The organism is Comamonas sp. 17RB, from assembly GCF_030056555.1.
GTDB classification, from domain to species: Bacteria; Pseudomonadota; Gammaproteobacteria; order Burkholderiales; family Burkholderiaceae_C; genus Comamonas; species Comamonas terrigena.
Window position 1 is genome coordinate 171,119 of record NZ_JASHHY010000007.1, and the last position, 56,570, is coordinate 227,688.

Consider the following 56,570-nt stretch of genomic DNA (forward strand, 5'->3'; position numbering starts at 1 on the left):
TGCGCCGAACACGCTGCCTAGTGGAGACCCAGGTGGCGCACAGGCCCCTGTCTGGTGGGCTAGCGCTTGTGCATTCCCTGCAGACGGTTCTTCGATGCCTCCCACCGGGCGGTGCTGTCCTTCGAGTCCGTTGCGTCGATCTCCGCGTCCATGCAGGCGATCAGCTCCGCTTGCACACGCTCCCATTGCGCGGCATCCACCAGCTGAAAGGCGCTGTCCACGAAATTGGCCTGCAGCCGTCTGGCCAGAGACAGCTTGCGGACGATGTTGATCGTGAAGGGCGGACACAGCAGGCACTCCAGGAACAGCGACCAGGCATTTTTTGTGCTGACGCCAAGCGGCTTCTGGTGTCGGTACAGCAGCATGCCGGCCCCAACGGGGATCAGGTAGATCAGGGCCAGACAGGCCAGCAATGCGGGATCGCTGCGAAAGAAGCAGTAGGTGATGGGGGTGATGACGAACAGGGTCAGTGCCATGCCGTAGGCTGGCAGGCCAAACCATCCATACAGTGATTTTTCTTTCTGCCACTCCACCGAGGGGGACTGCGACATGCTTTCCGGCTGCCAGTGCAGTCTGAAAACAGGGCGGTGGGGGAGAAGCAAATTGGGGATGAAAAGCCTTTTGCGCAGCAAAACCAATCCCCTGTGATTGGTTTGGGCAGTCCAGTTTTTCCAGGAGGGTGTGATCACGCCCTCATTGGAAAATAGCAAGACACTGGAATCATAGATATAAAAAAGCACAGCCAGGATGAGCAGCTGTGCCTCCAGGGGAACCAGGTTCATTGCTTCTTCTTGAAGATGCTCGCAATGCCTGCCAAGGCCGCAATAACCGCAGCGACAATCACTTTCCAGAAAGCGGCGGCAGCGCCTGCAATCGCTGCCCAGAAACCTTTCTTGGTGGCCACGGCGGCGGCGCCACCCAGAATCAAACCTGTGAGTCCATATCCGGCCACCTTGTCACCTGGCAAAAACTCGGCATAGGTTTTGCCAGGGTTGTAGGAAAAGCCAGCCAATGCCTGCTTGAAGCTGGTGATGTTCTGGTCCAGCATATCGTCGTCCGCGACCAGAATGGCATTCATGAATCCTTCCCGACCCAGAATGCGGCTGGTGTAATTGACAATCTTGTGTCCGGAATCTGAATGCAGCTGTACGCCCCATTCCAGCTGTTTGGTCTTGTCGTCGTAATGCGGTGAGACGGCCCAGCCATCGGTATAGATGGCTTCCATCTGGAGGCCTTTTCGCTGCTTGTTGCTGACATCGTCCGCTTCTTTAAAGGCCTTCATCAGGGCATCAGCGTCAATCTTGTCATCGTCCGTGATGTATCCCGTGTCTGAAAATTTGAGAATGGCAAACCATTCCAGGCTGTCGGGGGCGATGGTGTAGTGATTGTCTTGCGGGGGATTGCCATTGAGCTCCAGGAATTTACGGGTGTTGGCTGCATCCAGGAAGGCATGATTTTTCGGAATCTCAATCGACGCATTGCTGCCGATGCTTGCCTTGGACGGGCCATGCTGCCATGGCAAATTGACAACTTCCTGGTATTTATTCTCGGCTTCGGAAGCTTGCGAGGCGGGGCCTTGGGCAAAAGCCAGAATCGGGAAAATCCAGAGAAGCAGCAAAAAACGTTTCATGATACGGAAAGCCTTGTTGTGTTTGAAGCGAATGTATGGCTTGAAAAATAAAAAGCCTTTGTAGTTTCCTGCAAAGGCACAGGCTTGTGCAAGTTTCATTGCACCAGCCTGTCGGCTCCCCCAAGCACGCTCCGGGAGAGCGGCTTGCTGGAGAAAGTGCTTTGGTATTTATTGCAGCATGAAGGTTTTATATTCCAGCCGTCCGATTTCGCGGGACAGCAGGTGCAAACCGGTGCACAGCGTGATCAGCATGGCGCCCGCAAAGCCGTAGCCGTAGAAGGCTGCCCCCAGTTCCAGCGACAGCGCCGTGAGCAGAATGTTCAGCACCAGCAGTTCCACGCAGAGCCAGACCACGATGCGGCGTTCATCCAGGTAGAAAAACACGTTGAGCACGGCCATCAGCCCCACCTGCAGCGCAGCACCCACCACCTGCACATGCAGCAGGGGCAGGTAGAGCTCGGAAATGCCCAGCAGGCGCAGCACGGCAGGGCCAGCGACAAAGGTGACCAGTACGGCGAGGGTCTGGATCTTGGCAATTTCGCTCAGGCCGCTCTGGATGGCATAGGCCATTTCGTCGCGCATGGTGTCGATTTCTTCCAGGGAGCCGCCCTGGCGCACGGCGGTGAAGAATTTGTCGTAGTACTCCACAAAGTCGGTCTCGATACGGACCAGGAACACGGCCATGCCGGGGATGATGGAGAGGTAGGACAGGAACACCGGAATGTCGTAGATCAGTGACGCGCGCAGCCCGCCAATGATCACCTGGGAGGTGTCGGGATAGGCCCAGAACATCAGCTTGTCGGCCCAGATGCCCAGGTTGTAGAGAAAGCCGGTCAGCACCAGGGTGCCGTACAGCGATTTCGGCTGCAGAAAATCAAAGGCGATCAGGCGGCGGTGGGGGTTGAACTCCCTGAGCACCAGCACCCACATGCCGCAAAACAGCAGCAGATGCCCGATCACAAAGCTGCCCAGCAGACCTTCCAGGCCGTAATAGCGCAGCACCAGGGAGATCAGCACAATCAGCGTGTAGCTCACGGCGAACAGCACGGTGATGGCCTTGTAGCGCTTCATGCCGGACAGCAGCACCGTCAGAATCCAGATGCCGCACAGCAAGGCGAATCCCGACAGCATCAGCATGCGGTAGAGCATGCTTTGCCCGGACAGCAGCGTGAAGCAGGCCGCTATCCCAATGAGGCTTGCGCTGCCCAGCACCAGCAGCAGCAGGCCATGGAGATTGGGCAGCACCATTTCCGCGCGCTTCTCGAACAGGCGGTCGGAGATGAAGCGGGTGAAGGCCAGCTGGGCCAGCCCGGTCCAGATCAGACTGAATGCCACCAGGTAGGTGACGGAGGTCTGGAACTGGGTCACCAGAAACGGCGGAGCGACCAGGCCCACGCTGAGCAGACCCATCAGCAGGATGCCGACGATGGAGAACACCCAGGGGCCGGAGCCGATCACGCTGGCATAGGCGTAGGTCTGCACCAGACTGAGCAGGGTGTTTTTGCGCAGCAGGCGGCGCAGTTCAAAACCGATACCGGCCATCAGCGTGCCTCCTTGCGGGATGCCAGGGCATCCTCATAGATCTTGCGGTAGCTGTCGAACATGCGGGTGTCGGTGTAGAACCGTTCCACGCGGGCGACAGCGCTTTGGCTGGCTGCTTGCCAGGCGGCGGTGTCGGTGAGCAGTTCCAGCATGGCATCGGCCAGGCTCCGCGGGGAGGCGATGCCGACGACACGCCCGCTGGGGCCCAGGGCCTTGTCTTCGGCATCCAGCCCTTCCACCAGTTGGCGGCAGGAGCCCACATCGGTGGTGACCACCGGAATGCCGGCGGCATAGGCTTCCAGCACCACCAGTGGCAATGCTTCGCTGATGGAGGAAAGCACCAGGATGCCGGCCTGGGACAGGATGTCTGCGGTCTTCTGGAAGCCCAGGAACTTCACCTGCTGCTGCAGGCCCAGGCTTTCGGCCAGATCGCGGCATTCCTGGGCATAGAGTTCGTCTTCGTCCGCAGGCCCGACGATCCAGGCCTGGGCCTCCGGGTACTGGTTGACGACGCGGCGCATGGCACGGATCAGGGTCTTGATGTCCTTGATGGGCACGACCCGTCCCAGCAGGCAGATCACGGGCGGGACGGGCGCGCCTTCCGGCCGCCGGCCGGCGGCAAACTGGGCAATGCGAATGCCGTTGGGAATGTTGAGCGTGCGTTCCTCGGGGGCGCCATCGTGGATCTGGCGCTGTCGGTTGGTCTCGTACAGGGCGACGATGGGGTTGGCCGCTGCGTAGCAATAGCGTCCCATCCATTCAAACAGGCTGATCCACATCTTGCGGAAATGGGAGACTTCGCTGGCGTTGCGCTGGAAGATGTTGCGGTTGTCGCGGATCCAGTCGCTCTTGAGCAGGTCGATCTGCCGTTCCTTGGTGTAGATGCCGTGCTCGGACAGCACGAAAGGAATGCCGCGGGTGTCATGGACCAGGGCGCCCAGAAAGCCGGCATAGCCTGTGGAGGCACTGTGCACCATGCGAACCGGCAGCATGGACCGGGCCACCCGCGCCATGATCCACAGGGGCTGGAACATGATGCGCACGGTCCAGAAATAGTCCACGAACGAGGGGTCGGTGCAATAGTCTTCGTAGCTCTTGCGGATCAGCTCCCATGCGCCTTCGCTGTAGAGAAAATCATCCAGCGGGATCTGTCCGCCAGGCATGATTTCCTTGGTGACCGTGCGGATGGCGTCGACGACCTCTTCCGTGGAGGCCATGCCGGTGGCGTGGCGGCCGAGTGCATCGATCAGCACCTGGGCCTTGGCAAAGGCCTGGGAGTGGCCCGGGCGAGCGGATGGAATGAAATCTGCCTGGAGGTGCTCGTAGAGATAGTGCTCTTCGATGTGCACCACGTTCGAAGGCAGCTGGTAGCGCAGGCCCGCATAGTCATCGGCGCGGCTGCCGATGAAGATCAGCGCAAAACGGTATTGCGGATAGGCCTGTATCATCTGGTGAATCCAGCCGGACACGCCGCCGCTGATATAGGGGTAGGTGCCCTCGAGCAGGAGCGCAATGTCGGCCTCTGTGGCTTTGGGCAACGTCATCGGTTCAGCTCCAGTAATCAATCACGGGCCGCAGCTTGGGCAGGGCGTTGTGCTGCGCGATGCCCTGTATCATGGAGCGCACCTGCACGAAATCACGCTGTGCGTAGCGGATCTGCGCCTGGTAGGGAATGACCTGGGTCGCCGGCATGCCCAGCTCCAGAGCCCTGGCATAGCACTGCTCGGCTTCCTGCTGGCGATCCATGGCGTGCAGCAGACGGCCGCGGCGCAGCACCAGCGGCGGTTCGTCGGGCTGCTGGCGCAGCACCATGTCGCAGTAGCGCAGCGACTCCTGTACGGCGAAGTCGTGCATATCGTCCGAGGCCAGCTCCTGGTAAAGCAGTTCCCAGTACAGATCGGAAAGGCGGTGCGCCGCCACCAGTCCCCGGTGGGAAAGCGCGGCAGGCCCAGAGGCTTCTTCCTTGAGGACCTGCAGCTCTTCGTGGATGGCCCGGGAGAGCTTTTGCTCCATGCGGTCCAGCATGCCGTAGGCCAGCAGGCGCAGGTCGTCGCTGGGGTCGTCCAGTACATCGCGCAGCAAGGGGGAGGCAATCCGCCCCTTGACATGGCTGAGCGTGACCAAGGCCTTGAAGCGCAGCTTGGTGGGGGCCTCGCGGTTGGACAGCAGCGACCGGATGCCCGAGGTCTGTGCGGTGCCTGGCAGATGCTGGTGCTGGTCGAAATCGGGCAGCACCACGGACGAGAAGTCCTCCGTCGGATCACGCGAGGGGTAGACACGGACGGTCATCACCGCCAGGAAGGCCAGCACAAAGCCCAGGACAGGAATGACAAAGCAGAAGCACGCGATCAGGCCGACGACGGCCCAGCGGGGCTGGGTATGCTTGCCCAGCAGCAGCGGCAGCATGCTGAAAGCCAGCACGGCGGAGGCCAGGGCATGCAGTGCGAGGTAGCCCCAGAGTGCCGAATCCGAGCTTTGGGTCAGGAAGCCGGAGACCGTCCAGCTGGAGATCTCCAGCAGCAGTGCGACGAAAGCCAGTTTGAAGTTAGCCATGGCGCAGGCCTTCAATGCGTTGCAGCAGCTCCTGCGGGGTGTGCTGCTCCAGCAGGAGCACATGCGGAAAGATGCCTGCTTCCATCAAGGAAATGTGCTGCTTGCTGCTGAGCGCCCATTGTTCCAGTCGCTGCAGAAAACCTTCGGCAGTGGCCGTGGTGCCCAAGGGCATCAGGATGGCGACCACCTGTTTGCCCGCCTGCGGCTTCGTCAGCCAGACTTCGTCCAGCATGCGCTTCATGCGCACCACCTGCTGGGGCACGTTGCGTGCGATGGCTTCCTGGGAGAACTCCAGGGCCAGCACCACGCTGCTGATGCCGGAGGATTGCTGCATGTGGGACAGGCGCTGCAGTTCCATGGCAAAGCTGTCGGGGCAGTCCGGGAACTGCGTGAGCACGGGCTTGGTCAGTTCGTGGGCGGACAGACCATCGGTGTAGTAGCTCAGCAGCAGGTTGATCACCTGCAGGTTCTCGGTCTGCAGCGCGAAGAACGGCATCTCCCTGACCACTAGCAGGGCGTAGAGATCGCCCTGCAGATCCAGCAGCGGCGCGGCCACCAGGTAGCGGCTGGTCTGGCCTTCGGCGGTGGATTCCACCACATGGCAGAGCCTGCGCATTTCCAGCGCCTGGCGCACCAGGGCATCCTGCGTGTCCACGCTGTCCGGGCTTCCGATGTGCGCAATGGCATGGGGTTGCAGCTGCTCGTCGGTCACCGCATGCAGGCTGGCATCGGTGATCTGGCAGTACTGGGACAGCAGTTGCAGCAGCCTCTGGGTGGCATCGGCGGAGTCCGCGCTGGCATGCAGTTTCAGCAAGGCGTCGCGCATGGACATGGGGCGCCCGATCAGCTCCTGCTCCAGCCGGTCATGCGAGAGGCGCAGCAGGTAATACTGCCGCACCAGATGCTCCAGGCGCTGGTCCAGGTAGTGCTGTACCGATTCCGCGCGGCGGGTCTTGGCGCGCCATTGGCTGGCCACTTCACCCACCACCATGATGGTGATCAGCCCTCCCAGGAAGTACAGCTGGGGAAAGTCTTGCCACTGGCCTCGGTGAAAGTAGAACCAGGCGGCCAGCAGGATGGTGGAGGAGCCCAGCCCGGCCAGGGCACCATAGCGCAGGGCGATGATGATGGGGGCCAGCCAGGACCACGGGAACTCGGTGTTGACCCACAGCGGGTTGTCGGGGGAGAACCACAGGCCCAGCAGCAGAAACAGCAGGGGGAGGATCACCACTTCACCGATCAGCACGCTGGTGCGCGTGCTGGGCAAAGCCAACTTGCCCAGGGGCGAGTTGGGGACCAAAGACGCCTGCAAAGGCCCTGGCTCCATTGACTGTCGGCGCGGCTCCATACTGGTGCTCCCTGGTTGCATGCGGGTTGTGCGGTGAGGAGGGTTAACGTACGTTGCCCAGACCGGAATCCAGCAGGCCGCGGATGAGCTTCTGGCCTACCGCAGACAGCGCTTCGCGGCTCCAGCCACTTTTCCCGCCGGCGCCGGTCCACAAGGTGGCGCCGGTTTTGACATCGATGATGCGCAGGGTCACGCCCGCGGCAGGCTCGCCATCGACCCCGACCTTGTAGCGCCACTCGTCGACGGCACCGGTCAGCGCATAGGCCACGCCTTGATCCCGTGCCCAGCCCAGGCCGCTGTCGCCGCCGGCACCGCCGGGCACGCCAAACAGCGGGTCCTGCTGGGCGGGGCCGGCATAGCGTTTGACCTCTCCCACGCCCCGGGCATGCAGCAGGGCGGCCGCAATGGCTTCTGCACGCTGTCCTGCCATGGGCGTCTCGGTGTGGTTCTCAAATGGCAGCACGGCCCAGCTTGCCTGGCGTTGCAGCGCCGGCGTGGAGCCTCGGTCGGTGGTGGAGCAGCCGGCCAGGGCACTGGCCAGTGCAATACCTGCCAGGGTGGTGGCTGCAAGTGAGCGATGTGGGCGTGCGGTCATGGAAGTTCCCCTCGTGTGATGGCGTGGTGTCAGAAATGCCGGCGGTAGCTGACCTGCAGCTCACGCGTATGGCCGGTTGTCAAAGGACTGGACTTGGAAAAATTGAAGCCGACGCTGAGATGGTCCTGGCCCAGTACGCTGCCGGCCAGACCCACACTCAGGCCATAACCGGAGCCTTCGCGGCTGTGGCGTGTCAATGCCAGGCTGGCGAAGGGCCGGACGGCCCGGGTGTACTCTTCCATGAAGCGTTGATTGGTCGAGATCACCACGCCGTAGTACTGGAAGCTTTGCGGCAGCAGGTAGTTGGCTGGAATGGATGCAGGGGAGTCCGGCAGATAGCGCAGGATGTTCAGCTGGCGGCCTGACAGGCTCTGCAGATTGCGTTCGCTGAAATTGAAGTTGGACCAGAAGGCTCCGACATCCACACTGGGCGTTCCCCCGCGCAATGCATGCATGTACTGCAGTGTGGTGGTGTGGCCGCGGCCGATGTCGGCGCCCGTTTGCAGGTGGTAGCGGTCGCGGAAATGCTCCAGGCTGACGGTGTCCAGGCGTGTGGGCTGGTAGGTCAGCCCCACACCTAGGCGGTCTTTCATGCCGCCCAGTCGCATGGCCGTGGTTTCTTCGGTCGGCAGCTGGCGGCCCGCCTCCAGGCGCAGGCGCAGGCGGTTGTCGATGCGCTGCTCCCACTGCAGCTGCAGTGGGTTGTAGGTGTCCAGACTCTCTCTGCGGCCGGCACGGAAGCTGGCCGAGCTGTTGCCGTTCTTCCAGCGCAGGTAGGCATCGATGCCGCGTTCGTCGTCCACAGCAGCCAGCTGGGAGCGGTCCCGGATGCTGCGCTGTGTGCGGCTGGCATCCAGGTCCACGGACCAGCGTGGGTTGAGGGCCCAGTGCAGGCGCGCCGTGGTCTGCTCTTCGGACAGTTCGTTGAGGCGCCGGCTGGCGTGCTGGATGCCGGCGTGGTCGCTGAAGGACAGCAAGGTATCCACCAGTTGCTGGTTCAGCTGGTCGTCATCGGGCTGGAAGGTCTGGGCTTCGAAGGCATCGCTCTGGGCGCGGCGCGTATCGCCCACCAGCACGGCGGCATTGATACGGTCATAGCGTGGGAGTGCGTCTTCATGCCGCTCCAGCAATTGGCCTGCCAGGGCACGGTCGTCGTTGGCCAGCGCCGTGGTGATCTCGGCCCACAAAGGCAGGTTGGCCGAGCGCTGCCGGCTGTAGCGCTCCCACAGGTGGGCACGCACCGCCTGGTACTCGCCAGCTTCCTGGTACCAACTGATGAGGGTTTCCGTCGCCGCCTCGGACAACTGGGTTTTTCCTTGGCGGTCCAGGCGCAGGATTTCGCGCATGGCTGCCGTTCCGGTATCCCCGGGGCGCTGGGTCATGATGAGCCGATTGCGCGCCATGCGCCGCACGGCATCGTCCCCCGTGGCCTGCAGCCATTGCACCAGCTCGGCACGCTGGGACGTGCCAGGACGTGGGCGGGATGCCCATTCTTTTTCCAGAAGCTGGCGGCGCAGGCGCCAGGCCTGGTCCGCCTGCTGGTTCTGCTCCAGGGCATCGGCATAGCCCATCAGCCACAGGAAGTCATTGGCACGTTCCTGGACATGGGGCTGGAGGTACTGCGTAATGGCCACCTGCGGCAGCGACAGGGCCTGGTAGGCCGACGCCAGGGCATCGTGCATCGACGGATCGTGCTTCCATTGCGCTTCATGCGTGGCTAGCAGCTGTTTCAGCGTATCCGTGTCGTTGCTGTCGATCGCCAGCCACAGCAGCGACTGGCGCAGGTCGACCGAATCGGGGAAGGCTTTCAGACCGGCCTGGTAGATGGCGCGCGCTTGCTCAGGCCGTTGCATGCCCTGGTAGTAGTGGCCCAACAGGCTGAAATACAGCGGGTCGCTGCGCAGCTGCTGCACCGTGGCCGGCTCCAGACCGGAGGACAGCGAGTTCACCAGGGGCGTGGCGGCCGCCCAATCCTGCTGCTGTCCGTACAGCATCAGGGCCTGCACGAAGTGGCGCGGCGCATGGTGCTTGTCCCAGGCCGTGCGCGACAGCGCCGCAGCTTCACGCATCTGGCCTTGCTGGCGCAGCAGGTCAATGAGGGCGTCGTAGTCTTCGGGGGTAGACGTCGGGTTGCGCAGCAGGCTCTGGTAGGCCGTTGTCGCCTCGCCGGTGGCGTTCTGGCGGCTGGCCAGTTCGGCGTACAGGCGCAGAAAGTCTGCCGCAGCCTCGGGGTCTGATGGCAACGGGCCCGATGCACCGCGCAACCACGCTAGCCCCTTGGCGCCTTGGCCCAGCCGCAAGGCCAGCACCGCGGCTTTCATGGCCCGCGCATGCGTGATGGTCTGGGGTTGCTGAAACAGGCTTTCCCACTGGCGCAGGGCTTTTTCATCTTCGCCGGTGTGCTCGTACATGCTGGCCAGCGCTTCGCTTTGCTCGGGCGTGCGCTGTGGCAGGCGCTGGAGCAGGGCGATGGCTTGCTCCGGCTGGCCAATGCGCTCGTAGTTGCTGACCATTTCCGCAATCAGGCGCTTGTCGCCCGGTGCGCGGCGCAGCTGGTATTGCAGCCCATCGGCCAGGGCCTGGTACTCCAGCAGACCTGGCGCCAGGCGCAGCACCTGCTGCCAGGCGGCATCCTCATTGGTTTGCTTGGCAATGATGTGCCACTGCGTCAGGGCTTCCTGCGGGCGGTTGCTCCACTCCGCGACCTGCGCCAGGCGGCGGCGCCATGTGATGTTGCTGGGTGCCTGCTGCACCGCGGCTTTGGCCACGCGCAAGGCATCTTCCAGGTTGCGGTTCTCCAGGAAGACGGTGTAGCCCAGCTCATAGGTTTTGTCGTCGAATGCCAGTTTGGGCGCCGGCCGGTCTGCTGTGGCCCGAAACGCCGGGTGGCGCGCCGGCCCTTCGTCATCCCAGAAAACCTGCTGCGGCAGCGGCCGTGCCGGCGTGCCGGATGCCCACTGTGCCGACCGTTCTGCCGGGTAGAGCTGTTCCAGCAGGGTGAGCTGCAGCAGCATCTTGGCGTAGCGCTGGGCCACCTCCGGGCGGCCTGCGGCACGTGCAATATCGATCAGCTGGCGCAGCACGGCGGGATCTGCGGTGTACGCCGCCAGCTCTTTCTCTGCCAGCGCCAATGCCTGTGCCGTGTGGTTGCCCGATTGCAGGACGGCCACAGCGCCTTGCAGATAGAGCTTTTTCTGCGCCTCGGTGTTGGTGCCGGCTTGGCTGGCCTCCAGATACCAGCGGGATGCCACGTCATACAGGCCGTTGCCGAGTGCGGCCTTGGCGGCAATTTCCAGCACCTGTGGTGCATCGCTGGCGGATGCACGCTGGAGCAGGATGTCAAAGCTGCGCCGGGCCAGATCGGCGTCCTGCATGGCCAGGGCAGCCTGCCCGGTGTAGAGCAGTTGGGCTTCGTCCAGCGCACCGAGCGGCAGCAGCTGTTGTTTGCGCACGGCGTCCAGGCGCTGCGCTTCGCGTTGCGGTGTCTTGGCCGCTGTCTGCTGGAACTGGAGGTAGCTGGCTTCCCAGTCTTTCCACGCATCCTGCTGCGCCTGCTGCAGCGCTGTGGGTGGCGTGGTTTGGACCGCCAATTGCTGCTGGCTTTTCTCTTTTTCGATGCGCTGCAGCAAGGCTTGCAATTGCGCATTGTCCGGTTCGCTGCGCAGCAGATTGCGCAGATAGGACTCCGTCAGTTCGACGTTCCCGTGGGTGGCCTGCAGCCGCTGCTCCAGGTCATCGCGGGGATAGAGCACCCACAAGGCGCTGCCCACCAACCCTGCCAGCAGCAGGATCAGCCAGATGGGCGCGACCTTGGGTCGCTCAACGGCGGGCGCATTGCGCTTGGATGAGTGCTGCTGCATGTGACAGTCGGAAGCGTTGAACGGAAGTGCCGGCCATGGGGGTGACGGACGACGGAGTGGCGACGCGGTCATTGATGCGCACCTGGCATGTACGCGGCAGCACCAGGCTGAAATCCAGCGGTGCGTGGCCCTCAAGGCGGAACTGCACCTGATCGGCTTGTGCATTCCACTCGGTGAGGCGCGCATTGGCTTCCGAGAGGGCGATGGGGGCGGACGGCGCATCCGCCGCGGTGCGCAGCAGGGCGGAACTGCCGGTCAGGTGCACATAGGTGTTGGCGTCGGCGGCCTTGCTGCCGGCAATGCCTTCGCTGTGCGCCAGATCCACGGCACCCCAGGACTGGGGAATGCGCACGGTGCGCAGATCGCCGCGGCCACGGATGCGCCAGCCCTCCCCATCACGCGCCAGTGCCACTGCATAGAAATCGTGCACCTTGCGGATGTACTCCGAAGCGAACACCGGGTGCAGGGGCTGCTTCATGGCCCAGCCGTACACCTGGTGCAGCGCGGTCAGACTGGCTGGCTTGCTGGCGGAATAGGTGTGGTAGTAGATGTCCACGGCCTTGAGCCGGCGCGGCGTTTCCGTCATGGAGAAGGTTTCGATGACCCGCTCGAAGCCGTAGAACGGGCCCCGCCAGAGGTTGGTGTAGAGGTTCTCGTTGGTGATGGGGGCGTAGACCTGCAGATTGCCTTTCTTGAAGATGCCGTGACTGCGGACAGCCGTCAGCGATGCGCGGCTGCGGGTGATAAAGGTGTCCCCGCCGTTCATGTTCAGCAGACCGTTCTTGGCCACGATCTCCAGCGCATCGGCGCCTGGGGAGGTATCGCCTGACCACAGCAGGATGTTGACGGGCTTGCCCCCGGCCAGGCGGTCGCGGATGTACTGCACCGAGCCTACGATTTCGCGCTGCAGGTCGATCTCGTAGCCGGGAATCCCCAGATTGATCGCGGCTTCATGGTTGTGCTCGAACAAGCCGTGGCGCACCGAGGGGTCCCAGAGATAGGGGTGCGAGTAGGTGTGGCTGGCAATTTCCACGTGGGGCAGCGCGAAGATGCGTTTGGCGATGCCCTCCAGCTGTGCGCTGAACTGGGGGTAGATACCCTGTGGCGACACTTCCGCTTCGATGACGGAAACGGTGTGCGGGATGCGGTACTTCTGCAGGATGTCGGTCAGCAGCCAGTCGGCCGCAAAGCGGTTGCCCGGCATTTCCGCCTTGGAGGGAAATGCGTCGCCATCGATGTGGGCGAAAAGCAGGCGGCGGCCGTTTTCGGTGGTGACATCGGGCACCGGCAGGGGTGTCAGGCGCAGCGCCTGCTGCAAAAAGGAAAAGGGATCCAGGGCCCAGCGTGAATCCTCCGTGCCGGGCACATCCTGTATGACATAGGGGGTGTGCATGAACCCACCCCATGCCGTGATGGCTCCGGCCGTGTAGCTTTGCCCCTTGCTGTCCTTGAGCGTCAGCAGCGCGCGCGCATTGGGGGCGGAGGGCGCAAGCAGCACGTCCTGGGGGGTGCGGTCGGCCGGGAAGTCGCGGATTTCAAAGCCGACCATGGCATCTTGCTGCGAGATCTGCAGCAAGCCGGTCGACGCCTCCTTGGTCTGCAGACCCAGCAGCCGGCTCCAGGTGGGCGTGAGGTCGAAGCCGAACTGTCCGAAGGCGGCCCAGGGGATTTGCTGCTGCACGACCTGGTACAGCCAGCGCTGCAGGGCGGGCTGGGACGCGCTGGCCACATCGCCGCCCAGCCAGGTCACGACCCCTGCATAACGGTCTCCATACAGATTGGGCGGCAGCGGCTGGCGGACATCGAAGTACTCCGAGATGTAGCCCAGATAGTTGGTGGGCATGTCCAGGAAGCGGTGCACATCGGAATAGTTCGGGGCCGGGTACTCGTCGCTGCTGTAGAGGACGGCAATGCGGCGCGGCACAAACTCCACACTGCCGATGCCGATGGTGTTCAGTTGCTGGTCCGTGACCCAGGGGGTGAAGCCCAGGGCCTTGATCTGGCGGGCGGTCTCCCGCGTCTTGGCGCGGTCCTGGGGGGGCACGTAGTCGATCACCAGCACGGGGATGCCCAGTTGATCCCGCGTGGTCTGCAGTTGCTTCAGCAGCCATTCGCGGTCCTGGGCACTGACCGGGGTGTACTGCTTGCTTTGGGCATTCCAGCCCTGGAACAGCGATTCCGCCGCCACCATCTGGACCTTGTCCTTGACACGGGGCAGCACGTCAAAGCCGCGGTTCAGGATCAGCTGGATGCCGGGAAAGCGGCGGTGGAGTTCTTCCAGCACGGCGACCACGCCGTCTTGCTGCTGCTGTTCATCGAAGCGGGCCGCCAGACGGTAGGAGTCCAGGGTGTCCAGAAAGAAACCCCGAAAGCCCCGTTCCCACAACGGGGCGATCACCTGTTCGGCAAAGAAGCGGGGCCATTCCGGCTGGCTCTGGTCCACCAGCACCGAATCCCAGTCGGCGTTGCGGCCCAGGCGCCACTGCGCGGGAATGCGCTGGAAGTAGCTGCGGGTGGGATGGACTTCGGTCAGGGCTGCGTAGGCGTAGAGCTGGCTGTCCGGGCTGCGGTAGGTGGACGGGCTGTAGCCGTGGTCGGCATCCACCACCACGATGTCGAATACCTTCAGGTCCTCCAACGGGGCCTGTGCACCGTAGTGCAGCGCCACGGACGGCGCTGCCTTGGGAGGGCCAGGAGGAGCGGGAAAAGCGGCTGCTGCCAGGCTCATGCTCAGTGCCATCACGCAGGATCGAACCAAGTTCAACACGTAAGCCACCTCCCCAGGTTTATAGGTTTTCGCTATTGATTTCTCACTCTGATTGCCTGTCGATCGCTGTGCGTCGGACAAGGCTGTTACATGCGCGCAATCGGCCTTGTCTTCCGTTATGGTTGATTGAAGCTGTGCAACTTGAAAAGTGCAATCGTTGGGCGACGTACGTACATCTGAGTAGGGGGGATAGCTGTGATTCTCATTACTGGTGGCGCTGGATTCATTGGCTCACACACCTGCGTAGCGCTCGCAGCCTGCGGTGAGCCATTTCTGATCCTGGATCATTTCGGCAACAGCCGACGGTCGGTACTGGAACGCATGGGGCGCATCACTGGCAAGGTTCCGCCATGCATCGAAGGCGATATCCGCGATGCCGGATTGCTGCGGCGGATCTTTGCGCAGTACCCGATCACCGAGGTGATCCACTTCGCGGCGCTCAAGTCGGTTGGAGAGTCGGTGCGCGAGGCCCTGCGCTATTACGACAACAACATTGCCGGCACCGTGACCCTGCTGCAGGCCATGCGCGCGGCGAATGTCCGCAGCATGGTGTTCTCCTCGTCGGCCACGGTGTATGGCGACCCCGCTTCGCTGCCCATCCGGGAGGATTTCCCGCTGTCCGCCACCAATCCCTACGGCCAGACCAAGCTGATGATGGAACAGGTGCTGGCCGATACGTCCGCCTCCGAACCCGGGCAGTGGCGCATTGCGCGACTGCGTTACTTCAACCCCGTCGGGGCGCATGAAAGCGGCCTGATTGGCGAAGATCCGCAGGATGTTCCCAACAACCTGATGCCTTATGTGGCCCAGGTGGCGGCCGGTCAGCGCCCCTGCCTGAGCGTGTTCGGCAACGACTACCCCACGCCCGATGGCACGGGGACGCGCGACTACATCCATGTGATGGACCTGGCGGCAGGCCATGTGGCGGCCTTGCGCTATCTGCGCCAGAACATGGGGCTGCTGACCGTGAACCTGGGCACCGGCCGTCCGGTGTCGGTGCTGGAGATGGTGCGCAGCTTTGAAAAAGCCAGCGGCCGCCCCGTGCCCTATGCGGTGGTGGCGCGCCGTCCGGGCGATGTGGCGCAGTGCTGGGCCGACCCCGGCCTGGCCGAGCGGTTGCTGGGCTGGAAGGCCGAACTGGATGTTGACCGCATGTGTGCCGATGCCTGGCGTTGGCAGAACGGCGTGGCACGCAGCTTGCTGGAAGAAAGCGCTCTGGTGGCGCACTGAGCGCCGGCTGCGGCAGAGGGGTAGTTGCTCTCGCGGGCAACGTCGCCATGCCTGCGCGCGGGAAAGCATGACCAGGCCGATGGGCGGCGGTACGCGTGGTATCTTGTGGCCCTTTTCCAACTCGCCATACGCTTTTCAGTTCCTATGCTCGCCAAACGCATCATCCCCTGCCTGGACGTGACCGGTGGTCGTGTCGTCAAAGGCGTTAATTTTCAGGAGTTGCGGGATGCCGGCGATCCGGTGGAAATCGCGGCGCGCTACAACGCCCAGGGCGCGGACGAGCTGACGTTTCTGGACATCACCGCCACCAGCGACGGGCGCGATCTGATCCTGCCCATCATCGAGGCCGTGGCCTCCCAGGTGTTCATTCCTTTGACCGTGGGTGGCGGCGTGCGCACAGTGGACGATGTGCGCCGCCTGCTCAACGCCGGCGCAGACAAGACCAGCTTCAACTCCGCCGCCATCGCGAACCCCTCCACCATCAATGCCTGCAGCGACAAATATGGCGCGCAGTGCATCGTCGTGGCGATCGATGCCAAGCGCCGTACGCCCGAGGACGAGCAGCGCATCGGCCCCGGCGGCACAGCCATGGGCCCCGGCTGGGATGTGTACAGCCACGGTGGCCGCAAGAACGTGGGCCTGGACGTGGTGCGCTGGGCGGCGGAAATGGCGCAGCGGGGTGCCGGCGAGATTTTGCTGACCAGCATGGACAAGGACGGCACCAAGAGCGGCTTCGATCTGCAACTGACCCGTGCCGTGGCCGACGCTGTGGGCGTGCCGGTCATCGCCTCGGGCGGGGTGGGCAATCTGGACCACCTGGCCGACGGCGTGCAGCAGGGTGGTGCCGATGCGGTGCTGGCCGCCAGCATCTTCCACTACGGTGAGTACACGGTGCAGCAGGCCAAGGAGCGCATGCGCGAACGCGGCATTCCGGTGCGTCTGTAAAAGATCTTCAACATGCGGGGCTGCGGGTGCTTGTGCCGTGCAGCCCTCGGGTTTTGTATCCAAAATGGCAGCCAGGGCGCACCGGCCGCCATGCCATCAGGGAATTGCCAATGAACTGGCTTGACGAAGTGAAGTGGGACGACCAAGGCCTGGTGCCTGTGATCGCCCAGGAAAAAGGCTCGGGCGATGTGCTCATGTTCGCCTGGATGAACCGCGAAGCACTGCAAAAGACGGCCGAACTGGGCCGTGCGGTCTACTTCAGCCGCTCGCGCGGCAAGCTGTGGTTCAAGGGCGAAGAATCCGGCCATGTGCAGACCGTGCACGAGATGCGCATCGACTGCGACAACGATGTGGTGCTGCTGCAGGTCACCCAGCTGGGGCATGAACCCGGAATCGCGTGCCACACCGGCCGCCACAGCTGTTTTTTCAGCATTTACAAGGACGGGGCCTGGGTTGCCAGCGATCCGGTCTTGAAAGACCCCGAATCCATCTACAAGTGAAGTGCACCATGTCTGAATCCTCTCCCAGCGCATCGGTGGAAGGCGGCCTGGCCCGTCTGGCCGCCGTGATCGAAAGCCGCAAGGTCGCCAACGGCGGCGACCCCGAGAAAAGCTATGTCGCCCGCCTGCTGCACAAGGGCCCGGATGCTTTTCTGAAGAAGATTGGCGAAGAGGCCACCGAAGTGGTGATGGCCGCCAAGGATGTGGACCATGGCGGCGACAAAGGCAAAATCCTCTACGAGGTTGCGGATTTGTGGTTCCACTCCATGATTGCGCTGTCGCACTATGGGTTGACCCCTGCCGACGTGGTGGCCGAGCTGGAACGCCGTGAAGGCACCAGCGGTCTGGAAGAAAAAGCATTGCGCAAAGCCAAGGAAAGGGCCGCGCAGGAAGGAGCTGCCGAGTGAACAACGACATCGTCGACGTCCACGCCGTGGACCAGGCCACCCTGGATGGGCTGAAGGCCTGGGGCTGGGTCAGTTACGTGCTGCACCTGATCGTGGCGGTCACCGCCGTGCTGCCGGGCACACAGGCCTCGGTGGCGCTGCTGATCGTGGCGTTGGTCATCGACCTGGTCAAACGCTCGGCCGCCAAAGGCACCTGGCATGAATCGCATTTTGAATGGCGCATCCGCAGCGTGATCTGGAGCGGGGTGCTGTATGTGCTCACCGCTCCGCTGTGGCTGCTGTTCCTGATCCCCGGCTGGATTGCCTGGGCGCTGATCTCGCTGTGGTTCCTCTACCGCATCGTGCGCGGCATGCTGGCCATGAGCCGGCAAGCCCCCTTGCCTGCCTGATCCTTTCTTTTTCAGCACTGCTGTACCGCCCATGGCCGCACGCCAAGCCAGCGCTCCCACCTGTCTGAACCTGGCCTTGCAGGGCGGCGGCTCCCATGGAGCTTTCACCTGGGGCGTGCTGGATGCCCTGCTGGAAGACGGCGGTTTTGGTTTTCCCGGTGTCAGCGGCACCAGCGCTGGTGCCATGAATGCGGCGGCCCTGGTCAACGGGTTTGCCAGTGCGGCACTGGAATTCCAGGACGACGCCGAACTCCGCCATACCGAGGGCTGCGCCCGTGCACGCGAGAGCCTGAAGGCCTTGTGGGACGGGGTAGGCACCATGGGCAGCCTGATGTGGGGCGTGCCGGCGGCCCACCAGGCGCTGATGGGCATGATGACCCAGTGGCTGTCGCCCTACCAGACCAACCCGCTGGACTTCAACCCGCTGCGCAGCCAGCTGGAGCGGGTGGTGGATTTTGCGGCGCTGCAGCGCGCTGCCGGCCTGAAAGGCGTGCCCCAGGCTTTTGTCTGCGCCACCAATGTGCGCACCGGCCGGGGCAAGATCTTCAAAGGGGCGGAAATCACGGCCGATGCGGTGATGGCATCGGCCTGCCTGCCGCAGATGTTCCGTGCCGTGGAAATTGACGGCGAGCATTACTGGGACGGCGGCTATTCCGGCAACCCGGCGCTGTACCCGCTCATCTACGACACCCAGTGCAGCGACATGCTGCTGGTGCAGATCAACCCCATCGAACATGCCGAGCTGCCCAATACCGCCGCCGAAATCATGGAACGCATGAACGAAGTCACGTTCAACGCCGGCCTGCTGGGGGAGCTGCGCGCGATTGATTTCGTGCGCCGCCTGCTGGCCGAAGGCCGGCTGGACGCCAGCCGCTATAAGAGCGTGCTGCTGCACCGCATCGATGGCGGCGCGGCGCTGGCGGAATTCGGTGCGGCCAGCAAGACGCGCGCCGACGGCAGCTTCTTGCGCAAGCTGTTTGCGCTGGGCCGTGCCGAGGGCGAACGCTGGATCACCGCCCACCGCGACGATGTGGGTGTGCGCCAGACGCTGCAGATCGTCGACAATCCCTGAGTTTGTGAACCCTTGCCCGAGCCAGCCGGCCGGGCGCCTTGCCTGAGCTATGACCGCTACCCACCACGACCACGATCCGAATTGCATCTTCTGCAAGATCATTGCGGGGCAGATTCCCTCGCGCAAGGTGTACGAGGATGAAGACGTCTTCGCCTTCCACGACATCCAGCCCTGGGCCCCGGTGCACTTCTTGCTCGTGCCCAAGAAGCACATTGTCTCCATGGCCCATCTGACCGCCGAAGACGCACCGCTGATGGGCAAGATCATGGCCCTGGTACCCCGGCTGGCCCAGGAACAGGGCTGCAACCCCTATCCGGAAGGCGGCTTCCGCGTGGTGATCAACACGGGCGCCGAAGGGGGGCAGGAAGTGCACCACCTGCATGTGCATGTGATCGGCGGCCCCCGCCCCTGGAAAAAGGGCTGAGGCCCGTTTGATCTGACCCTTATTTCTGGCCACAGCCATACCCCTTATGCCGCGATAGCCCTAAGGCTTGGTCGAGCAATGAGGCATGGCGGGCCGTCTACAATGAAACGCATTCGTTAGGAGAATATTCATGGGCTCGTTATCCCTTTGGCACTGGCTGATCGTGCTGCTCATCGTGGTTCTGGTGTTCGGCACCAAGAAGCTCAAGAACATTGGCAACGACCTGGGCGGTGCCGTCAAGGGCTTCAAGGATGGCATGAAGGAGGGTGGTGTCGGTCCGGCGGCGGACGCCAGCAAGACCGATGCCCCTGCAGGCCAGGTCACGGCCACCACCACGGCCGACAAGGCCACCATCGACGTCGAAGCCAAGCAAAAGAGCTGAGCGGCGTGAAGGTGTGCGCACATGATTGATATCGGCCTGTCGAAAATGGCGTTGATCGGCGCGGTGGCCCTGGTGGTCATCGGCCCCGAGAAACTGCCGCGCGTGGCCCGCACCGTGGGCACGCTGCTGGGCAAGGCACAGCGTTATGTGTCGGACGTCAAGGCCGAGGTCAACCGCTCCATGGAGCTCGATGAGCTGCGCAAGATGAAGGAGACGGTGGAAACCGCCGCACGCGACGTGGAAAAGTCGGTGCACGAAACCTCCTCCAGCCTGGAAAAGGACTGGCGCGAGGCCACCGACTTCGACGGTGACAGCGGCAGCGACAGCCCGGGCACCGCCTACGACAGCTACAGCACCGTCACTCCGGTGTACAAGCACCCGGGCAAGAACTTCCGCCTCAAGCGGGGGGCCGTGCCCCAGTGGTACAAGGCCCGCTCCGGCGTGCGTACCAAGGTGCAGTCGGGGGCGGCGCGTGTGGCGCGGTTCCGGCCGAAGCGCTTTCACTGACACAGCGCAGGCATTGCCTGCAGGGCCGGCAACCCCCTAGGTGGTGACCGGCCCGTTTTCGTTTCAGGGCATCCGGCCTGCATGGCAGGCGATGTCCGGTACATTTCCCCCACCATGTCCGAAAAACCTTCCCGCGAAGACGAAATGGCCGGCACTGAGCAGCCCTTTGTGCAGCACCTGATGGAGCTGCGCGACCGGCTGCTGTACTGCATTTACGGCATTGCCCTGGCGGTCGCGGTCCTGGCCATCTGGCCCGGCCCCAACGGGCTGATTGATTTCATCGCCCACCCCATCAAGATGCACATGCCGCCCGACGCAAAGCTGATCGCGGTGGGCGTGTTCTCGCCGTTCTTTGTGCCGCTGAAGGTGCTGATGATGGTGGCCGTGCTGGCCGTGCTGCCCTGGATCATGTACCAGCTGTGGGCCTTTGTTGCCCCGGGTCTGTACAGCCATGAAAAGAAGTTTGCACTGCCGCTGATCATCTTCGGCAGCTTCCTGGCTTATGTGGGCATCGCTTTTGTGCAGTTCTTCGTGCTGGACAAGATGTTCGCCTTTATCCAGGGTTTCACGCCCGAGAGCGTGGCGGCCACACCGGACATTGCTTCCTACGTCGAAGCCATCCTGTCGCTGTACCTGGCGTTCGGTCTGGCTTTCCAGGTGCCCATCGTGGTGATGCTGCTGGTGCGCTTTGGCGTAGTGGACATCGACAAGCTCAAGAGCTTCCGCGGCTACTTCATCGTGCTGTCCTTCGTGATTGCCGCCGTGGTCACGCCACCGGACGTGATTTCGCAACTGGCGCTGGCCATCCCGATGTGCGTCCTGTACGAGGTGGGCATCATCGGCGCGCGCTGGTTCAAGAAGGCTGCGCCCCTTTCCGAGTCCGAGGAAGAGGGCAAGACCTCGGTGGACAGCCACAGCTGATCTCCGGTGCGGCAGGCCGCATCCGCGTGCCAAGCCTCCCCAGCCCTCCCCAAGCCCGGTGCAGACCGATCTGCCCGGGCTTTTTTGTGTCCGGTGTGTGCACAGGGCCGGGCCGCACCATAGTCGCCTTCATGTGGACCCGCTGAAGGCGAGGCCACGGGGTGGAGAGGACCGGAGTGGGCGTTGCCGCCTGCAGAGCAGGGTGGCGGCCATGGAGGGTGTGTGCACCGACTGCGTGCTGCAGCGGAGGTGCTCTGGGGCGCGCTGGTGCGGTACCGGCACAAAAAAGCCCGGCCAAGGCCGGGCGGATGGTGTGCGATGGGGCTGCTGGCAGGCTGCCAGCGGGCACCTCAACGCCGGTTCACCTGTTGCGGCGGGCTGGGGCGCACGCCCGGAGTGATCTGCAAGGTGGTGCTGCCGTCGGCGCGCTGGACGATGAAAGGTGCCGCCGTGCCGGGCGGCAGCGCGGCGACATTGGTCATCAGCTCGGCCACATTGCGCACCTGCTTGCCGGCCACTTCGGTGATCACATCGCCGGGGCGCATACCGCCCTGGGCAGCCGGGCCGTTGTGCAGCACGCCGGTGATGATGATGCCCTGTCCGGCCTTCACCCCGAAGGTCTCGGCCAGTTCGGGCGACAGCTCGTTGGGCTCCACGCCAATCCAGCCGCGCGTGACCTTGCCGTCCTTGACGATGCCGTCCAGCACCAGCTTGGCGGTCGAGACGGGGATGGCAAAGCCGATGCCCAGGCTGCCGCCGGAGCGCGAATAGATGGCCGTGTTGATGCCCAGCAGGTTGCCGTTGATGTCCACCAGCGCCCCGCCGGAGTTGCCGGGGTTGATGGCAGCATCGGTCTGGATGAAGTTCTCGAAGGTGTTGATGCCCAACTGGTTGCGGCCCAGTGCACTGACGATGCCGCTGGTCACGGTCTGGCCCACGCCGAAGGGGTTGCCGATGGCCAGCACGGTGTCGCCCACGGCAGCCTGGTCGGAATTGCCCAGCACGATGACGGGCAGCTTGTCCAGTTCCACTTTCAGCACGGCCAGGTCGGTATCCGGGTCGGTGCCGATGATGCGGGCCTTGGCGCGGCGGCTGTCGGAGAGCGTGACTTCGATCTCGTCCGCACCGGACACCACGTGGTTGTTGGTCAGGATGTAGCCATCGGGGCTGATGATCACGCCGCTGCCCAGGCCCGCCTGCTCCTGCGTGCCGGCCTGGTCGCCGAAGAAGAACTGGAACCAGGGATCGTTGGCGCGCGGGTTGGGGATGGATTTGCTGGTGTTGATGCTGACCACTGCCGGCATGGCCTGCTTGGCTGCGGCGCTCAGGCTGCCGGGCACGGGTTCGGGGCGCGGCTCGGACGGGGCTTCGAGCAGGGAGATGCCGGCGCGGCTCACGGTGGCGCCGCTGCGCAGCCAGCTGGGTTGCAGCGTGGCCACAATGAAATAGGCCGCCAGCAGCACGGTGACCGCTTGCGAGAACAAAAGCCAGTAACGCTTCATACAGAGGTGTTCAGAGGATGGAGGAGGACGCCGATGCCGCCCAGAAACCTGAGCGTACGTCGATTTGCGCCAGGCCGCAGCGATTGTGCGCCATCGCGGCTCGGAATGGCTGACTTCGCCGTCCGTGGAGGTGCGGGGTTAATGTCGGCAGGGCGTCAGTTACATAGTGTTAACCCTAGAATATTTGCTCGACTGCGCCACGCCGCGTTCACTCTCCGTCCCGCACACCCGCGAGGCGGGGAGATGGTTCAAGCCTCCCCATCCAGAAGTCTTGCAGAACGGTCCGCCACCGCATGTTCACCCCTGCCGTGGCACCCACCGCGCTGTCTGGCCGAATAGATTTCTGGAAAGACGCTCCTATGAGTAAGACTGCCAATGCACGCGCCCACCAAGTGGCGGGCGGTGCGCACCACCGTCCTCTGAACCGAGAGGACTACAAGACACTGAGCCTGTCCGCCCTGGGTGGCACGCTGGAGTTCTACGACTTTGTCGTGTTCGTGTTCTTCGCGAACGTCATCGGCACGCTGTTCTTCCCGGCCGAGCTGCCGGACTGGATGCGCCAGCTGCAGACGCTGGGCATTTTTGCGGCCGGTTACCTGGCCCGTCCCCTGGGCGGCATCATCATTGCCCACTATGGCGACAAGATCGGCCGCAAGAAGATGTTCACGCTGTCCATCTTCCTGATGGCCGTGCCCACGCTGGTCATCGGCCTGCTGCCGACCTACGCCTCCATCGGCATTGCCGCACCGCTGCTGCTGCTGCTGATGCGCGTGCTGCAAGGCGCTGCCATCGGCGGTGAAATGCCCGGCGCCTGGGTGTTCGTGGCCGAGCATTCGCCCGCCAAGAACTATGGCCTGGCCATTGGCACGCTGACCTCCGGCATCACCGGCGGCATTTTCCTGGGCTCCATCTTTGCGGTGTGGCTCAACAGCACCTACAGCCAGGAAGAAATCCACGACTGGGCCTGGCGCCTGCCGTTCATCCTGGGCGGTGTGTTTGGTCTGGTGTCGGTCTACCTGCGCAAGTTCCTGCAGGAAACCCCGTTGTTCCAGGACATGCAAAAGCGCAAGGCAGCCGATGCCGAGCTGCCCATCAAGACCATCCTGCGTGACCACCGTGAAGCCTGCTGGCTGGTGGCCCTGATGACCTGGGTGCTGTCCACGGCCATCGTGGTGGTGATTCTGTTCACGCCGGCCTATCTGCAGAAGGTGTTCCACATCCTGCCGGCCGATGCCATGAAGGCCAACGCGGTGGCCACGGTCACGCTGACCATCGGCTGTGTGTTCTGGGGCTGGCTGAGCGACAAGATCGGTACCCGCTGGACCATGGTGCTGGGCTGGGGCGGCATGACCGTGACGACCTACCTGTTCTACCTGAACCTGCCCGGCCAGGACACACTGGTGCTGCGCTATGCGCTGGTGGGCTTCTTCGTGGGCTCCATTTCGCTGCTGCCGGTGGTGGGCGTGCGTGCCTTCCCGGTCGCGGTGCGCTTCACCGGCCTGTCCTTTGCCTACAACATGGCATACGCCGTGTTCGGCGGCCTGACCCCGATGCTGGTGTCCGTCTGGCAACAGGCCGACATCATGGCCCCCGCCCACTACGTGGCCGCCATGGGCGTGCTGGGTGCGGCCCTCGGCTTCTGGAAACTGGCCTGCTATGGCTGGCAGCCCAAGGTGGCCAAGGCCTGAGTCCGTTTTTCCTCTCCAAGGTCAGGGCAGCTGCGGCTGCCCTTTTTTGTGCCTGCGATGTGCCTGTGAAGTGCCTGTGAATTGAGGGGCGGGGTGCGGGCAGGCGCGGCGGCATGGGCACAATCGGGCCCATGATCCTGCGACACGACCTTCTGGCCCAGTTTGACGGCCTGCTGCAACCCGAACGCTTCAAGGACTACGGGCCCAACGGCCTGCAGGTGGAGGGCAAGGCCGAGATCCGCCGCATCGTCAGCGGCGTGACGGCCAGCCGCGCGCTGATCGAAGCCGCCATTGCCGACGGAGCCGATGCCATCTTCGTGCACCACGGTCTGTTCTGGCGTGGCATGGATGGGCGCATCACCGGCTGGATGAAGGAGCGGATCCGCCTGCTGCTGGCCCACGACATCAATCTGCTGGCCTACCACCTGCCCTTGGACGCGCACCCCACGCTGGGCAACAACGCCCAGCTGGGCCTGCGACTGGGTCTGCAGCACGACGCCACCTTTGGCGACCAGAATCTGGGCATGGTGGGTGACGGCAGCTTTGCCAACGCGGCAGCGCTGGCCGCCCAGGTGCAGCAGACGCTGGGCCGTGCGGTGACCTGCGTCAGTGGGGCGGAGGCCGCTCCCATCCGCCGCGTGGCCTGGTGCACGGGCGGAGCGCAGGGCTTTTTCGAGGGGGCGATTGCCGCAGGCGCGGATGCCTTCATCACCGGCGAAATCTCCGAGCCCCAGGCGCACCTGGCACGCGAGACCGGCACCACCTTCATTGCGGCAGGCCACCACGCCACCGAGCGCTATGGCGCTCCGGCGGTGGCTGCCCATGTGGCGCAGCAGCTGGGGCTGGAGCACCGCTTTATCGACATCGACAACCCGGCGTGACCTGGCACGGGGCTGGAGGGTGCTGGACTGCGGGTGAAGTACCGTGCACCGCTGGGTGCGTGGAGCCCGCAGCGCCCACCCCGGCCGCCGCCGTGGTCGGACTGGTTGATGTAAAAACAGGAGTTGAGCATGCCGACCTGGTCTGCACGTTCGGCCTATTTGGATCCATACACGATGTCAGCATCCCACACGCCACTGCCCGTGGCCATCACCCAGGGCGATTCGGCCGGTATCGGCCCGGAAATCATTGCCAAGGCCTTCCGCGAGCATGGCCCGCTGTTGCGCGGCTGCTTTGTGGCCGGGGATGTGGATACCGTCCGTCGCGGTGCCCAGGCGGTGCTGCGTGGGGGTGAAACCTACTTGCCGGTTGCCGCCATTGGCGCTCCAGCCCAGGCCTGGGATGTGCCGCCGCGCTGTATTCCGGTGCTGCAATTGCCCGATATGCCTGCCGCCGCGCCCTGGGGGCTGGTCAGCCGGGCGGCCGGCGAAGCCGCCGCACGCAGCGTGCAGTGGGCGGCACGGGCGGCCCTGGCGGGCGAGGTGGCTGCACTGGTGACCGCGCCTTTGCACAAGGAAGCGCTGGCGCTGGCGGGCGTGGACTTTCCGGGCCACACCGAGCTGCTGCAGGCCGAAGCGGCGCGCCACGCCGGCGTGCCCATCGCCCAGATGCCGGTGCGCATGATGCTGGCCAACGACCAGCTGCGCACCGTGCTGGTGAGCATCCATGTGTCCTTGCGCCAGGCGCTGGATGCGGTGACCCAGCCCCATATCCTGCAGACCCTGCGCATCACCCATGCGGCGCTGAGCCGCAGCCTGGGGCGCGCACCGCGCATCGCCGTGGCCGGACTGAACCCGCATGCGGGGGAGGGCGGTCTGTTCGGGCGCGAGGAAATTGAGGTGATTGCACCCGCCGTGGCCCAGGCGCAGACCGAGGGAATGCTGGTCTGGGGGCCGATTTCCCCTGATACCGTCTTCATGCGGGCCCGTAACACCCCGCAGCGTGCTGGGGAATTCGACGTGGTGTTGGCGATGTACCACGACCAGGGTTTGATCCCTGTCAAATATCTTGGTGTAGAGGAAGGGGTCAACGTGACCCTGGGACTGCCCCTGGTGCGCACCAGTCCGGACCACGGAACGGCGTTCGATATTGCCGGTCGGGGCATCGCCGATGCCTCCAGCATGGTGGAGGCGGTACGGGTCGCCAAGCGCCTCGCCGGCCTGCCGGTGGACTGAGGTCGAGGAGCCTCCATTCATGCGTTTGCACCAACTTGGTGCCACGCAAAACCCGGCGGAAGCCGGGAGCAAAAAGCCCCGCCAAGCGGGGCTTTTTGCTGGGTGCGCAGGCGTTTCAGCGCTGCGGATTGCGCAGGCTGTCGCGGATTTCGCGCAGCAGCACCACGTCTTCCGGCGTGGGGGCCGGCGCCGCGGGTGCGGCCGGTGCTTCGCGCTTCAAGCGGTTGATTTGCTTGACCATGATGAAGATGATGAAGGCCAGAATCAGGAAGTTCACGGCCACCGTGATGAAGTTGCCATAGGCAAAAACGGGCACCCCGGCCTTGCGCAAAGCGTCCAGCGTGCGGGGGATGCCATCGGGCACGGTGCCCAGGATGACGAACAGGTTGGAGAAGTCCAGTTTGCCGAAAATCAGGCCCACGACGGGCATGATCAGGTCGTTCACGACGGAGTCCACGATCTTGCCGAAGGCCCCGCCGATGATCACGCCGACGGCCAGATCCATCACGTTTCCCTTGATCGCGAACTCGCGAAATTCTTGCATCATTCCCATGGCTGACAGCTCCATAAAACGGGTTGAAATTGGGGGCAAGTATGGGGGTGAACACTGGTTTTCCATGTCGGACAGGCACTGGAATAACCCTAATCGCTCCGCTACAATTTTTCGATTGACCCCAATCTAGCGATGTTCATCGAGGATTCCCATGAGTGAAACTCCAGTCGACTCCAGCAAACGGACGTGGATCATCACGTCCGCTTGTGCCGGTGCGGTGGGCGGCGTGGCCGCTGCCGTGCCTTTCGTGAGTACGTTCCAGCCTTCCGAGAAGGCGAAGGCGGCCGGTGCTGCCGTGGAGGTGGACATTTCCACCCTGAATCCTGGTGAAAAGATCACCGTGGAATGGCGCGGCAAGCCGGTGTGGATCATCAAGCGCACCCCCGAGCAGCTCAAGGAGCTGCCCGAGCAGGATCCGCTGCTGGCCGATCCCCAGTCGCTGCGCCACCCCGACCAGTTCACCCCGGTCTATGCCCGCAACGAAGGCCGCTCCATCAAACCCGAAGTGCTGGTGGTCGTCGGCATCTGTACCCACCTGGGCTGCTCGCCCACGGACAAGTTCGTGGCCGGTCCCCAGCCTTCGCTGCCTCCCGACTGGAAGGGCGGCTTCCTGTGCCCCTGCCACGGTTCGACCTTCGACATGGCGGGCCGCGTGTTCAAGAACAAGCCCGCTCCAGACAACCTGGAAGTGCCGCCCCACATGTACCTGTCGGAGACCAAGCTCCTGATCGGTGAAGACAAGAAGGCTTGAGGGAGTCGACATGGCCCACGAATTCAAAGAAATCGATCCCAATGCGTCCACGGGCGCCAAGGTGACCAACTGGTTCGAGAACCGTTTCCCCACGGCGTTCTCGGCCTACAAGGTGCACATGTCGGAGTACTACGCTCCGAAGAATTTCAACTTCTGGTACATCTTCGGCTCGCTGGCGCTGCTGGTGCTGGTGATCCAGATCGTCACCGGCATTTTCCTGGTGATGCACTACAAGCCGGATGCCGAAAAGGCATTCGCTTCGGTGGAATACATCATGCGTGATGTGCCCTGGGGCTGGCTGATCCGCTACATGCACTCCACGGGGGCGTCGGCCTTCTTTGTGGTGGTGTATCTGCACATGTTCCGCGGTCTTCTGTACGGTTCTTACCGCAAACCGCGCGAACTGGTCTGGATCTTTGGTTGCGCCATTTTCCTGGCGCTGATGGCCGAAGCCTTTATGGGCTACCTGCTGCCCTGGGGCCAGATGTCCTACTGGGGCGCCCAGGTGATTGTGAACCTGTTTGCCGCGATTCCCTTTGTCGGTCCCGATCTGGCCATCCTGATCCGCGGCGACTATGTGGTGGGTGATGCCACGCTGAACCGCTTCTTCAGCTTCCACGTGATCGCCGTGCCCCTGGTGCTGCTGGGTCTGGTGGTGGCGCACTTGCTGGCGCTGCACGATGTGGGCTCCAACAACCCCGACGGTGTGGAAATCAAGGCCCCCAGCGCCCCCAAGGACGCACAGGGTCACCCGCTGGACGGCATTCCCTTCCACCCCTACTACACGGTGCACGACATCTTCGGCGTGGCAGTGTTCCTGTTCCTGTTCTCGGCCGTGGTGTTCTTCGCCCCCGAGTTCGGCGGCTACTTCCTGGAATACAACAACTTCATTCCGGCTGACCCGCTGAAGACGCCCAACCACATTGCCCCGGTCTGGTACTTCACGCCCTTCTACTCGATGCTGCGTGCGATCACTTCCGAGATGATGTATGTGCTGGTCGCCTGCGTGGTGCTGGCTGCGCTGTTCACCTTCGTGAAGACCAAGCTGCCCGGCATTGCCAAGGCCATCGTGGGTGGTGCTGCCGTGGTGGCCGTGGCCCTGATGCTCTCCATCGACGCCAAGTTCTGGGGTGTGGTGGTGATGGGCGGTGCCGTGATCATCCTGTTCGCACTGCCCTGGCTGGACTGCAGCCCGGTCAAGTCCATCCGCTACCGTCCGAGCTGGCACAAGTACCTGTACGCCGTGTTTGTCGTGGTGTTCGTGGTGCTGGCCTACCTGGGCGTGCAACCTCCGTCGCCGATCGGCGAACGGGTGTCGCAAGTCGGAACCCTGTTTTACTTCGGTTTCTTCTTCCTGATGCCCTGGTGGAGCCAGATCGGCACGCCCAAGCCCGTGCCCGATCGCGTGACTTTCAAGCCCCACTGAGCCTAGGAGAGAACAACAATGAAAAAACTGATCCTCACGCTGGTAGCCGCTCTGGGCATCGCCACCGGTGCCCAGGCATCGGGTGACCTGCTGGTTCCGCTGGACAAGGCCCCGGTCGACACGACCAACCAGGCCTCGCTGCAGAACGGCGCCAAGCTGTTCGTGAACTACTGCCTGAGCTGCCACTCGGCCGCCTTCATGCGCTACAACCGTCTGCAGGACATCGGTCTGACCGAGCAGCAGATCAAGGACAACCTGCTGTTCACCACCGACAAGGTGGGCGAGACGATGATTTCGGCCATCGATCCCAAGCAGGCCAAGGACTGGTTCGGTGGCAATCCTCCCGACCTGACCGTGATTGCGCGCTCGCGCGCCAGCGGCAACGGCACCGGTGCGGACTACCTCTACACCTTCCTGCGCACCTTCTACAAGGACGAAACCAAGCCCACCGGCTGGAACAATCTGGCCTTCCCCAGCGTGGGCATGCCGCACGTGCTGTGGCAGCTGCAAGGTGAGCGCCGCGCCCTGTTCGAAGAGCAGGAAGTGCATGGTCAAAAGACCCATGTGTTCAAGGGCTGGGAGGAGTTGACTCCGGGCACCATGACGCAGGTACAGTACGATCAGGCAGTTGGCGACTTGGTGAACTACCTGCAATGGATGGGCGAACCAGCGCAAAATACCCGCATCCGCCTGGGTGTGGGCGTGCTGATCTTCCTGGGGCTGTTCATCTTCATTGCCTGGAGACTGAACGCCGCGTTCTGGAAAGATGTCAAGTAAGTAGTCGGTCTGCAGCCGCTTTCAGCCCCGGTTGAAAGCGGTTCGGTCTTTGTGGAGTGGGCGCTGTAGAGCGTCCCACTCTTTTTGATTTTTAGGAGCTTCCACCATGATGGTGCTTTATTCGGGAACTACGTGCCCTTATTCCCACCGTTGCCGCTTTGTGCTGTTCGAGAAGGGCATGGACTTCGAGATCCGCGACGTGGATCTGTACAACAAGCCCGAAGAGATCAGCGTGATGAACCCGTACGGCCAGGTGCCCATCCTGGTGGAACGTGACCTGATCCTGTACGAATCGAACATCATCAACGAATACATTGATGAGCGCTTCCCCCATCCCCAGCTGATGCCTGGCGACCCGGTGGACCGCGCCCGCGTGCGCCTGTTCCTGCTGAACTTCGAAAAAGAGCTGTTCGTGCACGTGAACACGCTGGAAGAGCGCAATGCCAAGGGCAACGAAAAGGCCATCGAGAAGGCCCGTGCCCACATCCGCGACCGCCTGACGCAGCTGGCTCCCGTGTTCCTGAAGAACAAGTACATGCTGGGTGAAGGCTTCTCCATGCTGGACGTGGCCATTGCACCGCTGCTGTGGCGTCTGGACTACTATGGCATCGAGCTGAGCAAGAATGCTGCGCCGCTGCTGAAGTATGCCGAGCGCATCTTCTCGCGCCCTGCCTACATCGAAGCGCTGACGCCTTCCGAAAAGGTCATGCGCAAGTAAGACCTGCCGGCCCTGTTCCCCTGAAATCTGATCCACCGCTTGCTGCCATGAATGCCCAGGACTCCACGTCGACCCGCCCCTATCTGATCCGGGCCATTTACGAGTGGTGCACCGACAACGGCTTCACGCCGTATCTGGCCGTGCGTGTGGACAAGACGGTACAGGTGCCGCGCGAGTACGTGAACGACGGCGAGATCGTGCTCAACGTCAGCTACGACGCCACCAGCGGTCTGCAGATGGGCAATGAATTCATTGAATTCAAGGCCCGTTTCGGCGGCAAGCCGCGCGAGATCATGGTGCCGGTGGAGCGCGTGCTGGCGATCTACGCCCGCGAAAGCGGGCAGGGCATGTCCTTCCCCGTGGTGGACGGGGCCGTGCTCGACACCGAAGGCGACGCGGAGTCCGTGGTGGATGCCGTGGAAGACGGTGTCGAGGCCGATGCATCCGACCGGGTGGTGCAGCTGGTGCCTACGGACACCGCTGCGGCGCCCTTGGCCGCCGTGCCGCGCGCGGAGGATGACGACGGCGACAAGCCGCGCCCGCCCTCGGGCGGGGGCCGTCCTTCGCTGAAATTGGTGAAGTGACAGAAAACATGCAGGACTGCCCGTGGGGCCGATCATTCCTGCATTAGAATCAGCGGTTTGCCGGTTTAGCTCAGTTGGTAGAGCACCCGCCTTGTAAGCGGTAGGTCGTCAGTTCGAATCCGACAACCGGCACCATCTCTTTTTGCTGCATGCGCTGGCGTGCGGCCCGTGTCTTGAATTTTGTCCTGCACACCGCTTGCAGTGGCAGAACGCCGGTTTAGCTCAGTTGGTAGAGCACCCGCCTTGTAAGCGGTAGGTCGTCAGTTCGAATCCGACAACCGGCACCATCTCCTTCCCCTCCTTTTTTGTGCGCCCGGGCGCTTCAGCGCGCTTCCCATTCCTGGGTGCTGCGCACCTTCAGGCGGATGTGCTGCACATCCCAGCCTTTGACGCGCAGGTGCGCCTCCATGCCCGGCAGCAGGTAGCGCAGCTTGCTGGCGGCGGCGTTGTTGCGCACCAGCAGGCACCAGGTGCTGCCTTCGATGGGGCCTGCTTCCAGGCAATTGCGCAGGGTGGGGGGCACCAGCGGCAGGATGGAGCGCAGGCGCTCCTTGGAGTCCTGGGTCAATGCCACCAGCTGGGCCAGGGTGGGGGATTCGCGCGCGGCCTGCTCCACGGAGACGGCATGGTGGCGGCGGGTGATGGGGCTGTGGGACATGAAAAATACCAGGCTGGCTAGCACAGGATTATGCGGGGCACTGCTGCTGCGACAAGGGCTGTGGCGCGGCGGCATTTCCCCCAGGGTGGCAGACAGTTAGAATCAATTTTTGGCTTGCACTGCTTCCCGGCTCTTGCAGGAAGCAGCGCCAGTCCCCATCTGCAGTTTCATCTTAGGGATTCTGACCCGCCGCAGGGCCTGTAGGGCTGTGCTGGTTGGGTCTGTTCGCATGGCCACCAACTTCCTCACCAAACTATTCGGCAGCCGCAACGACCGGCTTCTCAAGCAATACCGCAAGACGGTGGCTCGCATCAATGCGATGGAGCCTGAGTTCGAAAAGCTCGGCGACGAAGCTTTGCGTGCCAAGACCGATGAGTTCCGTGGCCGCCTGGCGCAGGGTGAAACGCTGGACCAGATCCTGCCCGAAGCCTTTGCCGTGGTGCGTGAAGCCTCCAAGCGCGTCATGAAGATGCGCCACTTCGACGTGCAGATGATCGGCGGCATGGCGCTGCATGACGGCAAGATCGCCGAAATGCGCACCGGTGAAGGCAAGACACTGACTTCCACCCTGCCCGTGTACCTGAACGCGCTGTCCGGCAACGGTGTGCACGTGGTGACCGTGAACGACTATCTGGCCAGCCGCGATGCGGCCACCATGGGCCGGCTGTACCACTTCCTGGGCATGGCCGTGGGCGTGAACCTGCCCAATGCGCCGCGCGACGAAAAGCAGCAGGCCTATCTGGCCGATGTGACCTACGGCACCAACAACGAATTCGGTTTCGACTACCTGCGCGACAACATGGTGTACGACGCGGCCGACCGCGTGCAGCGCAGCCTGAGCTACGCCATCGTCGACGAGGTGGACTCCATCCTGATCGACGAGGCGCGTACGCCGCTGATCATCTCGGGCCAGGCCGACGACAACACGGCCATGTACCTGGCCATCAACCAGCTGGTGCCCCAACTGGTGCGCCAGGAAGGCGAAGAAGATCCCCGCACCGGCGAAGGCGTGACCAAGCCCGGCGATTTCACCCTGGACGAGAAGAGCCACCAGGTCTTCCTGACCGAGCAGGGCCATGAAGTGGCCGAGCGCATTCTGGCCAATGCCGGCCTGTTCCCGGAAGGCGCTTCGCTGTATGACCCTTCGCACATTGCGCTGGTGCACCACCTGTACGCCGCGCTGCGTGCCCACCACATCTACCACCGTGACCAGCACTATGTGGTGCAGAACGGTGAGGTGGTCATCGTCGACGAGTTCACCGGGCGTCTGATGTCCGGCCGCCGCTGGAGCGACGGCCTGCACCAGGCGGTCGAAGCCAAGGAAGGCGTGTCCATCCAGGCCGAGAACCAGACCATGGCCTCGATCACCTTCCAGAACTATTTCCGCCTCTACGGCAAGCTGTCCGGCATGACCGGTACGGCCGACACCGAGGCCTACGAGTTCCAGTCCATCTACGGTCTGGAAACCGTGGTGATCCCGCCCAACAAGCCCAGCAAGCGCGAAGACCAGCTGGACCGCGTCTACAAGACCACCAAGGAAAAGTACGACGCCGCGATTGCTGACATCCGTGAGTGCCATGAGCGCGGCCAGCCGGTGCTGGTGGGCACCACCTCGATCGAGAATTCCGAAATCATCGACCAGCTGCTGCAGCAGGCCGGCCTGCCGCACCAGGTGCTGAACGCCAAGCAGCACGCCAAGGAAGCCGACATCATTGCCCAGGCAGGTCGTGAAGGCATGATCACCATTGCCACCAACATGGCCGGTCGCGGTACCGACATCGTGCTGGGTGGCAACATTGAAAAGGAAGTCCAGGCCATCGAATCCGATGACAGCCTGGATGCCGGCACCAAGCAATCCCGGATTGCCGCGCTGCGTGCGCAGTGGAACGCCGACCACGAGAAGGTGCTGGCCCTGGGCGGCCTGCGCATCATCGCCACCGAGCGCCATGAATCCCGCCGCATCGACAACCAGCTGCGTGGCCGTTCGGGCCGCCAGGGCGACCCCGGTTCCTCGCGTTTCTACCTGAGCTTGGACGATTCGCTGATGCGCATCTTCGCGGGTGACCGCGTGCGCGCCATCATGGACCGCCTGAAGATGCCCGAGGGCGAAGCCATCGAAGCCGGCATCGTCACCCGCTCCATCGAATCGGCCCAGCGCAAGGTGGAAGCCCGCAACTTTGACATGCGCAAGCAGCTGCTCGAGTACGACGACGTGGCCAACGACCAGCGCAAGGTCATCTACCAGCAGCGCAACGAGATCCTGGACGCCACCGAGCTGGAATCCATGATCACCGCCATGCGCGAGGACTGCATCAGCGATGTGGTGCGCCAGTACGTGCCGGCCGAGTCGATGGAAGAGCAGTGGGATGTGCCCGGGTTGGAAAAGGCCCTGGCCCAGGACTGGCAGGTCGAGGTGGATCTGGTCGAATGGCTCAAGACCAACGACCACGCCACCGACGAAGAGATCCTGGAACGCGCCGTGGCCGCCGCCAATGCGGTCTACCAGGCCAAGGTGGATCTGGTGGGTTCCGAGCAGTTCATGAACTTCCAGCGCGCCGTGCTGCTGCAAAGCTTTGACACCAACTGGCGCGACCATCTGGCAGCGCTGGATTACCTGCGCCAGGGTATCCACCTGCGCGGCTATGCCCAGAAGCAGCCCAAGCAGGAATACAAGCGCGAAGCGTTCGAGCTGTTCCGCCAGCTGATCGACCAGGTCAAGAACGAAGTCACCCGCGTGCTGCTGACCGTGCGCATCCAGCAGCCCGAAGCGCTGCAGGAAGCGGCGGCCGGCATCGAACACCGCGCCGAGCATGTACAAGGCCTGCAATACGCCAGCGCCGATGGCGACAAGAGCGATGCGCCCGAGGCCTTCCAGCTGCCCGAAGGTGCGCGCGTGGGACGCAACGATCCCTGCCCCTGCGGCAGCGGTGAAAAGTTCAAGAACTGCCACGGCAAGCTGTCCTGATGGACGCTCCGGCATGAACCTCTGACAACACGGGCTGCGGCCCGTGTTGTGCTTTGTACGTAGGCCTGCGTAACGTGGAGGCCCCGTGATCGGCCGATAATCGGCCCCTGTTTTTAATTTCTGTAGGAAGCCCTGCAATGCCCGTGAATCTCCCCGCTCCCGTTGCCGCAGACCTGCACCCGGTCGCAGGCGTGCGCATTGGCGTCACCGAAGCCGGTGTGCGCAAAGCCAACCGCAAAGACCTGACCGTGTTCCTGCTGGACGAAGGCACCACGGTGGCCGGCGTGTTCACGCAAAACCGCTTCTGCGCCGCACCCGTACAAGTGGGTCGCGAGCACCTGCAGGCCGGCAAGGGCATCCGCGCCATGGTCATCAACACCGGCAATGCCAACGCCGGCACCGGCGCGGCCGGCCTGGCCAATGCCCGCGCCACCTGCACGGCCCTGGGCAAGGAACTGGGTCTGGCCCCCGAGCAGATCCTGCCGTTCTCGACCGGCGTGATCATGGAAGAGCTGCCGGTGGACCGCATCGTGGCCGGTCTGCCCCAGGCGATTGCCGCGGCCCGGGCCGACAACTGGGCTACCGCTGCCGAAGGCATCATGACCACCGACACCCAGCCCAAGGCCTACAGCCGCCAGCTGCAGGTCGGCGGCAAGACCGTCACCGTGACCGGCATCAGCAAGGGCGCGGGCATGATCCGTCCCAATATGGCCACCATGCTGGGCTTTGTCGCCACCGATGCCGCCATTGCCCCGGCGCTGCTGCAGGGCCTGGTCAAGGAGCTGGCCGATGGTTCGTTCAACCGCGTGACGATCGACGGCGACACCTCCACCAATGACAGCTTTGTGCTGATGGCCACCCACCAGGCCGGCCATGCGCCCATCGCCAGCTGGGATGGTGCCGAGGCCCAGGCTCTGAAGGCCGCGCTGCTGGAAGTGGCCCGCCTGCTGGCCCAGGCCATCGTGCGCGACGGCGAAGGTGCCACCAAGTTCATCACCGTGCAGATCGATGGTGGCAAGACCGAAGAAGAATGCCGTCTGGCGGCCTACGCCATCGCCCATTCGCCCCTGGTCAAGACCGCGTTCTTTGCCTCCGACCCCAACCTGGGCCGCATTCTGGCGGCCGTGGGCTACGCCGGCATCACCGACCTGGACCAGACCGGGATCGATCTGTTCCTGGACGATGTGCATGTGGTGGTCAACGGCGGCCGCAACCCGTCCTACCAGGAGGCCGACGGCCAGCGCGTGATGAAGCAGCAGGAAATCACCGTGCGCGTGGTGCTGGGCCGTGGCAACGCCAGCCAGACCGTGTGGACCTGTGACTTCAGCCACGAGTACGTGACCATCAACGCCGATTACCGTTCCTGAGCCCGCGGGGCTGGCGGTTCGCGCCTTGCCGGCAGACGCTGCGCTGTGCGAGCCGCTGCTGCCGGCATCCGCCATGGCGTGCCGTGCTTGCGCGTGGCACGCAACGGTTTCCATGCCCTCCGGCATGGGAAGCCGTGCGGCATGTGCTGGAGCCCCCTCAACACCACCATTCCCGGAGACCGACCCTGCCATGACCGATTCCACCCTGTCCGCCTTGAATCCGCTGGAGCGCCTGGTGGCCCGTGCCGAGCAACTGATGCAGCGCATCGAAACCGTGCTGCCCCAGCCGCTGCAGGCGCCGGCCAGCTGGGACGATGCCATCGCCTGGCGTTACCGCAAGCGCGCCAACGGCTGCGGCGTGCTGGAGCCGGTGCGCCATGTGGGGGCCATGCAGCTGTCCGATCTGCAGAATGTGGACGTGCAAAAAGACAAGATTGCCCGCAACACCGAGCAATTTGTGCAGGGCCGCACGGCCAACAACGTGCTGCTGACCGGCGCACGCGGGACGGGCAAGTCGTCGCTGATCCGCGCCTGCCTGCACGCGTACGCGCCCCAGGGCCTGCGCCTGATCGAAGTGGACAAGGCCGATCTGACCGATCTGCCCGACATCGTGGACGTGGTCGCCGGCCGGCCCGAGAAGTTTGTCATCTACTGTGACGACCTGAGCTTCGAGGAAGGCGAGCCCGGCTACAAGGCCATGAAGTCCATCCTGGATGGTTCGGTCAGTGCCGCCACCCCGAATGTGCTGGTCTATGCCACCAGCAACCGCCGCCACCTGCTGCCCGAGTACATGACCGACAACCTGGCCCAGTCCAAGGGCGAGAACGGCGAGATCCACCCCGGCGAGGTGGTGGAAGAGAAGATTTCGCTGTCCGAGCGCTTTGGCCTGTGGGTCAGCTTCTACCCCTTCAGCCAGGATGAATACCTGCGCGTGGTGGCGCAGTGGCTGTCGGCCCTGGGCGTGTCGGCCGAGGAGATCGAGGCCTCCCGGCCCGAAGCCCTGGTCTGGGCGCTGGAGCGCGGCTCGCGCAGCGGCCGTGTGGCCCACCAGTTCGCCCGGGACTGGGCCGGACGTGCGCAGCGCGCCGTGGAAGGCCGTCAGCGCATTGCCGATGTGGACGGCCTGAGCGAAGAAGCCGAAACCGATTGAAGCCCGGCGGCCTGGGGCCGCCGTGAGAGGACATACTGTTGTGACCGATACCCCTGCCGTCCGTACCCACACCGAAGTCGCCGTGGGCGTGCTGATCCGCGAAAGCGATGGCGCGCTGCTGATCACCAGCCGCCCCGCCGGCAAGCCGCGGGCGGGCTGGTGGGAATTTCCGGGCGGCAAGCTCGAAGCCGGCGAGACGGTGGAGCAGGCCCTGCGCCGCGAACTGCAGGAGGAGCTGGGCATCACCATCACCAACTGCATCCCCTGGAAGGTGACGGAGCACGACTATTCCCACGCCCTGGTGCGCCTGCACTGGTGCAAGGTCACGCAGTGGGACGGTGCGTTCGAGATGCGCGAAGGCCAGCAGATGGCCTGGCAGCAGCTGCCGTTGACGGTGCGTCCGGTGCTGGAGGGTTCTTACCCGGTGCTGGAGTGGCTGAGCGCCGAGCGCGGTCTGCCGTTTGATGGGGCGCTGTATGCCCAGGATGCCGCTGCCGCAGAAAAATAAATGCCAGCCGGTGCACGTGCTGCACGGGCTCCGGAGACTCTGTCCACGTGGCATGCCATGCCACCGCCGTGGGCGCTGAAAAAATCTTTGCAGGCTGACTCTGCTGCGCCGGTCTGTGGACAAGTCCGGATCAGCCGTCGCAGTCCGCAGGCGGTCGTGCGCAAGCTGCGCCGTGCGGGCACTCAAACAGGGGGGAGGGAAGCCGGGAATTGTGGGCCGCTGCCTGTGTGCAGCGGGGCGTTCACACGGCGGATTCAGTCCTCGAAGCGCGGATCGCCGTACTGTGCGTCCTGCGGCGGGGTCTGGACGGGAACGCGGAATTCCTCGTTGCCCCAGGCGCCCAGGTCGATCATCTTGCAGCGTTCGCTGCAGAAGGGGCGAAAGCGGTTGCTGCGCGCGAACAGCGTGGCCTGGCCGCAGGTGGGGCAGTTGACCACCGGTGCGTCCGGGTTGGAAGAGGGCGGGGAAGAAGGGTCGGCAGGTGTCGTCATAGGGCGGCTAGCCTAGCGCAAAGCCTGCTCAGGCACAGAGCGTGAGCTCAAAAGCCGCCTCTTCCGTGGTGGACTGCAGCTTGCCGTCTTCGTCGGGCCGCATCAGCCGCACCGACACCATCAGGCGGTTGCCGCTGATTTCGGGCACCAGGTTCAGTGCCGGATCGATGCGCAGGCGCAGCAGATGGTAGCTGCGGCCGGCGGGCAGGTACTGCTGGAAATGGCCGTTGGTGGCCGCCACTTTCTGCGGTGTGCCGGTATCGCGCAGCAGGCCCAGCACCAGGAACAGCGCATCCGACAGCGGCTGGAAGCAGGCCGACCAGCGCTGCAGATCGGCGCGGCGGCGCTCGCTGGGCTGGTGTTTCCAGGTGTGGTAGGCCGGCAGGTCGAAGCCGCAGGTACCGCCGGGAATGCCCATGCGGCTGCGCACGGCCATCAGCCAGTCGTTTTCGGTCAGTGTCTGGCCGGTTCTGCCGGCCTGGCTGTTGAGGGCGGTGAAGGCCGCATCCAGCCGGCCGATGATGTGGTCCAGCATCTCTTCGGCAATCGAGGGGTTGCCGCGGTAGCTGTCCAGCTGGCCCTTGTGGCGCTCCAGATCCTTGAGTACATCGGCCTTCAGATCGGCCCGGGCGGCCACATCCATCAGCTCGAACAGGGTGGCCAGCGCGTAGTGGTGGTCCAGCGCGGTGTCACGTTCCAGCAGTTCACCGAGACGGCGAAACAACTGCTCCAGGCGCAGATAGGTTCTCAGCCGTTCGTTGAAGGGATATTCGTAAAGGATCACGCTGGCGGCTTCCGGGGAGGCTTATCCAATCTGGGGACACATTGCGGAAATCGTGCAAAGGCAGAACGCGCTTCGATCTGATCTTCAGACTTTATAGCATCATAGCTGGAAGAAGTCAGCAATTTGATGCGCATGATCCCGCAATTGATCCAGCGTAATACCGTCGTTGTAGATCACCCAGTCGGCTGCGGCGCGGCGTTGGGACCGTGTGGCCTGGGTGGCGATGATGGCCTCCACGGCGCTGCGCTCCAGCCCACTGCGCTGCATCACGCGCGCAATCTGGGTCTCGGTGGCGCAATCCACCACCACGATCTGGTCCAGGCGCGCCGGCCAGCGGGGCGATTCCACCAGCAGCGGGATGTCGAACACCAGCAGCGGGGCACCGGCCGCGATGGCGGCCTGGGCATGCGCTTCGGTGGTGCTGCCCACCAGGGGGTGGATGATGGCTTCCAGCTGGTGGCGGGCATCGGCATGCTGGAACACCAGGGCGCGCATGGCCGCCCGGTTCAGACTGCCATCGGCGTCGATCACCTCGCTGCCAAAGCGTTCGCGGATCAGCGGCATGGCCGCGCCGCCAGCGGCGGTCAGACTGCGGGAGATGGCATCGGCATCCAGCAGGGCCGCGCCCCGTGCGGCCAACATCTGGCCCACGGTGCTTTTGCCGCTGCCGATACCGCCTGTCAGACCCAGGCGCAAAGGGTGTCGGTGCATCACATTCCTGCCAAAGCAAACAGGCTGCGCAGCACCGTGTCGGAACCGAACACCATGGCGGCGAAGCCGGCCCCTGCCAAAAAGGGACCAAAGGGAATGTAACCGCCTTCCCGCAGCCGGTGGAACAGCAGCATGGGGAGGGCCACCAGCACGCTGCTCAGCGAGGCGATCAACAGCAGCGGCACCAGTGCCTGCCAGCCCAACCAGGCGCCCAGCGCCGCAAACAGCTTGAAGTCGCCGTAGCCCATGCCCTCCTTGCCGGTGAGCAGCTTGCAGCCCCAGTACACCAGCCACAGCGACAGATAGCCGGCCGCGGCGCCAAACACCGCATCCGGCAGTGCCACGCCGGTCCACGCCAGGGCACTGGCCAGCACGCCGGCCCACACCAGGGGCAGGGTGATGCTGTCGGGCAGCAGTTCGGTGTCCCAGTCGATCAGTGCCAGGGTCAGCAGCGCGGCGCTGAAGCCGCACCAGGCCAGCCCCGTGGGGCTGAGCCCCCAGCGTGCGGTGCAAAAGGCAAACCCGGCGGCCGTGGCCAGCTCCACCAGCGGATAGCGCAGGCTGATGCGGGCGTGGCAGCTGCGGCAGCGCCCCCGCAAGACCAGGTAGCTGAGCACCGGAATGCGGTCGTACCAGGCGATGGCCTGGCTGCAGTGCGGGCAGTGCGAGCGCGGGCGGGTCAGGGTGAGCGGCGCGGTAGCGGCCGCGTCAGCCCCCAAGGCGCCGCAATGGCAGTGGGTCTGGTGGTGCGCGGCGCATTCCGCGGCGAACTCTTGGTCCATCATGCGCGGCAGCCGGTGGATGACGGTGGTCAGAAAGCTGCCGACCAACAGGCCGAGCAGGGCAGCGCCCCAGGCTTCGAGTCCCCAGACCAGTTCCATCACGCGCCCAGTCCCTGCAGGAATGCGGGCCGAGACAGGGATGCAGCAAGGCTGTCCATGAGCAAGGGGAGGCCGGTCAATGTCCTGGGTTGCAGGCTGTGTAGGGACTGGGGCAGGCACGGGCTGCGTCGCCCTGCAGGTGCAGCGCAGAAGGTGCGGGGTTGTGGGTCAGCGAGCGGTCGATGGGGTGGTGTCACCCTGCGGCGCACGCCCGTAGCCATCTGCACGCACGTCCACCCGGAAGGTCCGGGAGATTCCATGGGAGGGGTGTGCAGCAGCGGGGCAGGCATGTAGCGGTGTGGCGGATGGACGGTGGAGGACTTCCATCATCCGTGATCCCACACAGGCTGCATAGACACAAAAGCCTGCTTTCGCAGGCTTGTGGTGGCAGAAAATGGATGGTCGGGGTGAGAGGATTCGAACCTTCGGCCTCTACGTCCCGAATGCGCTCTTCAAGGTCCTAAACCCGCTCTGTTGATTGGGTGATTCATTGTAAATCAAATGCTTGCACTCATCGTCGTTTGCTTTCGCTCGCATGCGCTTAGTGGTAAGTGCTGCTTGTTTGCCACTAACTAGGAGGTGATGCCGGAGTTCGCGAAATGCCGTTGTCTGGTGCATGGGTGGGGAATAAAAACGCTGTCTAGACGCTGGACCTTAACTTCCAGAGTTCTCGGTGACGTCTCCAGCAGCCTTCAAGCCACTAACCAAAGACGATATAGCGGCAGTGCTCAGCGTGTCTTTGCGTACCATCGAAAACTGGGTCCATGAAGGCATGGTCCCTCCGTCCTCTAAGATTGGGAATCGGGGTTATTGGTACCCGAGGGTCTTCTACACATGGCTTGAAGGGCAACTGACTGTTGATACAACTGATGCGGAGATGAGTCACGCGGCACCGTCGCTGTCAGGTGCACGCCTTGCAAAACGGAAGAAGCTGCAATCGCCTGCTAAATTTGGTAAATCGGAATTAGAACAGCTGCATTCGCGAGAGCAGGCCAAGCTGGAATCCTTGCTGTCATGACCGCACATGGTGACGAGCCTTGCCCCGGTACTGGTTTCACAGTTAGGACTGCTTGGTTCCCCGCCTAACTTGGCTGGCTGCTTCCCCATCCGAGGGGTCTGACAGTCTCTTTTAGACCAAAGCGACACAGTGAAGTGACACGCGGAATGTGGACTGAGTCCACCAAGGGATAGGCTGACTTTTTGAGCGAATTTCTGTGCGCTCTCTTATAAAAAGCGCAAACACTAAATTTCCCCCTCTACGCGGTACGCTCCTTGTGAATTGATGAGGAGGTGATGGGATGTTGCCCCACTCGTCCTAGGAGACGATGGTCGTTAAAGCGATGGAGAAATCCACCGTGCCTAGTCTGAACTTGGAGCTGAGGCAAAGGAATCTGCTGAAGGGATGTTGGTCAGTACATGCTGAGGCGATGCCATGCATGTCGGGTTGTGGCCTCACAACATCAAAATGTAACAATAACGTTGCTATCTGCTACATTGAGCGAAGAGAGGCATGGATGTCAGAAGCAAGCAACCAACAACACGATTCGCCAGCTGGAACCACCGCAGGCAGTCCACCCCAAAAAGAAAAAGAGTACTGGGAAGAGCCGGAGTATCAGCGGCTCTTCACTGAGCTGTCGTTCAATGCTGGGCTAGAGACCGACAGGCAGTTGCTCACGCTTAGCTCTGCAGGGTTGGCACTGCTCGTTGGCCTGCTAAGTGCAAAGACCATTGACTCACCTCTGCTAACCGTTCTCTTTGTTTTGTCAGGCGGAGGGTTCGTCTTTGCCATCTACACATTGGTTGATATTCTTGACAGAAACAAAACACACATCAACAAGATTGCAGGCGGTGGTGACTCTCACTGTCCACTCTTGGCCGCCCTTGAAGTCAGAGCGAAGCGAGCTTTCCTTTTTTCCGCCATTGGCGTTTTAGTTATTGGTTTATTCATCAGCGTGAAAGGTGCATCGTGGGAGATAACGACAAAAGAGACAAAGTCGGAGCCGCAAGAGTCCCGGTCTTTGACAGTGCCAATGAACTCAGCATCCCCACAAGGCAAAAAGGACTAGCGGGTACTTTTGTAAGCTCGCCTAGAACCAACGCGAACGCAAGCGTTGACGGGGTCTTTGTTCCAGGAAAAGGTGGGCGCGTACCAGTACAAACCACACCTAGCGGTGTCTATGTTCCAAAGAAGTCCAGCCCCAAGTAGTTCGCAAATAACTTGCGCTGAAAACTTCTGAGCGCCTCTTGAGTAGAATCTCCATCGCCGCCGATTCCCCTATATATCCAGTGTGCTCTGAATGAATTAGCAAGGGCGCAGAGGAAACTTGGAAAAATGAGTTGCGAGGCGGCAGCGCACTCTTGGCCGTCCTGAAGTCAGAGCGAAGCGAGCTTTCCCTTTCTTCGCCATTGGCATTTTAGTTATTGGTTTATTCATCAGCGTGAAAGATGCATCGTGAGAGATAACGAGAAAATCGGAGCAACCAGCAACGGTGAGCCAACCTTTGAGAGTGCCGACAAGCTCTTCACACCTAGAAGCAGAAAAGGACTAACAGGCACTTTTGTACCCACTTCCGGACGAAGCTCGACAGCGAGCGCAGACGGCGTCTTTGTCCCAGGCAGAACAAAGCCCCCTGTAAGCGCAGCTCCGTCAGGAGTATTCGTCCCAAAGAAGTCAAGCTCCTAGTAGATAAACGAATTATTCACGCCGAAAATTTCTGAGCATTCTTTCATTGAGCGGGCACTTTTGCATTTCCCGCCCGTGGAGGGCTGTTGATTTTCCGGTCTCTCCGGGAGAGCACACGTCCTCTCTTTTATACCGTGCATAAGCGGACAGCCCCCAGTCCCCGTAAGACTGGCGCACCATCGGTGCGGTGGTCGAGGTAACACTCCACCCGGAGGTAGCGGGAAGAAGTGAAGCCACCTATCTAGTAACCCTGAAGCCCCTTGCGAGGGGCGTTGTTGTTTCTGGTTGCACTCGTTCAATTTCTAATCCTCTCCTGACTGACCTTGGCGTAGTCGACGAAGAGGCCGTTGCGCCGTTCCAACTCGACGCGCTGCTTTACGTCAATGGCCTCCTGCTCGGGTGATGCGTAGAGCATTGGGTTTGTTGCCCTGCTTCACGGATGCGAATCGCGACGCTGTCGTTGGTGCGAGTCAATTTTGGCTTGAAGCTGCCGGCCTTGAGGGGGCAATGTAAGCCTTGAGGGCCTTCTCGCGGTTGTATGCGAATGTTTGTGTCAGGTCTATGCGCTTCTAAACCGCTACGGCAAAGCGGGACCTGTTTTCGATGGACGCCATGAGACGTGTGCTCCAGGGTTGAGGAGCAAGGTCTAGGAAGGCTTTTTATGCCGCTTGCGCGGATGTGGCATGAAGACGTGTTGTCTGCCACTAATTTGCCACTAAATGACAAAGCCCCAGTGGTTGGGGCTTTGGTAACTCCTTGATGTGCAAGGAAAATTCTGGTCGGGGTGAGAGGATTCGAACCTCCGGCCTCTACGTCCCGAACGTAGCGCTCTACCAGGCTAAGCTACACCCCGACTTTTTCCGGCCTGCGTTGCAAGCGGAAGCTGAAATTCTAAACCCAAATCAGGTGCGGCGCAGCAAAAGCTGCGAGGCCAGCTGGCGCATGGCATCGGTGTGCGTGTTGGCGGGCAGGCTGTCCAGTGCCTGCATGGCGCGCATGGCTTCGTTGTGGGCGGCCTGGCGGGTGGCGTCCAGCGCGCCGGTGCTGCGCACAATGGCCAGGATTTCCGGCAGCTTGTCGGTGGAGCCCTGTTCGATGGCTTCGCGGATCACGGCGGCCTGTTCGGTCGTGCCGCGCTGCATGGCAATGATGAGCGGCAGCGTGCATTTGCCTTCGCGCAGGTCATCGCCCAGGTTCTTGCCCATTTCGGCGGCATCGCCGTCATAGTCCAGCACATCGTCAATGATCTGGAAGGCGGTGCCCAGGGCCTGGCCGTAGGTGACGCTGGCGGCTTCCTGCTCCGGGCTGGCGCCGGCGAGGATGGCGGCAATCTGGGTGCTGGCTTCGAATAGCTTGGCCGTCTTGGAGCGGATCACATGCAGATAGCCGGCTTCGCTCAGTGAGGCGTCGTGGGTGTTGATCAGCTGCTGCACTTCGCCTTCGGCAATGATGTTGGTCGCATCCGACAGCACCTGCAGGATGCGCATATTGCCGGCGGCCACCATCATCTGGAAGGAGCGGGTGTGCAGAAAGTCGCCCACCAGCACACTGGCGGGGTTGCCGAAGTTCTCGTTGGCCGTGGGACGGCCGCGGCGCAGGGTGGACTCGTCCACCACGTCGTCGTGCAGCAGGGTGGCGGTGTGGATCAGTTCCACCACGGCCGCCAGCTCGAAGCGGCGGGTATCTTCGCAACCCAGGGAACGGGCCACCATCAGCAGCAACGCAGGGCGCAGGCGTTTGCCACCTGCAGCAATGATGTACTGGGAGATCTGGCCGATCAGCGGAACACTGGTGGTCAGGCACCGCGCAATGACGCCGTCAACTTCGCGCATGTCATCGGCGATGAGGGCCAGCGGGTTGGTGTTGGAATGAACTGTAGTCAAGATATGCCGCCTTCGAGAGGCTGGATTATAGGAAAGCTGCAGTGGCCCTAGGGTGCTCACTCGGGCGCGTTGTTCAGGCCTTGCACACAAATCTGGAAGGGGTGGTACAATCGCCGGCTCCATGGAAATTAGTCCATGGGTGATTCCCCTTTGAAAGAGGTTTACATGTACGCGGTCATAAAAACCGGTGGCAAGCAATATCGCGTTGCTGCTGGCGAAAAAATCAAAGTAGAACAGATTGCTGCGGACGTAGGCCAGGAAATCGTGATCGACCAGGTTCTGGCAGTCGGCAACGGCGCTGAACTGAAGGTTGGCACGCCCCTGGTGTCCGGCGCAACTGTGAAGGCAACTGTGGTTGCTCACGGCAAGCACGACAAGGTGCGCATCTTCAAGCTGCGTCGTCGTAAGCACTACGCCAAGTCCCAAGGCCATCGCCAGCAGTTCACCGAACTGCAAATCGTGGCGGTTGCTGCTTAATTCTGAAGGAGCTCAGTCATGGCACAGAAAAAAGGCGGCGGCTCTACGCGCAACGGACGTGATTCCAAGCCAAAAATGCTGGGTGTGAAGGCCTTTGGTGGTCAGCTGATCAGCGCTGGTTCCATCATCGTGCGTCAACGTGGCACCAAGTTCCACCCCGGCACCAATGTCGGCGTGGGCAAGGACCACACCCTGTTTGCTCTGGTCGAAGGCAATGTGGTTTTTGAAACCAAGGGCGCCTTGTCCAAGCACACGGTCAGCGTGACTCCCGTCTAAGCAGACGGTCTTCACCAGACCCTGGCAAAGCCCCGCACAGTCGGGGCTTTGCTGTTTATTCCGGGCGAAAGCCCTGCCATACCCGGCGCGGTGCGTCAGACGGTATGCTTGCCCGGTGCCGGATGCGCCGGTTATTTCAGTGGAACGGGATCCCCCATGAAGTTCGTCGATGAAGCTTTTATTGACATTGCCGCAGGCGATGGCGGCAATGGCTGCGTGTCGTTCCGGCACGAAAAGTACAAGGAATTCGGCGGTCCGGACGGGGGCGACGGCGGCCGTGGCGGCCATGTGTTCGCCGTGGCCGATCCGGCCCTGAACACCCTGGTGGACTACCGCTATTCGCGCCGCCATGAAGCCAAGCGCGGTCAGCACGGCATGGGCTCCGACATGTTCGGCGCGGCCGGCGATGACATCACCCTGAACATGCCGGTGGGTACCATCATCACCGACGCCGAGACCGGCGAAGTGCTGTTCGAGCTGCTCGAAGCCGGCCAGAAGATCACCATTGCCAAGGGCGGCGATGGCGGCTTCGGCAATCTGCGCTTCAAGAGCGCCATCAACCGCGCCCCGCGCCAGAAGACGCCGGGCTGGCCCGGCGAGCGCCGCAACCTGAAGCTGGAGCTGAAGGTGCTGGCCGACGTGGGTCTGCTGGGCATGCCCAATGCGGGCAAGTCGACGTTCATTGCGGCCGTTTCCAACGCCCGCCCCAAGATTGCCGATTACCCCTTCACCACCTTGCACCCCAACCTGGGTGTGGTGCGCGTGGGCCCGGAGCAGAGCTTTGTGATCGCCGATATTCCCGGCCTGATCGAAGGTGCGTCCGAAGGCGCCGGCCTGGGGCATCTGTTCCTGCGCCACCTGCAGCGCACCCGCCTGTTGCTGCACGTGGTGGACATGGCCCCGTTCGATGAGGGTGTGGACCCTGTCGCCCAGGCCAAGGCCATTGTGGAAGAGCTGCGCAAGTACGATGAAGGCCTGCACAGCAAGCCACGCTGGCTGGTGCTGAACAAGCTGGACATGGTGCCGGTCGAAGAGCGTGCAGCCCTGGTCAAGGATTTCGTCAAGCGCTTCAAGTGGAAGGGCCCGGTGTTCGAAATCTCGGCACTGACCCGCGAAGGCTGCGAGCCGCTGATCAAGACCATCTACCAGCATGTGCGTGCGCAGCAGCTGGCCGAGCTGGCACCGGATCCCAAGGACATCGATCCCCGCTTCGCCGATGCCGATGACAGCGGACTCGATCTGAGCAACGACCCCCGTTTCGCTCCCCGCGATGCGGACTGAGCTGCACGGCTAGAACCAACAGCGCTCATGGGCGCTGTTTTGCTTTCCATTCAATCGCTGTTGGCGCGCCTGCAGAGTGCGCCAGGGCCCACAAACGCTGATATTTCATGGCTTCCAATGTGCTGCGCGATGCCCACCGCATCGTGGTCAAGGTCGGTTCCAGTCTGGTCACCAACGAGGGCCGCGGCCTCGACGAGGCGGCCATCGAAGAATGGTCGCGCCAGCTGGCCAGCCTGGTGCATGGCGAGGACGGCAGCAAGCGCGAAGTCATCATGGTCTCCAGCGGTGCCGTGGCCGAAGGCATGAAGCGCCTGGGCTGGGCCAGCCGCCCCAAGGAACTCCATGAGCTGCAGGCCGCTGCAGCGGTGGGCCAGATGGGTCTGGTGCAGATGTATGAAACCAAGCTGCGCGAGCAGAATGTGGGCAGTGCCCAGGTGCTGCTGACCCATGCGGACCTGGCCGACCGCGAGCGCTACCTGAACGCCCGTGTCACGCTGCTGACCTTGCTGCAGCTGGGCGTGGTGCCGGTGATCAACGAAAACGACACCGTCGTCAACGACGAAATCAAGTTCGGCGACAACGACACCCTGGGTGCCCTGGTGGCGAACCTGGTGGAAGCCGATGCGCTGGTGATCCTGACCGACCAGAAGGGCCTGTACACCGCCGATCCGCGCAGCAACCCCGATGCCCAGTTCGTGCACGAGGCCCAGGCCGGGGATCTGGCGCTGGAAGCCATGGCCGGCGGCGCAGGCTCCAGCATCGGCAAGGGCGGCATGCTGACCAAGATTCTGGCGGCCAAGCGGGCGGCCGGCTCGGGCGCATCCACCGTGATCGCCTGGGGGCGCGAACAGGACGTGCTGCTGCGCCTGACGCGCGGCGAAGCCATCGGCACGCTGCTGGTGGCGCCCACGCACAAGAACCAGGCGCGCAAGCAGTGGATGATGGACCATCTGCAGCTGCGTGGCGCCGTGACGGTGGACGAAGGCGCGGCCCGCGTGCTGCGCGCCGAAGGCAAGAGCCTGCTGCCCATCGGCATGACGGCGGTGGAAGGGGATTTCTCGCGCGGTGAGGTGATTGCCGTGCGCGACCCGCAAGGCCAGGAACTGGCCCGCGGTCTGGCCAACTACGCCAGCTCCGAAGCGCGGCTGCTGTGCCGCCATGCTTCCAGCGAAATCGAGCGCCTGCTGGGCTACACGGCCGAGCCGGAAATGGTGCACCGCGACAACATGGTGCTGACGGCCCACTGAAGCGCCCCAGGGCGCGCTACAGGCCGTGCGGCGGCCATGCAAAAAGGAGTGGCATGCCACTCCTTTTTTGATGGGGATCAGACCGGCTGCGGAGGCAGCTCAGGACTTGGGTGCCTGGGGGTCCGGGTCGAAACTGGCGCCGGGGGGCAGTTCCAGCCCCGGGTTCAGCAGCAGGCCGGTGCGCTGCGGAGGAATCAGGGGGTCGGGCTCGCCGGCCAGCGGAGCGCCATCGCGGCCCCGCATGCCGCTGCGCAGATAGCGGTTGCGCTGTTCATGGCGGGGCAGAAAGCGGGCCAGTTCCGTCAGGGCCAGTTCGTACACCCCGCGTTTGAACTCCACCACCACATCCAGCGGCACCCAGTAATCGTTCCAGCGCCAGGCATCAAACTCGGGGTGGTCGGTGGCACGCAGGTTCAAATCCCAGTCGTGTCCGGTCAGCTGCAGCAAATACCAGATCTGCTTTTGCCCCTTGTAATGGCCCCGCGCGTCACGGCGTATGTAACGGTCTGGCACCTCGTAGCGCAACCAATCCCGGGTGCGGGCCACCACGCGAACGTGGTTGGGCTTCAGCCCCACTTCTTCGTGCAGTTCCCGGAACATGGCCTGTTCGGGCGTTTCGCCCCGATCAATGCCGCCTTGTGGGAATTGCCAGCTGTGGGTGCGGATGCGTTTTCCCCAGAACACCTGGTTCTTGTGGTTGAGCAGGATGATGCCGACGTTCGGGCGAAATCCGTCCCGGTCAAGCATAATCGAACCCCAATTTTGTCTATTGCGGCCATTATGCACGGTGCTCTGCACCCGGCAAGGTCGCCGACCCGATATTCCGTTTTCCTGCCCATGAAAGCTTCCCAATTTCTCATCTCCACCCTGAAAGAAGCTCCGGCCGACGCCGAAGTGGTCAGCCACAAGCTCATGACGCGGGCTGGCATGATCAAAAAGCTGGGTGCTGGCATCTACAACTACATGCCCATGGGCCTGCGCGTGATCCGCAAGGTCGAAGCCATCGTGCGCGAGGAAATGAACCGCGCCGGTGCCATCGAGGTGACCATGCCCGTGGTGCAGCCTGCCGAGCTGTGGCAGGAAACCGGCCGTTTCGAGAAGATGGGCCCCGAGCTGCTGCGCATCAAGGACCGCCATGAGCGCGACTTCGTGATCCAGCCCACGTCCGAGGAAGTGGTGACCGACATCGCCCGCCAGGAGTTCAAGAGCTACAAGCAGCTGCCCAAGAACCTCTACCAGATCCAGACCAAGTTCCGCGACGAGCGCCGTCCGCGTTTTGGCCTGATGCGGGGCCGCGAGTTCATCATGAAGGACGCCTATTCCTTCGACAAGGACCGCGACACTGCCCAGATCAGCTACCAGACCATGCGCGAAGCCTACAAGCGCATCTTCGACCGCTTCGGCCTGCAGTACCGCGCGGTGCGGGCAGACTCGGGCGCCATCGGTGGCGATCTGAGCGAAGAGTTCCAGGTGATTGCCTCCACGGGGGAAGACGCCATCGTCTACTGCCCCCAGAGCGACTACGCCGCCAATATTGAAAAGGCCGAAAGCCTGGCCCCCACCCAGGCCCGCCCTGCGGCTGGTCAGGCCATGGCCAAGGTGGCCACGCCCGGCAACAGCACCTGCGAATCCGTGGCCGCCCAGCTGGGCCTGCCGCTGGCGCAGACTGTCAAGTCGCTGGTGCTGGCCACTGACGAGCTGGACGACAAGGGCCTGATCGCCAAGACCCAGGTCTGGCTGCTGCTGCTGCGCGGCGACCACGAGATGAACGAGATCAAGGTCGGCAAGGTGGACGGTCTGGCCGGTTTCCGCTTTGCCTCGGTGCCCGAGATCGAAGACCACTTCGGCTGCAAGCCCGGCTACCTGGGTCCCATCAACCTGAAGAAGCCCGTGAACCTGGTGGTGGACCGCGATGTGGCCGTGATGGCCGACTGGGTCTGCGGTGCCAATGAGGAAGACTTCCACATCACCGGCGTGAACTTCGGCCGTGACCTGCCCGAGCCTGCCCTGGTGGCCGACCTGCGCAATGTGGTGGCCGGTGACGCCTCGCCCGACGGTGCGGGTGCACTGGCGATCGAGCGCGGCATCGAGATCGGCCACGTGTTCTACCTGGGCACCAAGTACTCCCAGGCCATGAATGCGACCTTCCTGGGCGACAACGGCAAGCCCCAGCACTTTGAAATGGGCTGCTACGGCATTGGCGTGACCCGTCTGCCGGCTGCGGCCATCGAACAGAACCACGACGAGCGCGGCATCATCTGGCCCGACGCGATTGCACCCTTCACCGTGGTGGTCTGCCCCATCGGCATGGGCCGCAGCGAAGCCGTGAAGACCGCCGCCGAGCAGCTCTACAGCGAATTGCTGGCACTGGGCGTGGACGTGATCCTGGACGACCGTGACGAGCGCCCCGGCGCCATGCTGGCCGACTGGGAGCTGATCGGCGTGCCCCACCGCGTGGTGCTGGGTGACCGTGGCCTGAAGGATGGCGTGGTCGAGTACCAGCACCGCCGCGATACCGAAGCCACCAAGATCGCTGCAGGCGACATCCTGTCGGACCTGAAGGGCCGGCTGGGCTTGAACTGAGCCCCCGCGCCAGCGCGATGACCAAAAAGGCAGCCACGAGGCTGCCTTTTTTTCATCCGAGGAACAGACCGTCGCTAAGAGGGATGGCAAGAAACAGGCGCAGCCGATGCAGGGCGGGCCTCGGCCGTCCCCGGCATGGACCTCTCCTCTGGACGCCAGGGGACCACGCTCTGCCTGTGCCTGTGCCTGTGCCGGGTCAGCAAGCGCCATAAAAAAAGACTGCCTGGGCAGTCTTTTTATGCAGGCCACACAGGCCGGGGGCTCAGGGCACGCTGGGGGCCGGGTTTTCGCGCCCGGCCGCCGGCTGCTGTGGCGACTGGAGGGGCGGATGGGCCACGCCGGTGTGCAGCGGCGGGGGCAGTTCGGGCGCCTGGGGCGCGGGGGGCAACGGGGTCTTGCCGTCGTCCGACAGGCGCGAGACCAGCACCTGGTCGATGCGGTAGCTGTCCACGTCGATCACCTCGAACTTGTAGCCTCCCCAGTTCACGCTGTCGGTGCGGCGCGGCACGCGGCGCAGCATCACCATCAGAAAGCCGGCCAGGGTCTCGTACTCTTCGGCGTGGGGCATTTCTTCCAGGTTCAGCGCGCGCAGCACATCGTCGATGGGCGTCACCCCGTCGATCAGCCAGGAGTGTGCGTCGCGGCGCACGATCTGCTGTTCGTCGTCATCGGGGGTCACCAGATCGCCCATGACCGTGCTCATCACGTCGTTCAGCGTCACCACGCCCACCACCAGGCTGTACTCGTTCAGGATGATGGCAAAGTCTTCGTGCACCTGCTGGAACTGGTCCAGCACCTCGGCCAGGGTCAGCCGGTCCGGCACGATCAGCGCCTTGTGCACCAGGGGACTGCCGTCCTTGAGCGAGATGGGCTGGTTGTTCAGCACGCGCTGGAACAGGTCCTTGGCGTCCACATAGCCCACCACATGGTCGATATCGCCGTCGCACACCGGGTAGGTGGAGTAGGGCTCTTCGGCAATGCGGGCGCGGATCACCTGGTCCGGGTCATCGCGCAGAAAGTAGGCGATGCGGTCGCGCTGCGTCATGGCCGACGACACGGTGCGCGAATCCAGCTCGAACACATTGGCAATCACCTGCTGCTCGCGCCGGGCCAGCACGCCGGCGCGGGCACCGGCTTCGGCCATGGCCAGGATGTCATCGGAGGTGATCTTCTCGTCCCGCTTGTCCGGCAGGCCAAACAACCGGAACAGCGCATCGGTGATGCGGCTGTAGAACCAGACGATGGGCTTGAACATGGTGATGCACAGCTGCATGGGGCGCAGCACGCGCACCAGCAGGTATTCCGGCTCGGTCATGCTCAGGCGCCGCGGCAGCAGGTCGGCGAACAGAATGAACAGCGAGGTGATGACGAAGAAGGACAGCACCGAGCCCGCGCTGTGCGCCGAGCCCGCTGGCAGCCACCAGGCCAGCAGCTCGGCAAAGCCGGCGCTGAACGTGCCTTCCCCCACGATACCGCCCAGGATGGCGATGGCGTTCTGACCCACCTGCACCACGGTGAAGTAGTCACCGGGCTGCTCCTGCATCTTCATGGCCTTTTCTGCACGGGGGTCGCCTTCGTCGGCCATCTGGCGCAGGCGCAGACGGCGGGAAGCGGCCAGGGAAATTTCGGCCACGGCCACGAAGGCACTGGCGGCAATCAGCAGGGCAATGATGAGCAGGCTTTGTGTCAAGGTCATAGATCAGTGGGGTGGCTGGTGACTGCCTAGCGTCACCATTGTGCATGCCTCCTTCGCATGCAGGCAGAGGGGATTCCGTGCCGCTGCCCTGCGGCCGGAAACGAAAAACCGCCCAGAAGGGCGGTTTCGGACAAAGCAGGGGCCATGCCAGCCAGACTGGTCATCGGGGTCGGCATCGGTCCCAGCAGGTGCATGGTGTGCGCGGCTTCAGGCCTGGCCGTCCAGCAGCTGCTTGAGCTCACCGGACTCGTACATCTCCATCATGATGTCCGAACCGCCGATGAATTCACCCTTCACATACAGCTGGGGGATGGTGGGCCAGTTGCTGTAGTCCTTGATGCCCTGGCGGATTTCCTGGTCTTCCAGCACGTTCACGGTGGAAATCGCCTTGGGCTCCACGCCGCATGCCTTCAGGATCTGAATGGCACGGCCGGAGAAGCCGCACATGGGGAAGCTCGCGCTGCCCTTCATGAACAGCAGGATGTCGTTGTTCTTGACCAGTTGGTCGATGCGTTGTTGAACGTCGCTCATGGGGTGCTCCTTGTAGGGGATCTGCAGGCGCATTGCTCTGCAGCATTGCCGCTGATTATTTCACTGTCTGGCCATTGCCGGGCGCGCACGGTATTTGCCCGCCCGTGCAACGGGCAATCCCGGCCAGATCCTGGCGGCTTTGCACCTGGGTGAAACCGGCGGCGTCCAGCAGCTGCTGCACGGCCTCCGACTGGTCCCAACCGTGCTCGATCAGCAGCCAGCCGCCGGGCATCAGGTGGGCCGGGGCCTGGGCGCAGATGGCGCGGATGTCATCCAGCCCATCGGCACCACTGGTCAGCGCCTGGCGTGGCTCGTGCTGCAGTGCGGGCATGTGGGGGTCGTCCTCGCGGATGTAGGGCGGGTTGGTGACGATGGCATCAAACCGGCCTTCCACCTGCTCCAGCCACGACGAATGCAGCACACGCACCGGCAGCTTCAGCTGCGCGGCATTGGCGCGCGCCACGGCCAGGGCATCCTGGCTGTAGTCCACTGCAGTGACCTGGGCGTCGGGGCGCTGGTGCTGGATGGCCAGCGCGATGGCGCCGCTGCCCGTGCCCAGGTCCGCCACTTGCGGGGCGGACAGCGGTTGCAGCACTTCCAGCGCCCATTCCACCAGGGTTTCGGTGTCGGGGCGGGGGTCCAGCACGCGGGCATCCACCTGCAGCGGCAGGCCGAAAAATTCCTTGCGGCCGGTCAGATAGGCCACGGGCTCGCCGTTCAGGCGGCGTGCCAGCAACTGTTCCCACTGGGCCGCCTGCGCGGGGGACAGGAGGTCGCCGTCGTGCGTCAGCAACCAGGCGCGGCCGGCATCCGGCCGGCCCACACAGTGCAGCAACAGCAATTGCGCATCGATGCGGGCCAGACCGCGCTGGGCCGCGTGCTGCAGGGCCTGGGCCAGGGTGGGGGCGTTCATGGTGGTGGTGACAGTCTGTCTGGTTGCGGGGCCCGGTGGCGGGCGGAAACGTTGAGGACGTGGCGGCGCGCACGCACCGCGTGCGCCTGCAGAGGTCCAGGCGTCAGCCGTTGACTTCCAGTTCGGCCAGCAGCTCCGCCTCGCGGGCATGCTGCAGCGCGTCCAGCACATCGCCCAGATCACCTTCCATCACCGCCAGCAGCTTGTACAGCGTCAGGTTGATGCGGTGGTCCGTCAGGCGGCCCTGGGGAAAGTTGTAGGTGCGGATGCGGTCCGAGCGGTCGCCCGAGCCGATCAGGCCCTTGCGCAGCGCGGCCTCCTTGGCGGCACGCTCGCTGCGCTCTTTTTCCTGGATGCGCGCCTGCAGCACCTGCAGGGCCTTGGCCTTGTTGCTGTGCTGGCTGCGGCCGTCCTGGCATTCGGCCACGATGCCGGTGGGCAAGTGCACCACGCGCACGGCCGAATCGGTCTTGTTGATGTGCTGGCCGCCGGCGCCGCTGGCGCGGAAGGTGTCGATGCGCAGATCGGCCGGGTTCAGTGTGATGGCCTGGTGCTCGTCCGGCTCCGGCATCACGGCCACGGTGCAGGCGCTGGTGTGGATGCGGCCCTGGGTTTCGGTGGCGGGCACGCGCTGCACGCGGTGGCCGCCGGATTCAAAGCGCAGGCGGCCGTAGACGTTGTCGCCGTCCACGCGCAGCACCACCTCCTTGTAGCCGCCGATTTCGTTCTCGTTGGCGCTCATCACTTCCACCTTCCAGCCCACATTGGTGGCGTGGCGGGTGTACATGCGGGCCAGGTCGCCGGCAAACAGCGCGGATTCGTCGCCACCGGTGCCGGCGCGGATTTCCACAAACGCAGGGCGGGCGTCGTCCGGGTCCTTGGGCAGCAGCAGGCGCTGCAGCTCGTCCTCCAGCTGCACCAGCGCGGCTTCGCCGGCGCTGATTTCGTCCTGTGCCATCTCGGCCATGTCGGGGTCTGCCAGCATCTCGCGTGCGGCGGCGATGTCGGCCTCGGTCTGCAGGTAGCGCTGGTAGCGGCCGGCCACGGCCGTCACGTCGGCGTGTTCGCGCGAGATGCTGCGGTACTTCTGCATGTCGCCCATGATGTCTTCACGGGAAAGCAGAAAGTCCAGTTCTTCCAGGCGCTGGGCAAAGCGCTCCAGCTGGTTGCGCAAAAAAGGCTTCATGGCGGGGCAGGGGGCGGATGGGTGCTATCCGAAGGATAGCTGCTCACGCAGATGGATATGGCGTGAGAGGGCGATCTGGCTGCAGCACGACGAGCGCGGCCACAGCCTGGCAGGTGGGCTGCGCTAACGGTCGCTGCGGCGGGCGCGCAGGAACAGGCGGGAGACGGTGGCGGCGGTCTGGGCGCGTTCTTCCGCATCGCCCTGGTGCAGCGCCGCCATGGTGCCGTGCATCATCTTCTGGGTCAGGCCACGGGACAGGGCTTCGAGCACGGTGTCCATGTCTTCCCCCTTGGCCAGGAGCTTTCTGGCGCGGGCGATTTCCAGGGCGCGCCATTCGTCGGCCTGGGCGTTGATCTGCTGGATCAACGGCACCACACCGCCCAGGGAGCGCTGGTCCATCCACTGCACGAAATTCAGCACGCCGGCATCGATGATGGCTTCGGCCTGGGCCACGGTGGCCTGGCGGCTGGCCTGGGCGGTCTTGACCACGCTGGCCAGGTCGTCGACGGTGTACAGGTACACGTCGCGCAGGTCCTTGATTTCGGGCTCGATATCGCGCGGCACGGCCAAGTCGACCATGAAGATCGGGCGGTGCTTGCGTTTCTTCAGCGCACGCTCCACGGCGCCCAGGCCGATGATCGGCAGGCTGGAGGCGGTGCAACTGATGATGGCGTCGTATTCGTGCAGGTGGTCCGGAATGTCGGCCAGACGCATCACGCTGGCGCCCAGGCGGCACGCCAGCTTTTCGCCGCGCTCCAGCGTGCGGTTGGCGATGGTGATCTGCTGCGGGTTGCGTGCCGCAAAGTGGGTGCTGGCCAGCTCGATCATCTCGCCCGCGCCCACGAACAGGATGCGGATCTTGGAGAGGTCTTCAAACAGCTGCCCGGCCAGGCGCACGGCGGCGGCGGCCATCGAAATGCTGTGCTCGCCGATTTCGGTGGAGCTACGCACTTCCTTGGCCACGGCAAAGCTGCGCTGGAACAGCTGGTTGAGGGTGGTGCCCAGGGCGCCCGCATCTTCGGCGGCGCGCACGGCGTTCTTCATCTGGCCCAGGATCTGGGTTTCACCCAGCACCATGGAATCCAGGCCCGAGGCCACACGGAAGGCATGGCGT

The 56,570-nt window shown here is 63.4% G+C and carries 51 protein-coding genes and 3 tRNA genes (1 of these 54 cut by a window edge); 30 read left to right on the top strand and 24 right to left on the bottom strand.

The genetic code is table 11. The annotated features are described in order from the left end of the window. Window positions 1-59: 59 nt before the first annotated feature. The 9 genes from QM470_RS13880 to QM470_RS13920 all read right to left on the bottom strand — a co-directional run bounded on the left by QM470_RS13880 (window position 60) and on the right by QM470_RS13920 (window position 14,268). Complete coding sequence (locus QM470_RS13880) at window positions 60-782, bottom strand: hypothetical protein (RefSeq protein WP_283339680.1); 723 nt, start codon at window positions 780-782, stop codon at window positions 60-62. Then, complete coding sequence (locus tag QM470_RS13885; RefSeq protein ID WP_283339681.1) at window positions 779-1,729, bottom strand: DUF2167 domain-containing protein; 951 nt, start codon at window positions 1,727-1,729, stop codon at window positions 779-781. The genes QM470_RS13880 and QM470_RS13885 overlap by 4 nt, the downstream gene beginning before the upstream one ends. A 69-nt stretch (window positions 1,730-1,798) precedes the next feature. Further along, on the bottom strand, window positions 1,799-3,172 hold the full coding sequence (pelG, locus tag QM470_RS13890) for an exopolysaccharide Pel transporter PelG (RefSeq protein ID WP_283339682.1): 1,374 nt from the start codon (window positions 3,170-3,172) through the stop codon (window positions 1,799-1,801). Then, entirely contained in the window at window positions 3,172-4,716 is a 1,545-nt protein-coding gene (gene pelF / locus QM470_RS13895; RefSeq protein ID WP_283339683.1) for a GT4 family glycosyltransferase PelF, read from the bottom strand. Before pelF ends, pelG begins: the two co-directional genes overlap by 1 nt. Window positions 4,717-4,720: 4 nt before the next feature. Beyond that, entirely contained in the window at window positions 4,721-5,725 is a 1,005-nt protein-coding gene (locus QM470_RS13900; RefSeq protein ID WP_283339684.1) for a hypothetical protein, read from the bottom strand. Further along, complete coding sequence (locus QM470_RS13905; RefSeq protein ID WP_218332964.1) at window positions 5,718-7,037, bottom strand: PelD GGDEF domain-containing protein; 1,320 nt, start codon at window positions 7,035-7,037, stop codon at window positions 5,718-5,720. Before QM470_RS13905 ends, QM470_RS13900 begins: the two co-directional genes overlap by 8 nt. A gap of 79 nt (window positions 7,038-7,116) precedes the next feature. Next, window positions 7,117-7,668 carry a penicillin-binding protein activator LpoB gene (locus QM470_RS13910; RefSeq protein ID WP_283339685.1) on the bottom strand — a complete coding sequence of 184 codons (552 nt, stop codon included), beginning with the start codon at window positions 7,666-7,668 and terminating at the stop codon, window positions 7,117-7,119. 29 nt (window positions 7,669-7,697) lie between these two features. Beyond that, a complete protein-coding gene (locus tag QM470_RS13915; protein WP_283339686.1) occupies window positions 7,698-11,528 on the bottom strand; it encodes a tetratricopeptide repeat protein in 3,831 nt (1,276 codons plus the stop codon). Next, window positions 11,488-14,268, bottom strand: a complete 2,781-nt coding sequence (locus QM470_RS13920) for a bifunctional glycoside hydrolase/polysaccharide deacetylase family protein (RefSeq protein ID WP_283339687.1) — start codon at window positions 14,266-14,268, stop codon at window positions 11,488-11,490. The genes QM470_RS13915 and QM470_RS13920 overlap by 41 nt, the downstream gene beginning before the upstream one ends. A gap of 222 nt (window positions 14,269-14,490) precedes the next feature. On the opposite strand from QM470_RS13920, the gene galE reads away from it, so the two are divergent. From galE to tatC, 10 genes are all read left to right on the top strand, one after another. After that, window positions 14,491-15,525, top strand: a complete 1,035-nt coding sequence (galE, locus tag QM470_RS13925) for a UDP-glucose 4-epimerase GalE (RefSeq protein WP_280012333.1) — start codon at window positions 14,491-14,493, stop codon at window positions 15,523-15,525. Window positions 15,526-15,669: 144 nt separating this feature from the next. Next, complete coding sequence (gene hisF / locus QM470_RS13930) at window positions 15,670-16,470, top strand: imidazole glycerol phosphate synthase subunit HisF (protein WP_283339688.1); 801 nt, start codon at window positions 15,670-15,672, stop codon at window positions 16,468-16,470. A gap of 110 nt (window positions 16,471-16,580) precedes the next feature. After that, window positions 16,581-16,970 carry a phosphoribosyl-AMP cyclohydrolase gene (gene hisI / locus QM470_RS13935; protein ID WP_280012336.1) on the top strand — a complete coding sequence of 130 codons (390 nt, stop codon included), beginning with the start codon at window positions 16,581-16,583 and terminating at the stop codon, window positions 16,968-16,970. Between the two features lie 8 nt (window positions 16,971-16,978). After that, complete coding sequence (locus QM470_RS13940) at window positions 16,979-17,377, top strand: phosphoribosyl-ATP diphosphatase (protein ID WP_066540855.1); 399 nt, start codon at window positions 16,979-16,981, stop codon at window positions 17,375-17,377. Beyond that, window positions 17,374-17,766: a DUF4870 family protein gene (locus QM470_RS13945; protein ID WP_283339689.1), complete on the top strand. Its 393-nt coding sequence runs from the start codon at window positions 17,374-17,376 to the stop codon at window positions 17,764-17,766. Before QM470_RS13940 ends, QM470_RS13945 begins: the two co-directional genes overlap by 4 nt. Window positions 17,767-17,797: 31 nt before the next feature. Next, complete coding sequence (locus tag QM470_RS13950) at window positions 17,798-18,838, top strand: patatin-like phospholipase family protein (protein WP_283339690.1); 1,041 nt, start codon at window positions 17,798-17,800, stop codon at window positions 18,836-18,838. Window positions 18,839-18,887: 49 nt separating this feature from the next. Next, window positions 18,888-19,262: a histidine triad nucleotide-binding protein gene (locus tag QM470_RS13955; RefSeq protein WP_280012339.1), complete on the top strand. Its 375-nt coding sequence runs from the start codon at window positions 18,888-18,890 to the stop codon at window positions 19,260-19,262. A gap of 130 nt (window positions 19,263-19,392) precedes the next feature. Beyond that, entirely contained in the window at window positions 19,393-19,644 is a 252-nt protein-coding gene (gene tatA / locus QM470_RS13960; RefSeq protein WP_280012340.1) for a Sec-independent protein translocase subunit TatA, read from the top strand. Window positions 19,645-19,665: 21 nt separating this feature from the next. Further along, the gene (tatB, locus tag QM470_RS13965; protein WP_066540470.1) at window positions 19,666-20,151 is read left to right on the top strand and encodes a Sec-independent protein translocase protein TatB; all 486 of its coding nucleotides are present in this window, start codon (window positions 19,666-19,668) and stop codon (window positions 20,149-20,151) included. Window positions 20,152-20,265: 114 nt separating this feature from the next. Continuing rightward, window positions 20,266-21,072, top strand: a complete 807-nt coding sequence (tatC, locus tag QM470_RS13970) for a twin-arginine translocase subunit TatC (protein WP_283339692.1) — start codon at window positions 20,266-20,268, stop codon at window positions 21,070-21,072. Between the two features lie 350 nt (window positions 21,073-21,422). Here the strand turns inward: tatC and QM470_RS13975 are convergent, their stop codons facing one another. Further along, window positions 21,423-22,574, bottom strand: a complete 1,152-nt coding sequence (locus QM470_RS13975; protein WP_283339693.1) for a trypsin-like peptidase domain-containing protein — start codon at window positions 22,572-22,574, stop codon at window positions 21,423-21,425. 359 nt (window positions 22,575-22,933) lie between these two features. On the opposite strand from QM470_RS13975, the gene QM470_RS13980 reads away from it, so the two are divergent. The 3 genes from QM470_RS13980 (at window position 22,934) to pdxA (ending at window position 26,376) form a co-directional block, all read left to right on the top strand. Next, window positions 22,934-24,262, top strand: coding sequence for an MFS transporter (locus tag QM470_RS13980; RefSeq protein WP_283339694.1), 1,329 nt, complete (start codon window positions 22,934-22,936; stop codon window positions 24,260-24,262). 131 nt (window positions 24,263-24,393) lie between these two features. After that, complete coding sequence (locus tag QM470_RS13985; protein WP_283339695.1) at window positions 24,394-25,143, top strand: Nif3-like dinuclear metal center hexameric protein; 750 nt, start codon at window positions 24,394-24,396, stop codon at window positions 25,141-25,143. A gap of 174 nt (window positions 25,144-25,317) precedes the next feature. After that, complete coding sequence (gene pdxA / locus QM470_RS13990) at window positions 25,318-26,376, top strand: 4-hydroxythreonine-4-phosphate dehydrogenase PdxA (protein WP_283339696.1); 1,059 nt, start codon at window positions 25,318-25,320, stop codon at window positions 26,374-26,376. Window positions 26,377-26,491: 115 nt separating this feature from the next. Here pdxA and mscL read toward each other — a convergent pair whose 3' ends face one another. After that, entirely contained in the window at window positions 26,492-26,929 is a 438-nt protein-coding gene (gene mscL / locus QM470_RS13995; RefSeq protein ID WP_066540862.1) for a large conductance mechanosensitive channel protein MscL, read from the bottom strand. Window positions 26,930-27,080: 151 nt separating this feature from the next. Here mscL and petA point away from each other — a divergent pair, with 151 nt between their 5' ends. The 7 genes from petA (at window position 27,081) to QM470_RS14030 (ending at window position 31,472) form a co-directional block, all read left to right on the top strand. After that, complete coding sequence (petA, locus tag QM470_RS14000) at window positions 27,081-27,680, top strand: ubiquinol-cytochrome c reductase iron-sulfur subunit (RefSeq protein ID WP_066540484.1); 600 nt, start codon at window positions 27,081-27,083, stop codon at window positions 27,678-27,680. A gap of 10 nt (window positions 27,681-27,690) precedes the next feature. Beyond that, window positions 27,691-29,106 carry a cytochrome b gene (locus QM470_RS14005; protein ID WP_066540486.1) on the top strand — a complete coding sequence of 472 codons (1,416 nt, stop codon included), beginning with the start codon at window positions 27,691-27,693 and terminating at the stop codon, window positions 29,104-29,106. Window positions 29,107-29,124: 18 nt separating this feature from the next. Further along, window positions 29,125-29,883 carry a cytochrome c1 gene (locus QM470_RS14010; RefSeq protein WP_066540488.1) on the top strand — a complete coding sequence of 253 codons (759 nt, stop codon included), beginning with the start codon at window positions 29,125-29,127 and terminating at the stop codon, window positions 29,881-29,883. Between the two features lie 106 nt (window positions 29,884-29,989). After that, window positions 29,990-30,601, top strand: a complete 612-nt coding sequence (locus tag QM470_RS14015; RefSeq protein WP_066540495.1) for a glutathione S-transferase N-terminal domain-containing protein — start codon at window positions 29,990-29,992, stop codon at window positions 30,599-30,601. Between the two features lie 47 nt (window positions 30,602-30,648). After that, window positions 30,649-31,185 carry a ClpXP protease specificity-enhancing factor gene (locus tag QM470_RS14020; protein ID WP_283339697.1) on the top strand — a complete coding sequence of 179 codons (537 nt, stop codon included), beginning with the start codon at window positions 30,649-30,651 and terminating at the stop codon, window positions 31,183-31,185. A 59-nt stretch (window positions 31,186-31,244) separates the two neighbouring features. Continuing rightward, window positions 31,245-31,320 (top strand) — tRNA-Thr (locus QM470_RS14025). 76 nt (window positions 31,321-31,396) lie between these two features. Continuing rightward, window positions 31,397-31,472: transfer RNA gene (locus QM470_RS14030), tRNA-Thr, on the top strand. A gap of 35 nt (window positions 31,473-31,507) precedes the next feature. Here the strand turns inward: QM470_RS14030 and QM470_RS14035 are convergent. After that, on the bottom strand, window positions 31,508-31,843 hold the full coding sequence (locus QM470_RS14035) for a hypothetical protein (protein WP_083520580.1): 336 nt from the start codon (window positions 31,841-31,843) through the stop codon (window positions 31,508-31,510). Window positions 31,844-32,072: 229 nt separating this feature from the next. On the opposite strand from QM470_RS14035, the gene secA reads away from it, so the two are divergent. The 4 genes from secA (at window position 32,073) to QM470_RS14055 (ending at window position 37,833) form a co-directional block, all read left to right on the top strand. Next, complete coding sequence (gene secA / locus QM470_RS14040) at window positions 32,073-34,808, top strand: preprotein translocase subunit SecA (RefSeq protein WP_283339698.1); 2,736 nt, start codon at window positions 32,073-32,075, stop codon at window positions 34,806-34,808. Between the two features lie 137 nt (window positions 34,809-34,945). Beyond that, complete coding sequence (argJ, locus tag QM470_RS14045; protein WP_283339699.1) at window positions 34,946-36,175, top strand: bifunctional glutamate N-acetyltransferase/amino-acid acetyltransferase ArgJ; 1,230 nt, start codon at window positions 34,946-34,948, stop codon at window positions 36,173-36,175. Between the two features lie 190 nt (window positions 36,176-36,365). After that, window positions 36,366-37,325, top strand: a complete 960-nt coding sequence (locus QM470_RS14050) for an ATP-binding protein (protein WP_283339700.1) — start codon at window positions 36,366-36,368, stop codon at window positions 37,323-37,325. A gap of 40 nt (window positions 37,326-37,365) precedes the next feature. Beyond that, window positions 37,366-37,833: an NUDIX domain-containing protein gene (locus QM470_RS14055; RefSeq protein WP_283339701.1), complete on the top strand. Its 468-nt coding sequence runs from the start codon at window positions 37,366-37,368 to the stop codon at window positions 37,831-37,833. 254 nt (window positions 37,834-38,087) lie between these two features. Here the strand turns inward: QM470_RS14055 and QM470_RS14060 are convergent, their stop codons facing one another. From QM470_RS14060 to QM470_RS14075, 4 genes are all read right to left on the bottom strand, one after another. Further along, complete coding sequence (locus QM470_RS14060) at window positions 38,088-38,324, bottom strand: DNA gyrase inhibitor YacG (RefSeq protein WP_066540517.1); 237 nt, start codon at window positions 38,322-38,324, stop codon at window positions 38,088-38,090. A 28-nt stretch (window positions 38,325-38,352) separates the two neighbouring features. Continuing rightward, entirely contained in the window at window positions 38,353-39,108 is a 756-nt protein-coding gene (gene zapD / locus QM470_RS14065; RefSeq protein WP_066540520.1) for a cell division protein ZapD, read from the bottom strand. 99 nt (window positions 39,109-39,207) lie between these two features. After that, entirely contained in the window at window positions 39,208-39,819 is a 612-nt protein-coding gene (gene coaE, locus QM470_RS14070; RefSeq protein WP_272970909.1) for a dephospho-CoA kinase, read from the bottom strand. Beyond that, a complete protein-coding gene (locus QM470_RS14075; RefSeq protein WP_283339702.1) occupies window positions 39,819-40,700 on the bottom strand; it encodes a prepilin peptidase in 882 nt (293 codons plus the stop codon). Before QM470_RS14075 ends, coaE begins: the two co-directional genes overlap by 1 nt. A gap of 1,514 nt (window positions 40,701-42,214) precedes the next feature. Here QM470_RS14075 and QM470_RS14080 point away from each other — a divergent pair. Next, a complete protein-coding gene (locus QM470_RS14080) occupies window positions 42,215-42,766 on the top strand; it encodes a hypothetical protein (protein ID WP_283339703.1) in 552 nt (183 codons plus the stop codon). 1,393 nt (window positions 42,767-44,159) lie between these two features. Here the strand turns inward: QM470_RS14080 and QM470_RS14085 are convergent. Next, window positions 44,160-44,236, bottom strand: a tRNA-Pro gene (locus QM470_RS14085). A gap of 49 nt (window positions 44,237-44,285) precedes the next feature. Beyond that, complete coding sequence (locus tag QM470_RS14090) at window positions 44,286-45,215, bottom strand: polyprenyl synthetase family protein (RefSeq protein WP_283339776.1); 930 nt, start codon at window positions 45,213-45,215, stop codon at window positions 44,286-44,288. Between the two features lie 216 nt (window positions 45,216-45,431). Between QM470_RS14090 and rplU the strand changes: the two genes are divergently transcribed. The 4 genes from rplU to proB all read left to right on the top strand — a co-directional run bounded on the left by rplU (window position 45,432) and on the right by proB (window position 48,547). Then, on the top strand, window positions 45,432-45,743 hold the full coding sequence (rplU, locus tag QM470_RS14095) for a 50S ribosomal protein L21 (protein WP_066540532.1): 312 nt from the start codon (window positions 45,432-45,434) through the stop codon (window positions 45,741-45,743). 18 nt (window positions 45,744-45,761) lie between these two features. Further along, on the top strand, window positions 45,762-46,019 hold the full coding sequence (rpmA, locus tag QM470_RS14100; protein WP_066540535.1) for a 50S ribosomal protein L27: 258 nt from the start codon (window positions 45,762-45,764) through the stop codon (window positions 46,017-46,019). Window positions 46,020-46,175: 156 nt separating this feature from the next. After that, entirely contained in the window at window positions 46,176-47,300 is a 1,125-nt protein-coding gene (cgtA, locus tag QM470_RS14105) for an Obg family GTPase CgtA (RefSeq protein ID WP_066540538.1), read from the top strand. 107 nt (window positions 47,301-47,407) lie between these two features. Then, window positions 47,408-48,547 carry a glutamate 5-kinase gene (gene proB, locus QM470_RS14110; RefSeq protein WP_280011665.1) on the top strand — a complete coding sequence of 380 codons (1,140 nt, stop codon included), beginning with the start codon at window positions 47,408-47,410 and terminating at the stop codon, window positions 48,545-48,547. A gap of 99 nt (window positions 48,548-48,646) precedes the next feature. On the opposite strand, the gene QM470_RS14115 is transcribed toward proB, so the two are convergent. After that, the gene (locus tag QM470_RS14115) at window positions 48,647-49,294 is read right to left on the bottom strand and encodes an RNA pyrophosphohydrolase (RefSeq protein WP_280011666.1); all 648 of its coding nucleotides are present in this window, start codon (window positions 49,292-49,294) and stop codon (window positions 48,647-48,649) included. A 90-nt stretch (window positions 49,295-49,384) separates the two neighbouring features. Here QM470_RS14115 and QM470_RS14120 point away from each other — a divergent pair, with 90 nt between their 5' ends. Beyond that, the gene (locus tag QM470_RS14120; protein WP_283339704.1) at window positions 49,385-51,130 is read left to right on the top strand and encodes a proline--tRNA ligase; all 1,746 of its coding nucleotides are present in this window, start codon (window positions 49,385-49,387) and stop codon (window positions 51,128-51,130) included. A 262-nt stretch (window positions 51,131-51,392) separates the two neighbouring features. Here the strand turns inward: QM470_RS14120 and paeA are convergent, their stop codons facing one another. The 5 genes from paeA to hemA all read right to left on the bottom strand — a co-directional run. After that, the gene (paeA, locus tag QM470_RS14125; RefSeq protein WP_283339705.1) at window positions 51,393-52,826 is read right to left on the bottom strand and encodes a polyamine export protein PaeA; all 1,434 of its coding nucleotides are present in this window, start codon (window positions 52,824-52,826) and stop codon (window positions 51,393-51,395) included. A 207-nt stretch (window positions 52,827-53,033) separates the two neighbouring features. Further along, window positions 53,034-53,357, bottom strand: a complete 324-nt coding sequence (grxD, locus tag QM470_RS14130) for a Grx4 family monothiol glutaredoxin (protein WP_066540866.1) — start codon at window positions 53,355-53,357, stop codon at window positions 53,034-53,036. 55 nt (window positions 53,358-53,412) lie between these two features. Beyond that, window positions 53,413-54,270 (bottom strand): peptide chain release factor N(5)-glutamine methyltransferase, encoded by an 858-nt coding sequence (gene prmC, locus QM470_RS14135; protein ID WP_283339706.1) that lies wholly within the window; start codon window positions 54,268-54,270, stop codon window positions 53,413-53,415. A gap of 103 nt (window positions 54,271-54,373) precedes the next feature. Continuing rightward, window positions 54,374-55,456 (bottom strand): peptide chain release factor 1, encoded by a 1,083-nt coding sequence (prfA, locus tag QM470_RS14140; protein ID WP_218332940.1) that lies wholly within the window; start codon window positions 55,454-55,456, stop codon window positions 54,374-54,376. Window positions 55,457-55,579: 123 nt separating this feature from the next. Beyond that, window positions 55,580-56,570 carry the 3' portion of a glutamyl-tRNA reductase gene (gene hemA / locus QM470_RS14145; protein WP_066540550.1) on the bottom strand. Its footprint extends 302 nt past the window's final position, so the window shows 991 of its 1,293 coding nt (coding positions 303-1,293); its start codon lies beyond the right edge, outside the window; its stop codon occupies window positions 55,580-55,582.

Coding starts and splice junctions, on each gene's coding strand:
- hisF (WP_283339688.1), top strand. CDS start 15,670: ATGCTCGCCAAACGCATCATCCCCTGCCTGGACGTGACCGGTGGTCGT.
- petA (WP_066540484.1), top strand. CDS start 27,081: ATGAGTGAAACTCCAGTCGACTCCAGCAAACGGACGTGGATCATCACG.
- QM470_RS14010 (WP_066540488.1), top strand. CDS start 29,125: ATGAAAAAACTGATCCTCACGCTGGTAGCCGCTCTGGGCATCGCCACC.
- tatC (WP_283339692.1), top strand. CDS start 20,266: ATGTCCGAAAAACCTTCCCGCGAAGACGAAATGGCCGGCACTGAGCAG.
- QM470_RS13885 (WP_283339681.1), bottom strand. CDS start 1,729: ATGAAACTTGCACAAGCCTGTGCCTTTGCAGGAAACTACAAAGGCTTT.
- prfA (WP_218332940.1), bottom strand. CDS start 55,456: ATGAAGCCTTTTTTGCGCAACCAGCTGGAGCGCTTTGCCCAGCGCCTG.
- QM470_RS14015 (WP_066540495.1), top strand. CDS start 29,990: ATGATGGTGCTTTATTCGGGAACTACGTGCCCTTATTCCCACCGTTGC.
- QM470_RS14075 (WP_283339702.1), bottom strand. CDS start 40,700: ATGGAACTGGTCTGGGGACTCGAAGCCTGGGGCGCTGCCCTGCTCGGC.
- cgtA (WP_066540538.1), top strand. CDS start 46,176: ATGAAGTTCGTCGATGAAGCTTTTATTGACATTGCCGCAGGCGATGGC.
- pdxA (WP_283339696.1), top strand. CDS start 25,318: ATGTCAGCATCCCACACGCCACTGCCCGTGGCCATCACCCAGGGCGAT.
- QM470_RS14050 (WP_283339700.1), top strand. CDS start 36,366: ATGACCGATTCCACCCTGTCCGCCTTGAATCCGCTGGAGCGCCTGGTG.
- grxD (WP_066540866.1), bottom strand. CDS start 53,357: ATGAGCGACGTTCAACAACGCATCGACCAACTGGTCAAGAACAACGAC.
- QM470_RS13880 (WP_283339680.1), bottom strand. CDS start 782: ATGAACCTGGTTCCCCTGGAGGCACAGCTGCTCATCCTGGCTGTGCTT.
- QM470_RS13975 (WP_283339693.1), bottom strand. CDS start 22,574: ATGAAGCGTTACTGGCTTTTGTTCTCGCAAGCGGTCACCGTGCTGCTG.
- QM470_RS13985 (WP_283339695.1), top strand. CDS start 24,394: ATGATCCTGCGACACGACCTTCTGGCCCAGTTTGACGGCCTGCTGCAA.
- hisI (WP_280012336.1), top strand. CDS start 16,581: ATGAACTGGCTTGACGAAGTGAAGTGGGACGACCAAGGCCTGGTGCCT.
- QM470_RS13950 (WP_283339690.1), top strand. CDS start 17,798: ATGGCCGCACGCCAAGCCAGCGCTCCCACCTGTCTGAACCTGGCCTTG.
- pelG (WP_283339682.1), bottom strand. CDS start 3,172: ATGGCCGGTATCGGTTTTGAACTGCGCCGCCTGCTGCGCAAAAACACC.
- QM470_RS13980 (WP_283339694.1), top strand. CDS start 22,934: ATGAGTAAGACTGCCAATGCACGCGCCCACCAAGTGGCGGGCGGTGCG.
- tatB (WP_066540470.1), top strand. CDS start 19,666: ATGATTGATATCGGCCTGTCGAAAATGGCGTTGATCGGCGCGGTGGCC.
- QM470_RS14080 (WP_283339703.1), top strand. CDS start 42,215: ATGTCAGAAGCAAGCAACCAACAACACGATTCGCCAGCTGGAACCACC.
- QM470_RS14090 (WP_283339776.1), bottom strand. CDS start 45,215: ATGCGCGAAGTTGACGGCGTCATTGCGCGGTGCCTGACCACCAGTGTT.
- proB (WP_280011665.1), top strand. CDS start 47,408: ATGGCTTCCAATGTGCTGCGCGATGCCCACCGCATCGTGGTCAAGGTC.
- QM470_RS13940 (WP_066540855.1), top strand. CDS start 16,979: ATGTCTGAATCCTCTCCCAGCGCATCGGTGGAAGGCGGCCTGGCCCGT.
- paeA (WP_283339705.1), bottom strand. CDS start 52,826: ATGACCTTGACACAAAGCCTGCTCATCATTGCCCTGCTGATTGCCGCC.
- QM470_RS14020 (WP_283339697.1), top strand. CDS start 30,649: ATGAATGCCCAGGACTCCACGTCGACCCGCCCCTATCTGATCCGGGCC.
- argJ (WP_283339699.1), top strand. CDS start 34,946: ATGCCCGTGAATCTCCCCGCTCCCGTTGCCGCAGACCTGCACCCGGTC.
- mscL (WP_066540862.1), bottom strand. CDS start 26,929: ATGGGAATGATGCAAGAATTTCGCGAGTTCGCGATCAAGGGAAACGTG.
- prmC (WP_283339706.1), bottom strand. CDS start 54,270: ATGAACGCCCCCACCCTGGCCCAGGCCCTGCAGCACGCGGCCCAGCGC.
- QM470_RS14115 (WP_280011666.1), bottom strand. CDS start 49,294: ATGCTTGACCGGGACGGATTTCGCCCGAACGTCGGCATCATCCTGCTC.
- QM470_RS13910 (WP_283339685.1), bottom strand. CDS start 7,668: ATGACCGCACGCCCACATCGCTCACTTGCAGCCACCACCCTGGCAGGT.
- QM470_RS14060 (WP_066540517.1), bottom strand. CDS start 38,324: ATGACGACACCTGCCGACCCTTCTTCCCCGCCCTCTTCCAACCCGGAC.
- QM470_RS14120 (WP_283339704.1), top strand. CDS start 49,385: ATGAAAGCTTCCCAATTTCTCATCTCCACCCTGAAAGAAGCTCCGGCC.
- QM470_RS13920 (WP_283339687.1), bottom strand. CDS start 14,268: ATGGCACTGAGCATGAGCCTGGCAGCAGCCGCTTTTCCCGCTCCTCCT.
- QM470_RS13915 (WP_283339686.1), bottom strand. CDS start 11,528: ATGCAGCAGCACTCATCCAAGCGCAATGCGCCCGCCGTTGAGCGACCC.
- rpmA (WP_066540535.1), top strand. CDS start 45,762: ATGGCACAGAAAAAAGGCGGCGGCTCTACGCGCAACGGACGTGATTCC.
- QM470_RS14035 (WP_083520580.1), bottom strand. CDS start 31,843: ATGTCCCACAGCCCCATCACCCGCCGCCACCATGCCGTCTCCGTGGAG.
- QM470_RS14005 (WP_066540486.1), top strand. CDS start 27,691: ATGGCCCACGAATTCAAAGAAATCGATCCCAATGCGTCCACGGGCGCC.
- pelF (WP_283339683.1), bottom strand. CDS start 4,716: ATGACGTTGCCCAAAGCCACAGAGGCCGACATTGCGCTCCTGCTCGAG.
- rplU (WP_066540532.1), top strand. CDS start 45,432: ATGTACGCGGTCATAAAAACCGGTGGCAAGCAATATCGCGTTGCTGCT.
- secA (WP_283339698.1), top strand. CDS start 32,073: ATGGCCACCAACTTCCTCACCAAACTATTCGGCAGCCGCAACGACCGG.
- QM470_RS13900 (WP_283339684.1), bottom strand. CDS start 5,725: ATGGCTAACTTCAAACTGGCTTTCGTCGCACTGCTGCTGGAGATCTCC.
- QM470_RS13955 (WP_280012339.1), top strand. CDS start 18,888: ATGACCGCTACCCACCACGACCACGATCCGAATTGCATCTTCTGCAAG.
- tatA (WP_280012340.1), top strand. CDS start 19,393: ATGGGCTCGTTATCCCTTTGGCACTGGCTGATCGTGCTGCTCATCGTG.
- coaE (WP_272970909.1), bottom strand. CDS start 39,819: ATGCACCGACACCCTTTGCGCCTGGGTCTGACAGGCGGTATCGGCAGC.